The organism is Actinoallomurus spadix, from assembly GCF_024055725.1.
Lineage (GTDB): Bacteria > Actinomycetota > Actinomycetes > Streptosporangiales > Streptosporangiaceae > Actinoallomurus > Actinoallomurus spadix.
Window position 1 is genome coordinate 1 of sequence record NZ_JAMXMX010000022.1, and the last position, 57,671, is coordinate 57,671.

Annotated in this window: 51 protein-coding genes (1 of these 51 running past the window's edge); 25 read left to right on the plus strand and 26 right to left on the minus strand. The window is 71.5% G+C overall.

The window, feature by feature from the left end:
• From NE235_RS27435 to NE235_RS27450, 4 genes are all read right to left on the minus strand, one after another.
• Positions 1–180: arabinofuranosidase catalytic domain-containing protein (locus tag NE235_RS27435; protein WP_252808060.1), on the minus strand; the 180-nt coding region annotated here is incomplete at its 3' end.
• 93 nt (positions 181–273) lie between these two features.
• Positions 274–2,253: an alpha-L-fucosidase gene (locus NE235_RS27440; RefSeq protein WP_252808062.1), complete on the minus strand. Its 1,980-nt coding sequence runs from the start codon at positions 2,251–2,253 to the stop codon at positions 274–276.
• 236 nt (positions 2,254–2,489) lie between these two features.
• On the minus strand, positions 2,490–3,992 hold the full coding sequence (locus tag NE235_RS27445) for an arabinofuranosidase catalytic domain-containing protein (RefSeq protein WP_252808064.1): 1,503 nt from the start codon (positions 3,990–3,992) through the stop codon (positions 2,490–2,492).
• A gap of 176 nt (positions 3,993–4,168) precedes the next feature.
• Positions 4,169–5,698, minus strand: coding sequence for an arabinofuranosidase catalytic domain-containing protein (locus NE235_RS27450; protein WP_252808066.1), 1,530 nt, complete (start codon positions 5,696–5,698; stop codon positions 4,169–4,171).
• Between the two features lie 448 nt (positions 5,699–6,146).
• On the opposite strand from NE235_RS27450, the gene NE235_RS27455 reads away from it, so the two are divergent.
• From NE235_RS27455 to NE235_RS27465, 3 genes are all read left to right on the plus strand, one after another.
• On the plus strand, positions 6,147–7,163 hold the full coding sequence (locus NE235_RS27455) for a LacI family DNA-binding transcriptional regulator (protein ID WP_252808068.1): 1,017 nt from the start codon (positions 6,147–6,149) through the stop codon (positions 7,161–7,163).
• A 253-nt stretch (positions 7,164–7,416) separates the two neighbouring features.
• The gene (locus NE235_RS27460) at positions 7,417–9,825 is read left to right on the plus strand and encodes a ricin-type beta-trefoil lectin domain protein (protein WP_252808069.1); all 2,409 of its coding nucleotides are present in this window, start codon (positions 7,417–7,419) and stop codon (positions 9,823–9,825) included.
• A 43-nt stretch (positions 9,826–9,868) separates the two neighbouring features.
• Positions 9,869–12,289: a ricin-type beta-trefoil lectin domain protein gene (locus tag NE235_RS27465; RefSeq protein ID WP_252808070.1), complete on the plus strand. Its 2,421-nt coding sequence runs from the start codon at positions 9,869–9,871 to the stop codon at positions 12,287–12,289.
• Positions 12,290–12,411: 122 nt separating this feature from the next.
• Here NE235_RS27465 and NE235_RS27470 read toward each other — a convergent pair whose 3' ends face one another.
• A complete protein-coding gene (locus NE235_RS27470) occupies positions 12,412–12,750 on the minus strand; it encodes a hypothetical protein (RefSeq protein WP_252808072.1) in 339 nt (112 codons plus the stop codon).
• Between the two features lie 102 nt (positions 12,751–12,852).
• Here NE235_RS27470 and NE235_RS27475 point away from each other — a divergent pair, with 102 nt between their 5' ends.
• A complete protein-coding gene (locus NE235_RS27475; RefSeq protein ID WP_252808074.1) occupies positions 12,853–13,506 on the plus strand; it encodes a TetR family transcriptional regulator in 654 nt (217 codons plus the stop codon).
• Position 13,507: 1 nt separating this feature from the next.
• On the opposite strand, the gene NE235_RS27480 is transcribed toward NE235_RS27475, so the two are convergent.
• Both NE235_RS27480 and NE235_RS27485 read right to left on the minus strand, forming a co-directional pair.
• Positions 13,508–14,293, minus strand: coding sequence for an enoyl-CoA hydratase/isomerase family protein (locus NE235_RS27480; RefSeq protein WP_252808076.1), 786 nt, complete (start codon positions 14,291–14,293; stop codon positions 13,508–13,510).
• A gap of 67 nt (positions 14,294–14,360) precedes the next feature.
• Positions 14,361–15,089, minus strand: coding sequence for a gamma-glutamyl-gamma-aminobutyrate hydrolase family protein (locus tag NE235_RS27485; protein WP_252808079.1), 729 nt, complete (start codon positions 15,087–15,089; stop codon positions 14,361–14,363).
• A gap of 474 nt (positions 15,090–15,563) precedes the next feature.
• Between NE235_RS27485 and NE235_RS27490 the strand changes: the two genes are divergently transcribed.
• Positions 15,564–16,658: a globin domain-containing protein gene (locus NE235_RS27490; protein WP_252808081.1), complete on the plus strand. Its 1,095-nt coding sequence runs from the start codon at positions 15,564–15,566 to the stop codon at positions 16,656–16,658.
• A 133-nt stretch (positions 16,659–16,791) separates the two neighbouring features.
• Here NE235_RS27490 and NE235_RS27495 read toward each other — a convergent pair whose 3' ends face one another.
• Positions 16,792–17,595 carry a helix-turn-helix transcriptional regulator gene (locus NE235_RS27495; protein WP_252808083.1) on the minus strand — a complete coding sequence of 268 codons (804 nt, stop codon included), beginning with the start codon at positions 17,593–17,595 and terminating at the stop codon, positions 16,792–16,794.
• A 144-nt stretch (positions 17,596–17,739) separates the two neighbouring features.
• Here NE235_RS27495 and NE235_RS27500 point away from each other — a divergent pair, with 144 nt between their 5' ends.
• Both NE235_RS27500 and ggh read left to right on the plus strand, forming a co-directional pair.
• Positions 17,740–18,933 (plus strand): ROK family transcriptional regulator, encoded by a 1,194-nt coding sequence (locus NE235_RS27500; protein WP_252808085.1) that lies wholly within the window; start codon positions 17,740–17,742, stop codon positions 18,931–18,933.
• Between the two features lie 160 nt (positions 18,934–19,093).
• Positions 19,094–20,479, plus strand: a complete 1,386-nt coding sequence (gene ggh / locus NE235_RS27505; RefSeq protein ID WP_252808087.1) for a glucosylglycerate hydrolase — start codon at positions 19,094–19,096, stop codon at positions 20,477–20,479.
• An 81-nt stretch (positions 20,480–20,560) separates the two neighbouring features.
• On the opposite strand, the gene NE235_RS27510 is transcribed toward ggh, so the two are convergent.
• The 3 genes from NE235_RS27510 to NE235_RS27520 form a co-directional block, all read right to left on the minus strand.
• Positions 20,561–21,073, minus strand: a complete 513-nt coding sequence (locus NE235_RS27510; protein WP_252808088.1) for a GNAT family N-acetyltransferase — start codon at positions 21,071–21,073, stop codon at positions 20,561–20,563.
• Between the two features lie 56 nt (positions 21,074–21,129).
• On the minus strand, positions 21,130–22,227 hold the full coding sequence (rsgA, locus tag NE235_RS27515) for a ribosome small subunit-dependent GTPase A (protein ID WP_252808090.1): 1,098 nt from the start codon (positions 22,225–22,227) through the stop codon (positions 21,130–21,132).
• A 274-nt stretch (positions 22,228–22,501) separates the two neighbouring features.
• On the minus strand, positions 22,502–23,365 hold the full coding sequence (locus NE235_RS27520; protein WP_252808093.1) for an alpha/beta hydrolase: 864 nt from the start codon (positions 23,363–23,365) through the stop codon (positions 22,502–22,504).
• A gap of 132 nt (positions 23,366–23,497) precedes the next feature.
• Here NE235_RS27520 and NE235_RS27525 point away from each other — a divergent pair, with 132 nt between their 5' ends.
• The 5 genes from NE235_RS27525 (at position 23,498) to NE235_RS27545 (ending at position 28,922) form a co-directional block, all read left to right on the plus strand.
• Positions 23,498–23,893 (plus strand): PaaI family thioesterase, encoded by a 396-nt coding sequence (locus NE235_RS27525; RefSeq protein ID WP_252808095.1) that lies wholly within the window; start codon positions 23,498–23,500, stop codon positions 23,891–23,893.
• A gap of 46 nt (positions 23,894–23,939) precedes the next feature.
• The gene (locus NE235_RS27530) at positions 23,940–24,707 is read left to right on the plus strand and encodes an SDR family NAD(P)-dependent oxidoreductase (protein WP_252808097.1); all 768 of its coding nucleotides are present in this window, start codon (positions 23,940–23,942) and stop codon (positions 24,705–24,707) included.
• A 254-nt stretch (positions 24,708–24,961) separates the two neighbouring features.
• Positions 24,962–26,140 (plus strand): methyltransferase domain-containing protein, encoded by a 1,179-nt coding sequence (locus NE235_RS27535; protein WP_252808099.1) that lies wholly within the window; start codon positions 24,962–24,964, stop codon positions 26,138–26,140.
• Between the two features lie 257 nt (positions 26,141–26,397).
• Positions 26,398–26,901 (plus strand): hypothetical protein, encoded by a 504-nt coding sequence (locus tag NE235_RS27540; RefSeq protein WP_252808101.1) that lies wholly within the window; start codon positions 26,398–26,400, stop codon positions 26,899–26,901.
• Positions 26,898–28,922, plus strand: a complete 2,025-nt coding sequence (locus NE235_RS27545; protein ID WP_252808103.1) for a molybdopterin-containing oxidoreductase family protein — start codon at positions 26,898–26,900, stop codon at positions 28,920–28,922. The genes NE235_RS27540 and NE235_RS27545 overlap by 4 nt, the downstream gene beginning before the upstream one ends.
• Here the strand turns inward: NE235_RS27545 and NE235_RS27550 are convergent.
• From NE235_RS27550 to NE235_RS27565, 4 genes are all read right to left on the minus strand, one after another.
• A complete protein-coding gene (locus NE235_RS27550) occupies positions 28,919–30,034 on the minus strand; it encodes an amidohydrolase family protein (protein ID WP_252808105.1) in 1,116 nt (371 codons plus the stop codon). The two genes, NE235_RS27545 and NE235_RS27550, sit on opposite strands and share 4 nt — an antisense overlap.
• 29 nt (positions 30,035–30,063) lie before the next feature.
• Positions 30,064–32,217, minus strand: coding sequence for an anthranilate synthase component I (locus NE235_RS27555; protein ID WP_252808107.1), 2,154 nt, complete (start codon positions 32,215–32,217; stop codon positions 30,064–30,066).
• Between the two features lie 186 nt (positions 32,218–32,403).
• The gene (locus NE235_RS27560) at positions 32,404–32,877 is read right to left on the minus strand and encodes a nitroreductase family deazaflavin-dependent oxidoreductase (RefSeq protein ID WP_252808109.1); all 474 of its coding nucleotides are present in this window, start codon (positions 32,875–32,877) and stop codon (positions 32,404–32,406) included.
• A gap of 4 nt (positions 32,878–32,881) precedes the next feature.
• Positions 32,882–33,490 (minus strand): TetR/AcrR family transcriptional regulator, encoded by a 609-nt coding sequence (locus NE235_RS27565; protein ID WP_252808112.1) that lies wholly within the window; start codon positions 33,488–33,490, stop codon positions 32,882–32,884.
• 329 nt (positions 33,491–33,819) lie between these two features.
• Between NE235_RS27565 and NE235_RS27570 the strand changes: the two genes are divergently transcribed.
• Positions 33,820–34,053 (plus strand): DUF3311 domain-containing protein, encoded by a 234-nt coding sequence (locus NE235_RS27570; RefSeq protein WP_252808115.1) that lies wholly within the window; start codon positions 33,820–33,822, stop codon positions 34,051–34,053.
• A 3-nt stretch (positions 34,054–34,056) separates the two neighbouring features.
• Positions 34,057–35,676, plus strand: coding sequence for a monocarboxylate uptake permease MctP (mctP, locus tag NE235_RS27575; RefSeq protein WP_252808117.1), 1,620 nt, complete (start codon positions 34,057–34,059; stop codon positions 35,674–35,676).
• Positions 35,677–35,725: 49 nt separating this feature from the next.
• Here the strand turns inward: mctP and NE235_RS27580 are convergent, their stop codons facing one another.
• Entirely contained in the window at positions 35,726–36,229 is a 504-nt protein-coding gene (locus NE235_RS27580; protein WP_252808119.1) for a MarR family winged helix-turn-helix transcriptional regulator, read from the minus strand.
• Between the two features lie 159 nt (positions 36,230–36,388).
• On the opposite strand from NE235_RS27580, the gene NE235_RS27585 reads away from it, so the two are divergent.
• Positions 36,389–38,692: an ATP-binding cassette domain-containing protein gene (locus NE235_RS27585; protein WP_252808121.1), complete on the plus strand. Its 2,304-nt coding sequence runs from the start codon at positions 36,389–36,391 to the stop codon at positions 38,690–38,692.
• 21 nt (positions 38,693–38,713) lie between these two features.
• Here the strand turns inward: NE235_RS27585 and NE235_RS27590 are convergent, their stop codons facing one another.
• From NE235_RS27590 to NE235_RS27625, 8 genes are all read right to left on the minus strand, one after another.
• Positions 38,714–39,271 carry a hypothetical protein gene (locus NE235_RS27590; RefSeq protein WP_252808122.1) on the minus strand — a complete coding sequence of 186 codons (558 nt, stop codon included), beginning with the start codon at positions 39,269–39,271 and terminating at the stop codon, positions 38,714–38,716.
• 2 nt (positions 39,272–39,273) lie between these two features.
• A complete protein-coding gene (locus NE235_RS38355; RefSeq protein WP_252808124.1) occupies positions 39,274–39,864 on the minus strand; it encodes a DUF6286 domain-containing protein in 591 nt (196 codons plus the stop codon).
• Entirely contained in the window at positions 39,861–40,265 is a 405-nt protein-coding gene (locus NE235_RS27600) for an Asp23/Gls24 family envelope stress response protein (protein WP_252808126.1), read from the minus strand. The genes NE235_RS38355 and NE235_RS27600 overlap by 4 nt, the downstream gene beginning before the upstream one ends.
• On the minus strand, positions 40,262–40,453 hold the full coding sequence (locus tag NE235_RS27605) for a hypothetical protein (protein WP_252808255.1): 192 nt from the start codon (positions 40,451–40,453) through the stop codon (positions 40,262–40,264). The genes NE235_RS27600 and NE235_RS27605 overlap by 4 nt, the downstream gene beginning before the upstream one ends.
• Positions 40,454–40,474: 21 nt before the next feature.
• Complete coding sequence (locus NE235_RS27610; RefSeq protein ID WP_252808128.1) at positions 40,475–40,687, minus strand: hypothetical protein; 213 nt, start codon at positions 40,685–40,687, stop codon at positions 40,475–40,477.
• Positions 40,688–40,697: 10 nt separating this feature from the next.
• Complete coding sequence (locus tag NE235_RS27615; protein WP_252808131.1) at positions 40,698–41,009, minus strand: hypothetical protein; 312 nt, start codon at positions 41,007–41,009, stop codon at positions 40,698–40,700.
• Positions 41,006–41,482, minus strand: coding sequence for an Asp23/Gls24 family envelope stress response protein (locus NE235_RS27620; RefSeq protein ID WP_252808133.1), 477 nt, complete (start codon positions 41,480–41,482; stop codon positions 41,006–41,008). Before NE235_RS27620 ends, NE235_RS27615 begins: the two co-directional genes overlap by 4 nt.
• A 145-nt stretch (positions 41,483–41,627) precedes the next feature.
• A complete protein-coding gene (locus NE235_RS27625; RefSeq protein ID WP_308206166.1) occupies positions 41,628–42,299 on the minus strand; it encodes a TetR/AcrR family transcriptional regulator in 672 nt (223 codons plus the stop codon).
• A gap of 243 nt (positions 42,300–42,542) precedes the next feature.
• Between NE235_RS27625 and NE235_RS27630 the strand changes: the two genes are divergently transcribed.
• From NE235_RS27630 to NE235_RS37730, 3 genes are all read left to right on the plus strand, one after another.
• Positions 42,543–45,371, plus strand: coding sequence for a family 20 glycosylhydrolase (locus NE235_RS27630; protein WP_252808135.1), 2,829 nt, complete (start codon positions 42,543–42,545; stop codon positions 45,369–45,371).
• A gap of 250 nt (positions 45,372–45,621) precedes the next feature.
• Positions 45,622–46,602 (plus strand): alpha/beta hydrolase, encoded by a 981-nt coding sequence (locus NE235_RS27635; RefSeq protein WP_252808137.1) that lies wholly within the window; start codon positions 45,622–45,624, stop codon positions 46,600–46,602.
• Between the two features lie 207 nt (positions 46,603–46,809).
• Positions 46,810–48,468, plus strand: coding sequence for a DUF4253 domain-containing protein (locus NE235_RS37730; protein WP_289849293.1), 1,659 nt, complete (start codon positions 46,810–46,812; stop codon positions 48,466–48,468).
• A gap of 99 nt (positions 48,469–48,567) precedes the next feature.
• On the opposite strand, the gene NE235_RS27650 is transcribed toward NE235_RS37730, so the two are convergent.
• A complete protein-coding gene (locus tag NE235_RS27650) occupies positions 48,568–48,840 on the minus strand; it encodes a winged helix-turn-helix domain-containing protein (protein WP_252808139.1) in 273 nt (90 codons plus the stop codon).
• 224 nt (positions 48,841–49,064) lie between these two features.
• Between NE235_RS27650 and NE235_RS27655 the strand changes: the two genes are divergently transcribed.
• From NE235_RS27655 to NE235_RS27675, 5 genes are all read left to right on the plus strand, one after another.
• Entirely contained in the window at positions 49,065–49,253 is a 189-nt protein-coding gene (locus tag NE235_RS27655) for a hypothetical protein (RefSeq protein WP_252808140.1), read from the plus strand.
• Positions 49,254–49,333: 80 nt separating this feature from the next.
• Entirely contained in the window at positions 49,334–51,217 is a 1,884-nt protein-coding gene (gene nhaA, locus NE235_RS27660; protein ID WP_252808141.1) for a Na+/H+ antiporter NhaA, read from the plus strand.
• A gap of 85 nt (positions 51,218–51,302) precedes the next feature.
• The gene (locus NE235_RS27665) at positions 51,303–51,569 is read left to right on the plus strand and encodes a hypothetical protein (protein ID WP_252808142.1); all 267 of its coding nucleotides are present in this window, start codon (positions 51,303–51,305) and stop codon (positions 51,567–51,569) included.
• A 136-nt stretch (positions 51,570–51,705) separates the two neighbouring features.
• Complete coding sequence (locus NE235_RS27670; RefSeq protein WP_252808143.1) at positions 51,706–52,383, plus strand: TetR family transcriptional regulator; 678 nt, start codon at positions 51,706–51,708, stop codon at positions 52,381–52,383.
• A gap of 135 nt (positions 52,384–52,518) precedes the next feature.
• Positions 52,519–53,982 (plus strand): AMP-binding protein, encoded by a 1,464-nt coding sequence (locus tag NE235_RS27675; RefSeq protein ID WP_252808145.1) that lies wholly within the window; start codon positions 52,519–52,521, stop codon positions 53,980–53,982.
• 43 nt (positions 53,983–54,025) lie between these two features.
• Here NE235_RS27675 and NE235_RS27680 read toward each other — a convergent pair whose 3' ends face one another.
• Positions 54,026–54,634 (minus strand): class I SAM-dependent methyltransferase, encoded by a 609-nt coding sequence (locus NE235_RS27680; RefSeq protein WP_252808147.1) that lies wholly within the window; start codon positions 54,632–54,634, stop codon positions 54,026–54,028.
• Between the two features lie 114 nt (positions 54,635–54,748).
• Here NE235_RS27680 and NE235_RS27685 point away from each other — a divergent pair, with 114 nt between their 5' ends.
• Both NE235_RS27685 and NE235_RS27690 read left to right on the plus strand, forming a co-directional pair.
• Positions 54,749–55,213: an SRPBCC family protein gene (locus tag NE235_RS27685; RefSeq protein ID WP_252808149.1), complete on the plus strand. Its 465-nt coding sequence runs from the start codon at positions 54,749–54,751 to the stop codon at positions 55,211–55,213.
• Positions 55,214–55,416: 203 nt separating this feature from the next.
• Positions 55,417–57,671: the 5' portion of an FG-GAP-like repeat-containing protein gene (locus NE235_RS27690; protein ID WP_252808150.1), read on the plus strand. It continues 1,288 nt past the right edge of the window; the window shows 2,255 of its 3,543 coding nt (coding positions 1–2,255); its start codon is at positions 55,417–55,419; its stop codon lies off the right edge, out of view.

A 57,671-nucleotide genomic window follows, 5' to 3' on the forward strand; every position in this document is an offset into this window, starting at 1 on the left:
CGTGCTGTGCGCCGCGACGCAGGGCGTGCCGCCGCTCGCGTAGATGTCACACGGCAGCGACGCCGCCGACGCGGGACTGGTCACCGCCGACGTGCCGAGGGCGAGCACGGTCGCCGCCACGGCCGTCAGGGACGCGGCGACCGGTCGCGCCCTGCGCAGGCGGATGGGGAATGGGGACATCGAAAGGACCTCCGTCATCGCGGATGCGGGTGGTGCGGTCAGGAACCGGGTGCGCGGGACCCCGTGTCCCGGCGGGCCGTACGGCCGGGGCGTTCAGACTCCGGTGATGGTCCACTGGTTGTTGGTGCTGGAGTTCGGCGTCCACAGCACGGTTGTCGCGCCGGCCGTCGTGCTGCCCGCGCCGTCCAGGGCGGTGCCGGTGCCGCGGTTGATGATCTGGTATCGGCCGTTGCCGACGTCGTTCAGCCGCCACTGCTGGTTGTTGCCGCCGTTCCAGGCCGCCTGCAGGCAGCTCGCGCCGTTGGCGGTGTTGCCCCAGCTGTCGGCCACCATGCCGTTGGTGCGGTTGACGATGCGGTAGTAGCCGGTGCCCAGGTCGACCAGCTGCCACTGCAGGTTGGTGGATCCGTCGTAGTTCCACTGCTTGAGCACCGACCCGGATGACACGTTGCCGCCGCTGTCGAGGACGAGCCCGCTGGTCACGTTCGCGATCCTCACCCAGCCGGTGGCGGTGCCCCCGCCGCCCAGAGCGGGGATCTGGCCGGAGAAGGTCAGCTTGACGACATACGCAAGGGCGCTGAAGGGGGCGCCGGACGAGGGCATGGAGATGTGCAGTCCGGCGCCGTCCTGACTGCGGGTCGGCAGGTCGACGTACGAGCCGGCGGTCTGGTCGAGCAGCCGTACCGACGTGAGGGTGCTCAGGTTGATCCGGCCCGAGCTCAGGGTCGTGATGGTCAGCGTGCTCCCGGGCCAGCCGAGCACGGTGGCGTACAGCACCGTGTTGTCCTTGCTGCGGGTGAACCGGATGTCCTGGGCGGTGCCCTCCCGCGGAGTGGTGAAGGAGCCACCGCCCATCTGCGTCGGGCCCTCGCCGAAGGAGGTCCAGGCGCGGGTGGCGTAGATGGACTCGCCGAACCGCTTGAGGTAGTCCCCCATCCCCTGCAGGATGGCCTGCTGTCCCGACGGGATGGTGCCGTCGGCCATCGGGGCGATGTTGAGGACCATGGTGCCGTTCTTACTGACCCGGTCGATCAGCGCGTGCGTCATGGCCTTGGTCGAGTAGTAGCCGATGCCGGCGGTGTAGCACCAGCTGGAGCTGGAGACGCTGTCGTCGGTCTGCCAGTACGGGGTCTGGATGCCGCCCGGCCCGCCGCGTTCGAAGTCGTAGACCTCGCCCTTGTTGTCGAAGCCGTCCTTGTAGGTGGCCACGACGTCCTTGTTCCAGGCGACCGCCTGGTTGTAGTAGTACGCGAGGAATTGCAGGCGCAGCGTCTCCTGGACCAGGTGCAGGTCGAAGTCCTGGTAGATGATGTCGGGCTGGTAACCGTCGATGACCTCCTTGAGCTTGTCGTACCAGAGCTGGTTCTCGGCGGCCGTGCCGAGCTGGCCGTACAGCTTCTTGAGGGTGGTCGTGGACTGCGCCGGGACGTGGTCGTAGTAGCCGTTGAAGTGGTACGCGTGGTGCAGCGACACGTACAGCTTCAGGCCCTTCGACCGGATCGCGTCGGCGTGCTGCCGCAGCAGGTCGAGCCGGGGACCGGTGGCGACGGAGTTCCATTCGTTCGCGCCGCTGTTCCACATCGAATAGCCGTCGTGGTGCTCGGCGACCGGCCCCGCGAACTTCGCGCCCGCGTCGGCGAACAACTGCGCCCACGCGTTCGGGTCCCAGTTGCCGCCCGCCGACTTCAGCTTCGGCGCGAACTGCACCCAGTTCCCGGCCTTGTCGCGGGCGCCGTTGATGAAATTGTGGTACGGCCACGCGGACGGGTCGCCGTACACGCTCTTGTGGTGGTTGTTCTCGGCCGAGCCGCCGATGTACATGTTCCGCGGGTACCACTCGTTACCGAACGCGGGGACGCTGAACACGCCCCAGTGGTAGTAGATGCCGAACTTGGCGTCCTGGTACCACTCGGGCGCCGGCGGGTGCTGATCGACCGACGACCAGCTCGCCGTGTAACTGCTCGGACCGGCGGTGGCTCCGGCGGTACGGAAGCCCAGCAGACCGGCGGCGATGGTCGCGCCGGCCGTGGTGAGCAGATGTCTGCGGCTCATCTGGAACTGGTACGCGGACATGGCGGGGGACCTTCCGGTGGGAGAAATGTTCGATATCTCGAACGTGGTGCGAAATATTGAATTGTTGGGTTCAGCCGGGAGTATCCGGGCCGGAGCGGCGGAGTCAAGGCATCCGGCAAGGCGCGCGCCGGCGGGCCGCCGCCGCGCTGGCAGCGGCCCGCGAGCTGAGGGCGCGGATGAAAATCAGTGAAAGCCGACGCGGTGCCGCACGGCCCGCCGGGAACGGGGCGAGGTGGTCAGCGGGGGATGAAGTCCTGGTTGGTGCCGGCCGCGTTCTTACACGGCCACTGATCCAACTGCTGACCCTGATTACTCCCGGCGCCATAGACGTCCAGGCACAACCCACTGTTCTGGTTCTGGAACGACCACGAACCATCCGACTGCTGCACCGGCTTCCACATCGTGCTCGCCGCCCCACTACGCGCCTGCTGCACGATGTCCGGACTCCCCTGCGCCGTCGAACCACCCGAAACCCCGACCACCAGACCAGAGTTCTGCGCCTGCAGCTCCCCATAACCGTTCGACCCCGCCACGAACTGGAACTGCTGATTCGACTGACCATTACACGACCACTGATCGATCGCCGCCCCCGCAGCACTCGTGTTCCCGAACACATCAAGACACAACCCGTCGTTGCCGACCACCAACGAGTGATAACCACCCGGGAAAGCGCCGGAATCGCCGGAGGATGTGCCGTAGCCGGCGGCGACGAGGTTCGCCTGGACCGCGTTCTCCGTCGCGTCCGACGGATAACCGGCGACCATGGCGCCCTCGTAGAAGGTCCCGGCGCTGAGATTGGCGCCACCGCCCGGCTTGCAGCAGTCACCGCCGCTGCCGAGAACGATGGCCCCCTGTTTCTTCATGGGGTTGTATCCGCTCGGGAGACCGCCGTCCCAGAGAGTGGTGAGGCCGCCGGACTGCGCGCTGCCGCCTTTGATCGCGAACCGTGTGGTGCCGTTGTTCTTCAGCATCGCCGTGACGTACCGATTGGTGAAGGCCCGCTGGTTCGGGTTCCAGGACTGGCTCCCTCCGGGGTAGAGCCCCCATTCCAGGTCCGCCTGGACCCAGGGGCCGGATCCGGAACAACCGCCGAACCAGCAGGACGTGCTGAAGTTGATCGCGTCCATCGCGCCGGCGGCGTCGGCCTTCCGCGTGGTCTCGCTGTTGCCGTAGTCGAAGCAGCAGCCGCCGTTGACGTGGGTGCCGCTGGTCACCATGTACATGCCCTCGGGCCCGGTGCCGGTCGGGACGCCCGTCAGATGGCCGTCCCGCCAATAACTGTTACCGGGGTTGATGTAGAGCGAGTAGGCCTTGTCACCGCCGACCGCGAGCGATTCCGTCGTCGCCTTCGCGGGGCTGCTCTGGCTCGACCCGGGCACGACGCTCGACCCCTGGTACCACAGGTCGTTGCCGTGCCCGGATTGGTCGTAGACGACGGTGATGACGCAGGTGGTGCCGGCGCAGAAGGAGTCCTGGGCGGCGGCGTCCGCGTGGCCGCCCGCGCTCAGCATTCCGATGTTCCTGGTCGTGTTGTCGGACGAGCGTCGTACCTGGTAGAGGCTCCCTTCGTAGGAGCCGTACAGGGCGCGCACCGTGCTGTGCGCGGCGATACAGGGCGTACCGCCCGAGGCGTAGATGTCGCACGGCCCGGTGCCGGCCGCCGACGCGGGCGCCGACCAGGACGACACGACGGTGATCAGCAGGGCCAGCGCCGCGACCACGCGCGCGGCCGCGGCCATTGGCGACCGCCGTCGGCGCGCCGCACGGCCGATGCGGAGAAGGGACGAGATCTGCACTGTTTCGCTCCTAAGGTGGCCGGCGACGGGCACGCCTCACCTGGCCGTCTCCCGCCGATGACATCCAGATGAGGGCGGCGCCCGCCGCCGGCGGGCAGGACCCGGATCAGGCCGGGTGGTCAGCGGGGGATGAAGTCCTGGTTGGTACCGGCCGCGTTCTTACACGGCCACTGATCCAACTGCTGACCCTGATTACTCCCGGCGCCATAGACGTCCAGACACAACCCACTGTTCTGATTCTGGAACGACCACGAACCATCCGACTGCTGCACCGGCTTCCACATCGTGCTCGCCGCCCCACTACGCGCCTGCTGCACGATGTCCGGACTCCCCTGCGCCGTCGAACCACCCGAAACCCCGACCACCAGACCAGAATTCTGCGCCTGCAGCTCCCCATAACCGTTCGACCCCGCCACGAACTGGAACTGCTGATTCGACTGACCATTACACGACCACTGATCGATCGCCGCCCCCGCAGCACTCGTGTTCCCGAACACATCAAGACACAACCCGTCGTTGCCGACCACCAACGGGTGATAACCACCCGGGAAACCACCACCAGTCCCACCACCCGAGCCGTACCCCGCCGCCGTGATACTCGCCTGCACCGCGTTCTCCGTCGCATCCGACGGATAGCCGCTGGTGATGGCGCCCTCGAAGAACTCGCCCTGGCCGCTGTTACTGTTGTCGCCGCCGGTGCCCAGCAGCAGCGAACTGTCGGTGCGCATCGGTGAGTAGCCGTTCGGCAGGGGGCCCGAGTACGGCATCGTCAGGCCGCCGCTGGTGGCGTTTCCGTATTTCAGGGTGAAGTTACTGGTGCCGTTGTTCTTCTCCCACGCGCTGACGAATGGGAAATGCACCCCGCTGTTGTTCGGATCCTTATTGGACCCGCTGCCGGTGTGGTACATGCCGTTCTCCAGGTCGGCCTCCACCCAGGGGCCACTCCCGGTGCACCCGCCGAACCAGCACGCGGTTCCCCAGTAGATCGCGTTCATGGTGGCGTTACCGGTGTCGGTGTGGGAGTTCTCGCCGCTGCCGTAGTCGAAGCAGCACCACTGGTTCACGTAGTTCGACGACGTCACCATGTAGATGCCCTCCGGCTGCGCCCCGGTGGGCACGCCCTTGGCGTGGTCGACGCGGTAGCCGGTGCCGGGCGTGGACTTGATCCCGTACGCCGGGTGGCCGGCCACGGTGATCGGGAGTGCCATGGCGTCCGCTCCGATGTCCGCCCCGTTGGGGCCAGGGCCCTTCCAGAGACCGCCCCAGGAGATCGGCAGGTCGTTGTGGTTCGCGGTCTGGTCATAGATCTTCGTGATCGTGCAGGACGTGCCCGCGCAGAACGACACCTGCGGCGCCGCGTCCACGTACCCGCCCGCGGAGAGCAGGCCGATGTCGAGATACTTCTGATCGGATTTGCGCTGTATCTGGTACAGCGGCCCGTTGTAGGAGGCGAGCAGCGCGCGGGTCGTACTGTGCGCGGCGACGCAGGGCGTCCCCCCGGCGGCGTAGATGTCGCACGGGAGCGACGCCGCGGAGGCAGGGTTGACGGCGGCCTGGGCGCCGAGGGCGAGTACGGCCGCTGCCAGGGCCAGCAGGCAGGCGGCCAGCAGGCGGCCCGCCCGGGGCAGGCGTCTGAGAACTGGGAACATGACGAACCTCCGTCATCCTGCGACTGCGGGGTCCCGTCAGCCGCCGCGACGCTTCTCAACCGATGGCCCGGAGTCGAATCGATTCGACCGAGTCGCCGGGATGCTAGGACCGGGGTCCGGGGAGGTCAACGTCCGGCCGCGGGCCGTCGGCGACAGCGTCCCGCGGGTGGAGTTCGCCCTGCTCGGGAGGTCAGGCGGGGCGAGCGGCACCTGCCGGTCTTTCATGCGCTTTCACCGGCCCGTGCTCTCACGCCCGTGGAATCGTCCCGGCCGCACGGCCGGCGAAGAGCTTCCGGTCGCGGCCCGGGCGGGCACGATTGCCCGCCCGCGAGCGGGATGACTACACTCCCCGGAATTCAGCGAAACGATTCGACTGATCACTCTCTCACCCATCGAGAAGCCGGCCGGGCGGCCCGCGCCGGCCGGGTCGGCGCCGCGAAGGAGCTCGATGAACATCGGCGAGATCGCCCGCCGGTCCGGGGTTTCGCGCAGCACCGTGTCGTATGCGCTCAGCGGCAAGCGCTCCGTGTCCGAGGCGACGCGGCAGCGCATCCAGGCGGTCATCGACGAGCTGGGCTACCGGCCGAACGCCGCCGCGCGGGCGCTGAAGGAGGGACGCACGCGAACGCTCGGGCTGGTCGTCCCGCCGCCCCGGCGACGGCTGACGCCGGCACAACTGGAGTTCGTCGCCGGCGTCGTGGAGGCCACCGACCGCGCGGACCTCGACCTCCTGCTCTCCCCCTCCGGCGACGACCACGACCGTTCCTTCGAGCGGATCGTCGGCGGGCGCCGGGTGGACGGCGTCATTCTCATGGAGATCCGCCTGGACGACACCCGCGTCAGGCGACTGCAGGGTCTGCGGCTGCCGTTCGTGACCATCGGCCGTACCGCCCGGCCGCAGGGGATGTCCTGGGTCGACGTGGACTACGCGGCGCTCATCGGCCGGTGCGTGGACCACCTGGCCGATCTCGGGCATCGCCACATCGCCCTGGTCAACCGCTCGGCCGAGCTCCTCGCCTCCGGTCACGGCCCCGCGCACCGGGCCAAGGAGGGCTTCGCCGACGCCGTCACCCGCCGCGGCGTCGAAGGGGTGGAGGTCGGCTGCGCCGATGACGTGGCGGCCGGTGAGGCGTGCGTCCAGGGAATCCTGAGCGCCCACCCCGAGGTCACCGCGATCGCGACGATCAACGAGGCGGCGCTGCCCGGCGTCCAGCGGGCGCTCGAGAGTGCCGGGCTGGACGTCCCGGGGCGGTTCTCCATCGCCGGCGTCACCGCGCGGCACCGGGCCGAGCAGTTCCATCCTCAGCTCACCGCGGCCGATGTGCCCGCGGTCGACATGGGCGCGACCGCCGTCGACTTCCTCGTCGAGCGCATCACCGAGCCGGACGCACCGCCCAGGCGGCATCTGTTCGTGCCGCCGATCTCGCTGCGGAACAGCACCGGGCCGGTGCCCGCGCCGCGCTGAGCGCCCGGCGCGCGACGCACGGCGCGACCCACGGGGCACGGCGCCCCGGGCTCGCGTCCCGCGAGGCCCGCGCTCCGCGTGCCGGGACCATGCCGCATCGGTGCGAACCGATTCGAAAGCAGCCATGAAAGGCATTGACCCGCTTGATCACCGGTCATAACATCCGCTCGAACCCGGCTCCAGGCGAATCGATTCGACAGGCCGGCCGCTGAGGCCAGTGCAATGCCGTTCCCGTCCCGAGAGGCATCGCGTCATGTCTTCCGTACGCTCGTTAGGCCGCCGCAGGCCGGCGGTCGCGGTCCGAGCCGCCGCCGTCGTCGTCGGACTCGCCGCGGCATCGGTCCTGATCTCCCCGGCGGGCTCCGCCTCGGCGGCCACCTCGACGATCTACGCCTCGCCCTCGGGTGACGGGAGCGCCTGTACCGCCGCGCAGCCGTGCTCACTGGCGGGCGCGCAGGCGGCGGTGCGGTCGATGAACGGCGGGATGTCCGGTGACGTCGTCGTGCAACTCGCCGACGGCGTCTACCGGCAGACCACGCCGTTGCGGTTCGCGGCCGCCGACTCCGGGACGAACGGCCACACCGTCCGCTGGCAGGCCGCGCCGTCGGCGCACCCGGTGATCAGCGGCGCGAAGGCGGTGACCGGGTGGAGCCTGGCCGACTCCTCGAAGAACATCTGGAAGGCGAACGTCGGGACCGGGATCGACACCCGGCAGCTGTACGTCGACGGCGCTCCGGCCACGCGGGCGCGCACCGGCGTCAACCGGGCGGACTTCGCCTTCACCGCCACCGGCATGCGGTTCTCCAACGGCGCCTTGAGTTACCTCAACAACCTCGCGAACCAGGATCGCGTCGAGGTCGAGAGCGTGGACTCGTTCACCGACCGGTACTCCCCCGTGCAGAGCATCGGCGGGAACGTCCTGGCGATGCGGCAGCCGGCGTGGAACAACAACGCCTTCGGCTACGACACGCTGAACAGCCCGTTCCGGGCGGGTCCGCTGTACCTGGAGAACGCCTACGAGTTCCTCGACTCACCCGGCGAGTGGTACCTCAATACCGCGACCGGCACCCTGTACTACATCCCGCGCTCCGGGCAGAGCATGAGCAGCGCCGACGTGGAGCTTCCGCTGATCCAGTCCCTGCTGGACGTCGGCGGCACCTACGACTCGCCCGCGCACGATCTCGCCTTCTCCGGCATCACCTTCAGCGGGACGAGCTGGCTGGGCCCGAGCAGCGGCCAGGGCTACGCCGACCAGCAGACCGGCGCGTACGTCGCCGGGAACTGGTCCTGGCCCGCGTACGGCTCCTGCACCTCCGGCTGCACGCAGTTCGAGGCGACCCGGCCGCACTGGAACCAGATGCCCGCCGCGGTCCAGATCTCGGCGGCGCGTGGCATCACCTTCAGCGGCGACCGGTTCGTCGACCTGGGCCAGACCGCGGTGGGCATCGGGAACGACGCCGACGCCCACGCCAGTGGTGTCGGTCTCGGCGCGAGCTCGATCACCGTGAGCGGATCGGTCTTCACCGGCGACGCCGCCGGCGCCATCGTCGCGGGTGGCGTGCAGGCCGACGCGCACCACCCCGGCGACCCCCGGATGGTGAACAGGAACATCACGATCAGTGACAACCTCGTGCACGACATCGGCCTGGACTACCGCGGGATCACGTCGTTCCTGCCCACGTACGTCACGAACGCCGTGATCACTCACAACGAGGTCTACGCCATGCCGTACTCCGGCATCTCCGTCGGCTATGGCTGGGGCGCGAACGACGCCGGCGGCAGCAACGACTACGCCAACCGGGGCCTGTACGACTACCAGCCGCGTTACGGCACGGCCACGACCGCGTCCGGCAACCAGGTCACCGGCAACTACGTGCACGACATCATGCAGCAGATGAACGACGGCGGATGCGTGTACACGCTCTCGGCGAACCCCGGCGCGGTCATCAGCGGCAACCACTGCCTGCGTACGGCCGGCGGCCACGGCCTGTACTTCGACGAGGGCTCACGCGGCTTCACCGCCACCGGGAACGTGTTCTCCTCGATCGGCGGCAACTGGTCCATCGCCAACTACAACGGCGGTAACAACACCGGCGCGCTGACCCTCACCGGCAACTGGTACAGCGGCGGCGGCACGGACATCTTCAACGGCGACCACGGCAACACGGTGTCCGGCAACACCCAGGTGAGCAACGGCGCCTGGCCGTCGGGCGCGCAGTCGGTGATCTCGGTGGCGGGGATCCGGCCCGGCAACGGCGGCGACGGCGGTCCGCCCGCCACGGGCGTGCTGCGCGGGGTCGGATCCGGTCGGTGCCTGGACGTGCCGAACGGAAGCCGGAGCGACGGCACCTTCCTGCAGATCTTCGACTGCGACGGCGGCGCGGCCCAGCAGTGGACCCTGAACGCGAGCAGCGAACTGACCGTGTACGGCTCCAAGTGCCTCGACGTACCGGGCAACGCCACCGGCCCGGGCACCCGGGTGGAGATCTGGACCTGCAACGGCGGGACGAACCAGCAGTGGCGGCTGAACTCCGACGGCACCGTCGTGGGAGTCGGCTCGGGACTGTGCCTGGACGTCACCGGCCAGGGCACCGCCAACGGCACCGCCGTGGAGATCTGGACCTGCAACGGCGGCGGTAACCAGAAGTGGGCGCGCAGCTGATCGGCCGAGTCCCCATCCCCGACCTCCGAAAGGGACGAACCCCATGTCAGGAATCAGCCGGTTGCTCCGGCGGCTAAGGATCTCGGTGATCGTGGCCGTCGGCGTCGTCCTGGCCATGAGCGGCGTCGTGGGCACCACGGCGACGCCGGCCCGGGCGGCCACCTCGATCACCATCAACGGCGCGTCGGGCGGCCGGACGTTCGACGGCGTCGGCGCGGTCAGCGGCGGTGGCGGCAACAGCCGGCTGCTGATCGACTATCCCGAGCCGCAGCGCGGCCAGATCCTCGACTACCTGTTCAAGCCGGGCTACGGCGCCTCCCTGCAGATCCTCAAGGCCGAGATCGGCGGTGACACCAACTCCACCAGCGGCGCCGAGCCCAGCCACGCCCACTCCCGCGGCGACCTGAACTGCGACCGCGGCTACGAGTGGTGGATCATGGAGCAGGCCAAGGCGCGCAACCCGAACATCAAGCTGGTCGGGCTGGCCTGGGGCGCCCCGGGGTGGATCGGCAACGGCACGTTCCTGTCCACCGACATGATCAACTATCTGGTGTCGTGGCTGGGCTGCGCCAAGCAGCACAACCTGTCGATCGACTACCTCACGGCCGCGCAGAACGAGAAGCTGTGGGACGTCAACTGGACGATCAACCTCCGCAACGCGCTGAACTCGGCCGGTTACGGCAGCATCAAGATCATCGTCGGTGACCAGTACCCGGGTGCCTGGGTCGGAGCCGACCAGGTCGCGAGCAACGCCACCTTCCGCAACGACGTCGACGTGCTGAGCGGGCACTACCCGTGCGGGTACCTGAGCGCGCAGACCTCCTGCTCGGTGCCGTCCAACTTCATCAACTCCGGCAAGGTGCTGTGGTCGAGCGAGAACGGGTCGCAGGACTACAACGGCGGCGCCGCGCCGCTGGCGCGGGGCGTCAACCGGGCCTACATCGACGGGAAGATGACCGCCTACCTCAACTGGGACCTCATCGCCTCCGTCACGCCGAACATCCCGTGGCCGACCGTGGGCCTGATCCTGGCGAACCAGCCCTGGTCGGGTTACTACGCGGTCGGCAAGGACACCTGGGCGCTGGCGCACACCACCCAGTTCACCGCCCCGGGGTGGAGGTACCTGGACGCCTCCAGCGGCTACCTCGGCGGCAACCGGAACAACGGCAGCTACGTGTCGCTGAAGTCGACGAACAACACCGACTACAGCACCATCATCGAGACGATGGACGCCACCGGCGCCCAGACCCTGAACTTCAGCGTCACCGGCGGCCTGTCCACCGGCACGGTGCACGTCTGGGCCACCAACGTGAACTCCGGCAATCCGGCGGACCAGTTCGTGCACTCCACCGACATCACCCCGTCCGGCGGGAACTTCTCCCTGACCGTCCAGCCCGGTTACCTCTACACCGTCACGACCACGACCGGTCAGGGCAAGGGCACCGCCACCAGCCCGTCCCAGGGCGCGCTGAACCTGCCGTACGGCGACGACTTCGACTCTTACGCCGCCGGGCACGAGGCGAAGTACCTCATGGACATGCAGGGGGCGTTCGAGACGAGCGCCTGCGGCGGCGGCCGTTCGGGCATGTGCGTCCGCCAGGCGAGCACGCAGGCCGCGATCGGGTGGAAGCCGATCTCCGACCCGTACGCGCTGCTGGGCAACACCAACTGGAACAACTACACCGTCTCCTCCGACGTGCTGCTGGAGAAGTCCGGGTACGCCGAGGTCATCGGCCGCGCCGGTGCGCAGAGCACCGGCGACCCGAACGGGCTGAACGCGTACTACTTCCGGGTCAGCGACACCGGCGCCTGGTCGATCCTGCGTTCCAACACGAGCGCCCAGTGGACGACGCTGCGCAGCGGCACGACCTCCGGGCTCGGCACGAACCGGTGGCACACCCTCGCCCTCGACTTCTCCGGCGGCACGATCACCGCCGCCGTCGACGGCACCACCGTCGGCTCGGTGAGCGACTCGGCCTACGGAGCCGGCCAGGCCGGTCTGGGGACAGGCCAGGGTGAGACCGCCCAGTTCGACAACCTGAAGATCACTCCGGGCTCCGGCGGCGGCACCGGCGGAACGACGTCCGCGCTGACCAATGCCGCGTCCGGCCGGTGCCTCGACGTGCCGAACGTCTCCCAGACCAACGGCACGCAGGTGGAGCTGTGGGACTGCAACGGCGGGACGAACCAGCAGTGGACGCTCACCTCGTCGAAGCAACTGCAGGTGTACGGCTCGAAGTGCCTGGACGCCAACGGGCAGGGCACCACCCCCGGCACCAAGGTGATCATCTGGGACTGCAACAGCGGCGCCAACCAGCAGTGGAACGTGAACTCCAGTGGCACGATCACCGGCGTGCAGTCCGGCCTGTGCCTGAGCCCGAACGGCTCCGGAACCGCCAACGGCACTCTGCTGATCCTGGACACCTGCAACGGCGGAAACGGCCAGAGGTGGACCCGGAACTGACGACCGGGGCGACGCGGGGACACGCCGGAGAACGAAAAGGGCGGCGGATTTCGCGCTGAGGGCCGCGTGGCCGGGGATCGGGGGGATGACCCCGGCCACGCGGCGGTCCGTGAGGCGCTTTCTCAGCGCGGGTCGGTGACCTTCATGATCTGCCACAGCTCTTCTTGCAGCCGGTCCCGACAGACACGGTACTGCGCCCAGTCGCCACCGAATGCCTTCATCACGACAATTTCCTCATCCTCGACGGTCCTGCGTACCGGCCGCGATTCGTGCACGGCGTCGTACATCTCCCGCCAGAGACGGTCCCGCCAGGCGCGATAAAGCTCCCGGTCGCCACCGAACCTTGTCTCGACCAGCGGTTTCTCGTCACGGATCGCCCAGCCCGCGAGGTCGGGCCGGTGATGACGCGCCGTGGGCCGTACGGCCGGGCCGGTGGGCTTGCCCGGAGGCCACACCTTCATCACGTCTCTTCTCATCGTCACCACGGAAGAAAGGACGCACCGCCCCGCCGGCCGGATGACACGAATGTTCCCGCACCGCCGTCTCTCTGGGAATCTGGAGGCATGCAGCCACATCGCCGACTCCGCGAAGACCTGCTCGACGCCGCCGCCGGCCTGATCATCGAACGCGGGTTCCGGCGCGTGCGGATGCAGGACGTCGCGGACGCGGTGGGGGTCAGCCGGCAGACGGTCTACAACGAGTTCGGCGACAAGTGGGGGCTGGCGCAGGCGCTGAACCTCCGGGAGAACGAGCGCTACCTCGACGGCGTGGACGCGGCGTTGTCCGACCACGCCGACCTGTACTCCGCGGTGGCGGCCGCCGTGTCGTACACGCTGCGGACCGCCGCGGACGACCCGCTCAAGAAGGCCACGCTGACCGGGGAGGGCAGCGAGGATCTGCTGCCCCTGATGACCACGCACGCCGAGCCGGTGCTGTTCGCGGCGCGTGAGCGCATCGTCGACCATGCCGTACGCCAGTGGCCGGAGCTCGACGCGGCCGAGGTGGCCGAGATCGCCGACGCGGTCATCCGCCTGACGATGAGCCACGTGATGCTGCCCACGGACCCGGCGGAGGTGGTCGCCGGGCGGCTGGCGCGGCTGGTCGCGCGCTATCTGCGCGTGCCCGACGCGGCCTCGGACGCCGCCGGCCCGCCGGCCGCCTCCTCTCCGGCCGCCGCTTCCCCTGCGGACTACTCCCCGCCGCTCTCCTCGTCGTAGGTCAGAAGCTGGGCGGGCGCTTCTCCCGCAGGGCCTGGACGCCCTCGCGCAGGTCCGGGCCCGCGAAGCCGTAGAACTCCAGGGCCAGTGACGCGTCGAAGGCGGGACCGGCCGTCCGCAGCCAGTTGTTGAGGGCGTACTTCGTGAACGCGATGGCCTGGGCGGCGCCGTCGGCCAGCCGCCCGGCGATCTCGAGGGCCTTGTCGTGCACGGCGTCGTCGTCGACGCAGACGCTGACCAGGCCGATGCGCTCGGCCTCCGCGCCGCTGAGCGGCTCGCAGAGCAGGAGGTGATACTTCGCCTTGGCCATGCCGCACAGCAGCGGCCAGACCACGGCGGCGTGGTCGCCGGCGGCGACGCCGAGCCGCGTGTGGCCGTCGATGATCCTGGCGGTCCGGCCCGCGACCGAGATGTCCGCGAGCAGTGCCACCGCCAGGCCCGCGCCGACGGCCGGCCCCTGGATGGCGCTGACAACCGGCTTGCCGCAGTTGATGATGTTGTAGACGATGTCACGCGCCTCGCGCAGGACGCGGGAGCGGACGTCGTAGTCCGCCATCATCTCCTCGATCATCGCGAGGTCGCCGCCGGCGGAGAACGCGGTGCCCTCACCGCGGACGAGGACGGCGCGCACCTCGTCGTCGGCGTCGGCGTCCCGCCAGATCTGCGCGAGCTCCCGGTGGCCGGTCGCGTCCACCGCGTTGAGCCGCTCGGGGGCACTGATCGTCACGCGGAGGACGCCCTCGCGCGCCCAGTCGATCCGCAGCCGCTCGTACGCTCCGTAGTCCATCGCTCCGACCTCCGCTCCGGGTGGCCCGAGCCTATCCAGAAGATCTCCGGCCGCGGCCGGGACCCGCTCAGATACGGGCGCCGGAGGCCGCGCGGACCAGCGCCTCGAACAGGCGCGGGTCCTCGCCCTCTTCGGGATGCCACTGCACGCCGACGCCGAACCGGTGCCCCTGCAACTCCACCGCCTCGACGACCTGGTCCTCGGCCCAGCCGACCGCGACCAGGCCCTTGCCCAGGCGCTTGACGGCCTGGTGGTGGCGGGTCGGCACCTCCACCTGCTCGCCGAGGATCCGGCCGAGGGCGCTGGAGGCGCTGAGCTGCACCCGGTGCCGGCCGGTCCAGCCGGAGGCGGGGGCGTGGGCGTCCCCGCCGACGACGTCGGGGAGGTGCTGGATCAGGCTGCCCTCCCGGAGGAGGTTGAGGGCCTGCATGCCGCGCCCGATGGCCAGGAAGGGCAGGTCCGCGTCGATCGCCGCGCGCAGCAGCGCCAGTTCGAAGCCGTCCCGCTGCGGCTGCGGCGGGCCGGTCCGTTCGTGCGGCGGCTCGCCGTACAGGCTCGGGTCGAGGTCGGCGCCGCCCGCCACGACCAGACCGTCGATGCGCTCGACGTGCACGGCCACGGCGGCGCGCATCGACGGGGGGATGAGCACGGGCACGGCACGGACGCGCTCGATCGCGCGAAGGTAGGAGACGGGGAGCAGGGCCGCCTCTCGCACCCAGTCGCTCCAGCGGGCGGGCTCCAGGTCGGTGGTGATGCCGATGAGGGCGGGCCCCGCGCCGTACGTCGACCCTGCCATCCAGAGCCTCCTCCCGAAGTCCTGCGGCCGTGTCCCATGGTCCGGGCCATCATGGCGCATGCCGGACCCGGCGACGCCGCGCGCGGGGTGTCGCGCGCGCCGGGGCTCTTCGACCCCTGGCGCTCTCGCCCCGTACGCCCCGATGCACCCGGAGTCGCGGGAACATCTTCGCGTACGCGAGGGCGATCCGCAGTAGAGGTTCTTTCAAACCTGTAGATATTTCTTCTACCGTTTCCCGTAAGCGACCAGGCGCACACCAGGACCATTTTGATACCGATCAGTATCCGAGACTCAACGACATTCACTCTCCGATCCCGCGAAATTCGCAGTCGACTACTCTTCGTACATCTCAGAATTCGATCCCTCCAACCGGTTGATGGTGTCCCTGGTGAGATGCGAAACTCGCGGTACGGGGCAGCACGGAACGAGCGACGGGAATGAACAGTGGAAACGGTCGAATCACTGAAACCTGGGGTGATCAAGGAAATCTACGCACTCATCGAGCCACACGCCGAAAAGAGCATCGCCTATTTCTATGGGCGCCTCTTCGCGGAGAACCCTCGGCTGCGCACCTTCTTCCCCTCCAGCATGGCCGCACAGCGCCGCCGGATGTCCGACGCGCTTTCGCAAATCACCGCAAGTTCGGACAACCCAGAGACCTTCACGCGTCTCCTCTCCCGGCTCGGCCGGGAGCACCGCAAGTTCGGGATCGCTCCGGCCCACTACGACGCGATGGGCCGGGCGACCCTGGCCACCCTCCGCGCGTACGCCGGCGAGTCCTGGACGGCGGAGATGGAGGCGGCCTGGACGACGATGTTCGACACCGCCGCCGCGATCATGATCCAGGCCGCCGAAGATGACGCCGCACAGGCGCCGCCCTGGTGGGTCGGCGAGGTCGTCGAGCACGACCGCCGCACTCCGGACATCGCGGTGCTGACCGTACGGCCGAACGAGCCACTGCCCTACCGCGCCGGGCAGTACGTCTCCGTGCAGACCGCCCGCTGGCCCCGGGTGTGGCGCACGTACTCGATCGCCAACGCCCCCGCGGAGGACGGGCTGCTGCGCTTCCACGTACGGGCGCTGCCCGCCGGCTGGGTCAGCGGCGCGCTCGTCCGCCACACCCGCGCCGGCGACGCCCTCCTGCTGGGGCGCGCCTCCGGCGGCATGGTCCTCGACGCCGAGTCCGGCCGTGACGTCCTGTGCGTGGCGGGCGGCACCGGGCTGGGCCCCCTCAAAGCACTGGCGGAGGAGGCCCTGCGGACCCGGGAGGACCGCGACGTCCACCTGCTGTTCGGGGCTCGCACCCCCGCTGACCTGTACGACCTGCGGGCGCTCCGCGCGCTCGCGGAGGCCCGGCCACGGTTCCACGTCGTTCCGGTCGTCTCGGAGGGGCCCGCCTTCGGCGGCGTGCGGGGGCCGGTGTCCGACGTCCTGGACCGGTTCCAAGACTGGACCGGCCATGACGTGTACGTCGCGGGGCCGCCCGGGATGGTCTCCCGGACGGTCATGAACCTGCAGGAGCTCGGCGTCCCCACCGAGCGGATCCACTACGACCCCGCCGACCGCTGACGCCACGGCGGCCGGGCGCGGCGGGCAGGCGGGCGGCGCGGCAGGCGGGTGCGGCGGCGGGCGAGGCCGGTGCGGTGAGTGGGCGCGGCGGAAGGGCGGCCGGGCGCGGCGGAGAGGCCGGTGGGCGCGGCCCCTACTCCCCCGTCTCCGCACGCCGGCGGAGCACGGCGGCCGTCTCGTCGTCGGCGGGGAAGAACGCCTCGACGGCGAGCTCGGCCAGGGTGACGTCCGCGGCCGCGCCGAACGTCGTCACCGTGCTGAAGAAGCTGAGCACCTCGCCGCCGTACCGCAGGATCGTGGGCAGCGCGATGTCGTGGGCCGCCTGGTGGGCCGCCTCCTCGTCGACGTCCGGGCCGTACGCCCTGGTCTCCTCGTGCAGCGCGGCCAGCTCGGGGTCTCCGGTGAGCGCGACCTGACGCGCCATCCGGGCGACCAGGTGCGCCCGCACCTCCGGCAGGTTCACCACGCGGGACGCCAGGCCGTCGGGGTGCAGGGCGAGCCGGTGGACGTTGACCGGCGGGCGGACCAGTTCGTCGGGCACGCCCTCCAGGAACAGCATGGCGGCGTTGTTGGCCATCACCAGGTTCCAGAACCGGTCGACCACGAGGGCGGGGTATGGCTCATGGCCGTCCAGGACCCGGTTCAGGGCCTGCCGGGCCGGGCCCATCTCCGGGGCGTCGATCGACCGCTGCGAGTACACCGGCGCGTATCCGGCCGCGATCAGCAGGTCGTTGCGCTCGCGCAGGGGCACGTCGAGCCGCTCGGCCAGCCGCAGGAGCATCCCGCGGCTCGGCTGGGAACGTCCCGTCTCGACGAAGCTGAGGTGACGGGTGGAGACATCGGCGTCGAGGGCCAGTTCGAGCTGGCTGAGCCGTCGGCGGCGGCGCCAGTCGCGCAGCAGGTCGCCGACGGGACGGGTGGGTGTTGTGGTGACCATGGTCAGCAGACGCTATCGGCCGTGCGCGCACGCGGCCATTACCTGTGAGGTAGCCGGCACGATGACGCGCCCGCCATCGCCGCGCGGCACGGCCGGACGGCGCCTCGTGGAAGAATCGGGCCGGAGGGAAGAGGAGGTCGAGGCATGCCGAATGTCAGCGCGCCCTCGGCCGGCCACCTCCTGCAGTTCATCCGGTCCGGCGCGGCGCGCACCCGCCGCGACCTCATGGAGCTGACCGGATTGTCCCGGTCCACGGTCGCGCAGCGCGTCGACCAGCTGGTCAACGCCGGCTATGTGCGCGAGGGCGGCCCCGACGCCTCGACCGGAGGCCGCCGCCCCAGTCTCCTGGAGATCGACGAGGGGTCGGCCGTGGTGCTCGCGGCCGACCTCGGGGCGACGCATGGCCGGGTCGCGGTCACGGACCTCGCCGGCCGCGCGCTGGGCGAGACGACCGGGCGGACGCTCAGCGCCGAGGGCCCGGAGAAGGCCATCGCCTGGGTGACGTCCCGGTTCAGGGAGCTCCTCGCCGGCTGCGGCCGTTCGGTCGCCGAGGTCTGCGGGGTCGGCGTCGGCCTGCCGACCCCGGTGGACGTTCACACCGGCCGTACGGTCCAGACGCCGATCGCCCCCGGATGGGAGCGGTACGACATCCCGGCCGCGCTGGCCGCGGAGTTCCCCGGCCCGATCATGCTGGACAACGACGCGAACGTCATGGCGCTCGGCGAGTACACCGCCGCGGGCCCGGGCGCGCCCCCGGTCCTGCTCGTCAAGGTCGCGACCGGCATCGGCGCCGGGATCGTCGAGGACGGCCGGGTGCTGCGCGGTGTCGGCGGGGCGGCGGGCGAGATCGGCCACGTCCGGGTTCCCGGCCGGGAGGACGTGGCCTGCTCCTGCGGATCGCGCGGCTGCCTCGCGGCCGTGGCGAGCGGCGCGGCGCTCGCCCGCCGGCTCGCCGCCTGCGACCCGTCGGTCCGCGACGCCTCCGACGTCGCCCGTCTCGCGCTGGCCGGGCACCCGGAGGCGGTTCGCCTCACGAGGGAGGCCGGGCGCACGCTCGGCGAGGTCCTGGCCGTGGTCGTGAGCGTCGTGAATCCCGGCTCGCTCATCGTCGCCGGATCGCTCGCGGGAGCGGGTGAGCACCTGGTGGGCGAAATCCGCGAGGTCGTCTTCCGTGGCGTGCAGTACCGCTCGACGCGGGGACTGCACATCGGCGAGGGCCGCGTCGGCGGACGCGCCGGCGTGGTCGGGGCCGCCTCGATGGTCGTCGACCGGGTCTTCTCCTCCGAGGCGGTCGACGCCCGGATCGCCGCGGCCGAGTCGCTGCGCGCCGGGTGCTGAGCCGCGTTTCGGCGCGGTTACCGAAGTTACACAGCGGTTACACGCGGGCCACTTGTCATGCCCGGATGAGGGGCGCAGGATCAGGCTGTGCGACTATGTCCGCGATCGTGGACTAAGTCGCCTTCATCGCGGACTAAGTTTTGGGTGTGGGGAAGACGAAATGGCCGACAGTGACAGACCGGGCCCCGACCACCGCCGGCTCTGGGTGGTCCGCAGACTGAGCCGCGCGGAGATCGCCGCGCAGGCCGCCGAGGTGCTGCGGGCGAACGACCGCGGCTCGCTCACGGTGGCCGCGCCCCGGCTCTACCCGCACATGTGGAGCTGGGACGCGGCGTTCATCGCGGTCGGGCTGGCGCGGATCTCACCGAGCCGGGCGCTGACGGAGCTCGAGACGCTGCTCGCCGCCCAGTGGGGCAACGGCATGGTCCCGCACATCGTCTTCTCCGCGAACGCCCCGCTGTACGAGCCCGGCCCGGACCGCTGGGCGTCGCAGGAGACCTCCCCGCACGCCCCCGGCCACGCGGCGACCAGCGGCCTGATCCAGCCGCCGGTGCACGCCTCCGCCCTGCTCCGGATCCTCGAGGCGGCGCGCGGCGCCGGCGCCGCCGAACGACGCGACGTCCTCGCAAGGATCCGCGCCCTGTGGCCGCGGATGCTCGCCTGGCACCGCTACCTGGCGGAGCGACGCGACGCCGACGGCCGCGGCCTGCTGATGATCTACCACGGCTGGGAGAGCGGGATGGACAACTCCCCCCGTTGGGACCAGCCGTACGCCGACGTCGTCCCCGACCCGGACTTCCGGCCGTTCCGCCGGTCCGACCTGGCGGCCCTCGGCGAGCAGGCGCAGCGCCCGACCGACGCGGACTACGTCAAGTACCAGTGGCTGATCGAGGAGCTGCGGCAGGCGCGCTACGACGACGAGCTGGCCCGCAAGTCCCTCAGCTTCCGGGTCGCCGACGTCTTCGCCAGCGCGATCTTCGCGGCCGCGAACGAGGACCTCGCCCGCGTCGGCGAAGCGCTCGGCCTCGGCGCCGGCGACGAGCTGCTCGGCTACGCCGCGCGCTTCCGCCGCGGCGTCCTCGGCACGACAGACGAGGACGGGTTCGCCGCCGACGTGGACCTGCGCACGGACACGACACTGCGCACGAAGACCCTCGCCGGGTTCGCGCCGCTCCTGGCCGGCGGTCTGGATGCGGACCGCCGGCGCCGCCTCGTCGCGCTGCTGCACTCCCCGGCCTGGTGCGGCAACCCGGACCTCGCCTATCCCCTGCCGCCCAGCACCAGCCCACAGGCGTCCGAGTTCGACGTCGCGCGGTATTGGCGGGGCCCCCAGTGGCCGCCGATGAACCTGCTGCTCATCTGGGGCCTGGAGCGCTCCGGCGAACACGACGCCGCCGACCGGCTGCGCGAGGCCGCGCTGCACCAGCTCACCGACGGCGTGTTCGCCGAGTACTACCAGCCCTTCACCGCGCACCCGCTCGGCAGCAGACCCCAGTCCTGGACCGCCGCGGTCGCCCTCGACCTGGCCTGCCACGGGCTCGGGTGATCGGCCGATGAGACCGGCACCGCCGCCTGCGGGCGAGCGGTGGATCGCTCGCCCGCAGGCGGTGGGGTGGTGCCGGCCGTGTCAGACGCCGAACGCTGCGGCGTAGCGGATGGTGCCGGTCGGGATGGGACGGCCAGGATCGAAGGTCAGGGCCATCATGTTCTCATCCGGTACCTCGAAGGGCGGGCGGATGCCGTAACGGACGGCCGGGGTGAAACCGAACCTGGGATAGTACGAGGCGTGGCCGAGGACGAGGACGAGATCCTCGCCCGCCGTACGGGCCGCGTCGAGCGCCGCGCGGATCGCCGCCGAGCCCGCGCCCATGCGCTGACGTTCCGGAGGCACGGCGCACGGCCCGAGCGCGAGGGCCGGAACGTCGTCGACGTGGCAGCGGGTCAGGAGTGCGAAGCCGGCCGCCGTGCCGTCGGCGGTCGCGGCGATCCAGGAGCCCCAGGACAGCCACGCATCCGGGTCCTCGCGCAGCGCGTCGACGAGGTCGGCCTCCATCGCGGTGGGAAACGCCGCGAGATTGATCTCTCGGATCGCGGAACGGTCTTGGCGGCCGGTCTCGAGACGGGTGATCCAGGTGGTCATGTCGACGTGAGTTCTCTCATCGGTGTGCGGATGTATGCCGGGAGATGGGTGAGCGGTCATGACTGCCGGTTCCGGAACCGGTAGGTCGCGCGCAGGTGACGACTGATGGCCTTTCGCTGGTTGTCGCGCTCGGTGCGCAGGCGCGCATCCTCGCGAGAGGCGGCCCAGTCGGACTCACGGAGCAGCTTGCGGTAGCTGTCCAGGCGCCGCTGTGGCAAGTCGCCCGCGGTGATCGCTGCGCGCACCGCACAGCCGGGTTCACTCACGTGACCACAGTCGGAGAACCGGCAGTCGGCGGCAAGGTCCTCGATCTCGGCGAAGACCTGCTCGATACCGCTTCGGCTGTCGTGCAGGCCGACGGCGCGCAGGCCCGGGGTGTCGATGAGGACACCACCGCCCGGCAGTCGGATCAGTTCGCGGTGGACCGTGGTGTGGCGGCCCTTGCCATCGCGCGCCCGGACCTCACCGGTCGCCAGCAGATCGGCACCGAGCAGGGCGTTGCCCAGGGTGGACTTGCCTGCGCCGGACGGCCCCAGCAGCACGATCGTGCCCGTGAGGCTCGCCGTGAGAACGTCCATGCCCTCGCCGGTGACGGAGCTGACCGGCAGGGTGTCGACTCCGGGTGCGAGTGCGGCGACCTCGTCCCGCACCACGGTGATGGGCCGCTCCGGCCGGTCGGCGTTGGTCAGGACGATGACCGGGACGGCGCCGCTCTCCCAGGCCAGGGCGAGCATGCGCTCGATCCGGCCCGCAGGCGCGGAGGCGGCGAGCGACACGACGACCACGACCGTATCGACGTTCGCGGCGAGGACCTGGGCATGGGAGGTGCGGGACGCCGAGGACCGCACTATCGCGGTCCGCCGGGGCAGCAACGCCGCCAGTTCCGGTCGTGCGCCGAGCCGCACCGCTGCCCAGTCACCCGTGCAGGGGGACGCGGCCGGCGGCGCCCCGGCGGGCGCGGACCAGACGGCGCGCACCCAGCCGTTCGCCGTGACGACGGTGACGTGGCCACGGTCGACACGGGCGACGCGGCCAGGCGACAGGCCGGCGGAGCGATGAGCGGTGAAGGTGTTCTCATCCGCCTCACCCCACCCGTAGGCGCGCAGGACGTCTTCGGGCGAGGGCGAGACCGGATCAGGGAATGTTGAAGACAACGAAGGAGACCCTTGCGGTAAGGGACCCCGGCGGACACGAGAAGGAACCCGCTGAGGGATGAACGATCCCGCAGGCGGATCGACTCAGCTCAGGCCGGCCGAGATCCGGGAAATGAGGTTGGTTCGAACGCCGCGCACGACGGCGGTCACCTTCGCGGTCATCAACCTCACCTCCCTCTCATCCTCGATCCGCATCACCTATCGACGTCGTCGATATCGGGGCACCCTACCACCTCGGGCCATGCCACGCCTCCATGCCGGTGGATCCGTCCGGCTACCGGTCCTCACCCAGCCAGGCGGACAGGCGCTCCAGGAAGGTGGCGGCCACCGGAGGCCGCGGGTCCGACAGGATCACGACGTGGAACGCGTGCGGCATGCCCTCGTAGACGTCCAGCGTGACCTCGACGCCCGCCTCGGCCGCCGCCTCGGCGTAGCGCCGGGAGTCGTCCAGCAGGGCCTCGTCGCCGCCGACGACCAGGAGCATGCGCGGCAGACCCGCCAGGTCGCCGTGGATGGGCGACTGCGGCACCCGGTCGTTCGGCCACCCGCCGAGGTACTGGCCGACGATGTATTCGAGGGCCCCTCTGCCGATGCCGTCCCGGCCCGCCGGGGCGTCGATCGACGGGCTCGTCAACGTGAGGTCCGTGATCGGGGAGACCGGCACGACCGCGCCGGGGAGCGGCACGCCCTCCGCGCGCAGCGTGAGCAGGACTTCCAGGGCGATCGTCGCGCCCGCCGACTCGCCGAACAGGACCGTCCGCTCGGCCGGCACGCCCTCCGCCAGCAGCGCCCGGTACGCGGCGACCACCTCGTCGTGCGCGGCCGGGAAGGGATGCTCGGGAGCCAGCGAGTAGTCCACGTTGAACGCCGGGCGGCCGGACGCCTCCGACAGGCGGTAGGCCAGCGGGTGCTCGAACTCGGGGTTGCTCTGCGCGAACCCGCCGCCGTGCACGTACAGCACGACGCCCGCCTCCTGCGGCTTCCGGTCCGAGGCGTTCGCCCAGCGGCCCGGCACGGGCAGCTCGAACGGCTCGGCGATGTCGGCGCCCGGGGGCAGCAGCGAGCCCGCGCTGATACGGCTCATCGCGGTGAGAACGGTGTCGGAGGTGTCGGGTCCGGTGACGATCGATGTGATCAAAGGATCTCCTCCCCGGCCCGTATTCAACGCAAGATCCGCACCGAGCGTCAAGAGACGCCCGACGGCCGTTCTGCGGCCGTCCATTACCCTCCGGGTAATGGAGATCCCTGCGGCCGTCGGCAGACTGTCGGCATGATGTCTCCTGACGAGCTCCTGGCCGCCATGCCGTTCGCCAGGACCGCCGGCCTGGTGATCGAGTCGGCGTCCGCCGAGGAGGTGACCGGCCGGCTCTCCTGGGCGCCGGAGCGCTGCACGGCCGGCGGCGTCATGCACGGCGGCGCGCTCGTCACGCTCGCTGACAGCGTCGGCGCCGCCTGCGCGTTCCTGAACCTGCCGCCGGGAGCGACCACCACCACGGTCGAGACGAGCACGCGCTTCTTCCGCGGCGTGTGGGACGGCGAGGTACGCGCGGTGGCCCGCCCTCTGCACACGGGCCGGACCAGCGTCGTCGTCCAGACCGATTTGTACGACGCCGAGGGCCGCCGCGTCGCCCAGACCACCCAGACCCAGGCCGTGCTCCGCCTCTGAAAGCCCTAAGCTCGCCAGGCGCGACGCAGACGACGGGGAGGCGCTAGTGGATCTTGGTCTGTCGGGGAAGGCGGCATTCGTCACCGGTGGCTCGGCGGGGATCGGATACGGGATCGCGCGTTCGCTCATGGCCGAGGGCGCGTCGGTGGCCGTCTGCGCCCGGAATCCCGAACGCCTGGCGAAGGCGGCGGCGGACCTCGGCGCGTACGGCGCGGTCGCCGACGTCACCGACCCCGAGCAGCTGCGCCGGGCGATCGACGACGCCGCCGAGCGGCTGGGCGGCCTCGACCTGCTGGTGGCCAACGCCGGCGGCGCGCAGGGCGGGGACCTGCTCGACTCGACGCCCGAGGACTGGGCGGCGACCTACGCGCTGAACGTCCTGCACGCCGCGCACGCCGTCCGCTGTGCCGTGCCGCACTTCGAACGGCGCGGCGGCGGCTCCGTGGTGATCGTCTCCTCGATCACCGGATGGAAACCGGGCCCGAAGTCCTCTTACGCGTCCGCCAAGGCCGCCGAGATCCACCTCGCCGCGACGCTGGCCCAGGAACTGGCGGGCCGCAACGTCCGGGTCAACGCCCTCAGCCCGGGGTCGACCTACTTCGACGGCGGCGGCTGGGCGGAGTTCGGCGCGGCACACCCGGACCGGCTGGCGGCCTTCGCCCGGGAGGACTTCCCCGCCGGCCGGCTGGTCACGCTGGAGGAGGTGGCCGACGCCGCCTGCTTCCTGCTGTCCCCGCGGGCGAGCGGCATCAACGGCGCCAACGTCCCCGTCGACGGCGCCCAGGACCACCCCAGCGCCCGCCGCTTCTTCTGAGCTCCGCGGCTGCCCGCTCCTTTCTTTTCGGCCGCCCGGAACTGAGCGTGTTCCCGCAGGTCGACCCATCGATCCCCGTCGGGGCGTACCGTCCGAGACAGCGAATGTCTCGTCACGGAGGCAACGATGGGTCGGCACAGCGGCAAGGACAGCGACGACAAGGCCGGCGGCGACGGTAACAAGCCGCAGGGCGGTCGGCGTGGAACCGGCGGTGGTAACAGCGGGAACACGGGAGACGGGAACAACCCGGCGAAATGAGCGCGCCCGACGATCTCCCGCAGCGGATCGGCGAGTTGTGTGAAGACCTCGCAGCGGCCGGGTACCTGACTCGCACCGAGTGGCGGGAGGCGCTGCATGCGGTGCCGCGGCATCTGTTCGTCCCAGGGCGTGCGTGGGCGGAGCCGAACGGACCGGAGCCCGGATTCCTGATCGACCGGAACATCGACGAGGCCGCCTGGTGGGACGCGGTGTACGCCGACAACGCGATCATCACGCAGCGGGACGACGGCGCGACGGACGTCGCCGAGGACGGGGTGCCGACGAGTTCGTGTTCGGCACCGGCCACGGTCGTCGAGTTCCTCGAGGCGTTGCAGCCGGAGGACCGCAACCGGGTGCTGGAGATCGGTACCGGCACCGGCTGGACGGCTGCCCTGCTCGCGCACCGCGTGGGCGCCGGCAACGTCGTCTCGGTCGAAGTCGACCCGGACGTCTCGGGGCAGGCGGCGAAGAACCTCACTGGGACGGCCCTGACACCGCGGCTGATCGTCGGTGACGGCACGTTCGGGTTCGAGGAGGGGGCGCCATTCGACCGTGTCCACGTCGCCGTCGGGGTCGCGGAAGTCCCGTTCGCGTGGGTGGAGCAGACCCGTCCCGGTGGTGTGATCGTCGCCCCGTACATGCCGGGCTACGGCTTCGGATGGCTCGCCCGCCTGCACGTCCTCGGAGACGGTACGGCGGTCGGCCGGTTCCCTGGCATGGCGGGATACATGATGCTTCGCGGGCAGCGCCCGGTTCGCGGCCCGGCGGGCGAATTCGTGCACGGCGACTTCACCGAGTCCACGACCCGGCTGGATCCGCGGCGTGTCGCCGAGGACCACTCAGCCGATCTGGCGATCTCCGCCATGGTCCCGGGCATTCAGCGACGCATCTACTACGGCGAAGGCGAGGAAGCGGACGAGTGCACGGTCTGGATCCTCGAACGGGACATCCGCGAGGGTTCGTGGGCGTCAGTGGATTACGTCCCCGGTGACGCGGAGTTCGTGGTGCAGCAGCACGGAGAGCGGCGCCTGTGGGACGAGGTCGAAACCGCGTATCTGCGGTGGCTGTCGTGGGGCCGGCCAGGCCTGGACCGGTTCGGGCTCACGGTGTCGCCTGGCGGCCGGCGAGTGTGGCTTGACGCCCCGGAGCGAATCGTCGCCCTGTCGGCGAGATGACGAATCCGAGCGATCAGGTCATTCGGGGCTCCCGTGAGGCGCGTGCGGAGGCGATCGCGGTCACCTCGAGTCCGCGACGCCGGACGGGTCTTCGACGACCTGTCCTCGCCTGGCCGCATGACCGTCAGCCTGAGCCCGGTCACGCGGATCGATGAAGCGAGGTGATCTATCGCCGGTGGACCGCGCGACGTAATGGGCGTCGGCGGGTGACGCTGATGACAGGTATAACTGAATGAGCACCTGTCCCAGGAGGAGCCGTGACGCAGACGACGATCACCCGGACCGGCGCCCATCGGCCCCGGCCGATCAGCTTCCTCACGCTGCACGAGTCGGCGGGCTGGCGGCTGAAGTTCTACGGCATCGCCGCGGACGGCGGGCGCCCGCGGCCGGAGCTCGTCAGGACCGCCGAGCTGCTGGTCCCCACCGCGTTGCCGTACCCCGCGGCGCACAGCGGCGGCGAGGAGCCGCACGACGTGGACCGGTACGGCGTCGGTTTCGTCATCGTCCACGACGCCCCGGACTACGCCTACGCCCTCTACGACTGGTGGGCCGGGGAGAACGAGATCCACCAGCGGATATTCTCGGCCCTGCCGAACCGGCTCGGCGCGATGCGGCCGCATCCGACGCCGGCCATCGGCTGCGTGTGGGAGCTGGCCGTCACCGACTTCGAGCGGCGCGCCTGGCTGCGGCACGTCCTTGCCAACGACGAGGGCGCCGACATCGACGCCTACCTGGCCGAGCGGTTCGAGGGAGAGGTTTGACCAAGGTCTGGGGCGCGTGCCCGCTGGACTGCCCGGACGGATGCTCCTGGGTGGTGGACGTCGAGGACGGCGCGGCCGTGCGCATGCGCGGCAACCCCGCCCACCCGGTGACGCGCGGCGCGCTGTGCGTCAAGGTGAACCGCTACCTGGAGCAGACCCGGGCCGCCGACCGGATCCTGCATCCGATGCGCCGCGTGGGCCGCAAGGGCGAGGGCCGGTTCGAGCGGATCAGCTGGGACGAGGCCCTCGACGAGATCGCCTCGCGGCTCGGCGAGATCCGGGAGACGTACGGCGGGCAGGCGATCTGGCCGTTCCACGGCACCGGGTCCCTCGGCTACATCCAGGGCCTGGAGGGCTTCGCGGGCCGCCGGTTCTTCAACGTGCTCGGCGCGTCGGTGCACGAGCCGACGATCTGCTCGATCGCCGGCAGCACCGGCCTGAAGTACACGCTGGGCACGGCCGGGGGCATGGACCCGGAGGACTTCGCCCGCTCGAAGCTGATCCTGCTGTGGGGCACCAACCCGCTGACGAGCGGCCACCACGTGTGGAAGTTCATCCAGGACGCCCGGCGCGACGGCGCGTACGTCGTCGCGATCGACCCGGTGCTCACGCGCTCGGCCGCGCAGGCCGACGAGCACCTGGCCCCGCTGCCCGGCACGGACGCGGCGCTGGCCCTCGGGCTGATGCACGTGATCGTACGACTCGGCGCGCACGACCAGGATTTCATCGACCGGCACACGCTGGGGTGGGAGGAGTTCCGGGCGCGGATCGAGGAGTTCCCGCCCGGCCGCGTCGCGGAGATCACCGGCCTGCCGGAGGAGCGGATCGTCGCGCTCGGCGAGCGCATCGCCCGGACCCGGCCGACCGCGATCCGCGCCACGCAGGGCATGCAGCGGCACGCGGGCGGCGGCATGGCGCTGCGCACGCTCGCCTGCCTGCCGGGCGTGACGGGCGACTGGGCGCTGCCCGGCGGCGGCCTGTGCTACTCGACCAGCGGGCATTTCAAGCTGAACCTGCCGAAGCTGGTGCGCATCGACCTGCTGCCGCACCCGGTGCGCAGCCTGTCGATGACGCGGCTCGGCGAGGGGCTGCTCGACGTGGACGACCCGCCGGTCAAGGCGCTGTTCGTCATCGCCGCGAACCCGGTCGGCAGTAACCCGCACCAGACCAAGGTGCGCCGGGGCCTGGCGCGCGAGGACCTGTTCACCGTGGTGCTGGAGCACTTCCCGACGGACACGACGGACTACGCCGATCTCGTGCTGCCCGCGACGATGCAGACCGAGCACCTGGACGTCATCGCCGGGTACGGCCACCTGTACCTCGTGTGGAACGAACCGGCGGTCGAACCGCCCGGGGAGTGCCTGTCGACCTCGGAGACGTTCCGCCGCCTGGCGCGGCGGATGGGCATGACCGAGCCGAGCCTGTACGACTCCGACGAGGAGCTGGCGCGGCAGCTCCTCGACTCCCCGCACCCGTCGCTCGCCGGGATCACGGTCGAGACGCTGCGCAAGGAGGGGTTCGCCCGGCTGAACGTCGCGCGCCCGTACCTCCCCTTCGCCGACGGCTTCCCCACCACGTCGGGGAGGCTGGAGTTCTACTCCGTACGGGCGACGCGGGTCGGGCACGACCCGCTGCCCGGCTATACCCCGCCCGCCGATCCCGGCGACGGGCTGGTCCTCATCTCGGCGGCGCAGCACAACTTCCTCAACACGACGTTCGGCAACAATCCGGAGCTGCGCCGGCGCGCGGGCGCGCCGACGGTCACCGTGCATCCGGACGACGCCGCCGCGCGCGGCATCACCGACGGGGCGCCGATCCGGGTGTCGAACACGCGCGGCGCGTTCGAGGCGGTCGCGCGGGTGTCCGATCGCGTACGGCCCGGGGTGGCGGCGACGTCGAAGGGACACTGGGCGAAGTTCAACGGCGGCGCGACGGTCAACGCCACCGTGGACGAGCGGGACTCCGACATGGGCGGCGGCGCCGTCTTCCACGACAACCGCGTCGAGATCGAGCCGCGTTAGAGGGAGTACAGGCGGCGGGCGTTGCCGGCGCCGATCATGTGCGCGACGCGGGCGACGTCGGCCGCCGACCACTCCCCCGCGCGCTCGGTGAGGACGGCGCCCAGGCCGCGCCGGAAGAAGTGGGCGCCGAGGTGGCACAGCTCCGCGAGGCCGTAGCAGTCGGTGCTGAAGAGGATCTTGTTGAACGGCGCGATCTCCAGGAACTCGGCGATGACCCGTGCCGACGACGCCGCGGTGTAGGTGACCGTGAGCCCGAGGTCGGCGTGCACGTGCGGGAACACCGCGGCCAGGTAGGCGGCCTCCCGGATGTACGGGTAGCAGTGCAGGAGGACGACGGGCGCGGGCACGATCCGGATGAAGTCGGTGAGCAGCGCGGGGTTGACCCGGTGCAGGATCAGGTCGGTGTCACCGATGCCGGTGTGGACCTGCAGCGGCAGTTCGCGGTCACCGGCGATGTCGGCGCCGGTCCACAGCGCGTGGCGCAGCAGCACCGGGTCGGTGAGCCGTCTCGGCCCGGCGAGCCAGCGCGCGGCGGCCTCCGTGACCTCCCGTGGGGTGGGCGGGCGCGGGTCGAAGTCGAAGCCGTACCGGTAGGCGATGGCCGTCTTCAGTCCGACGGCCCGGTCCGCGCGGCGCGCGAGTTCCTCGGCGAGTTCGGCGGCGTACGCCGTCGCCGGAGGGCAGCGGCCGGCCACGTCCTCGGCGACCTTCTCGATCCGTACGATCTCGTGGCCCCGCGCGTCGCCGAGGCTCCCCATCTCCGCGGGCGTCAGCATGGTCGCGTCGGCCGGGCCGGTGTCGACGCAGAAGTCGGCGATGCCGGCGGCGCGGAGCAGCCGGCGGTTCACCTCCTCGGCCCCGAGCTCCCGCCGCCGGGCGAGGTAGGTCTCGGGCTCGGCGTGCGGTTCGAGGTCGAGGACGGGCGCGCACCAGCGGCGGACCGCCAGGCCGACGGGGCTGTCGAAGTGCGTGGTGCCGGCCGGTGACGGGCCGCCCTCGGTGATGAGGCTCTCGAAGGCGGCCCGGTCGAGGTCGTCGCGGCGCACGCCGTGGCAGTGCTGGTCGACGAGCGGCGCCGCCAGTGCCTCGTCCAGCGCGTCGCCTGCCGTCACGCCTGATCAATGCCCGTACGGGCGGCCCCTCATGCCACGGGCGCGCGCCGAGCCTCGCGGCACAGGCGCAGCAGGTTGGCGATGATCCGGTGCCCGGTCTCCCCGGTGGCGGTGAGGATGGACTCCGGGTGGAACTGGACCGCCCAGCGCCGGCGCGCCGGGTCCTCGATGGCCATGACGACGTCGCCGAGCATCGCGGTGGCCGCGAAGCCGCCGCGGACCTGGCCCGCCTTGGCGTGCAGCGAATGGTAGCGGGCGGCGGTGAACTCGCCCGGCAGCCCGGCGAACAGGTCGCCGCCGCCGACGGCCACCCGGCCCGGCTTGCCGTGGGCCGGCTCGGGCAGCAGGGCGAGTTCCCCGCCCTCGTGCTCGACCATGGCCTGCAGGCCGAGGCAGACGCCGAACACCGGGATCTCCCGGGCGTAGACGGCGTCGAGCAGGCCCGCGGTGTCGAAGTCCGCCGGCCGCCCGGGACCGGGCGACAGCACGACGAGGTCGGGCCGGATCTCGTCCAGCATCTTGTCGGGGAACCCGAACCGCAGCGTGGTGACGTCCGCGCCCTGCTGCCGGAAGTAGTCGGCGAGCGTGTTGACGAAGGAGTCCTGGTGGTCGACGAGCAAGACGGTCAGTCCCTCGCCCGCCCCTTCGCGCGCCGGAGCGCCGCCGGTGGTCTCCTCCTGCCCGGACGGGGACAGCGCCTCGAGGAGCGCCCGTGCCTTCAGGTACGTCTCGCGCTCCTCGGCGTCGGGGTCGGAGTCGTACAGCAGGGTCGCCCCGGCGCGTACGGCGGCGATGCCGTCGCGGATCTGCGCGGTGCGCAGCGTCAGGCCGGTGTTCATGGAGCCGTCGAAGCCGATGCAGCCGACGGCGCCGCCGTACCAGCGGCGCGGCGTCTCCTCGTGGTCCTCGATGAACTGCATCGCCCAGGTCTTGGGCGCGCCGGTCACGGTCACCGCCCACATGTGAGTGAGGAACGCGTCGAGCGCGTCGTATCCGGGGCGCAGCCGGCCCTCGATGTGGTCGACGGTGTGGATGAGCCGGGAGTACATCTCGATCTGCCGCCGGCCGATCACCTTGACGCTGCCGGGGACGCAGACCCGGGACTTGTCGTTGCGGTCGACGTCGGTGCACATGGTGAGCTCGGACTCGTCCTTGGCCGAGTTGAGCAGCTCGCGGATGTTGTCGGCGTCCTCGAGCGGGTCGCCGCCGCGCCGGATCGTCCCGGAGATCGGGCAGGTCTCGACGCGGTCGCCGGTGACGCGCACGAACATCTCCGGGGACGCTCCGACGAGGTGCTCGCCCTCGCCGAGGTTGAAGAAGAACTCGTACGGGGCCGGGTTCGTGACGCGGAGGCGCTCGAAGAACGCCGCCGGGGAGTCGCACGGCCCGTACATCACGTGGCCGGGTACGACCTCGAACAGGTCGCCGCGGACGAACTTCTCCTTGGCCTCGCGGACCACCTCGGCGTAGGCGCCCGGCGTCGGCTGCGGCGGAAGTTCGGAGGCGCGGGGCACGGGCGTGGGCTCGGTCCTCCGGGGCAGGCCGCGGGTGCCGGTGCCGCCGATCTCGAAGTCGTACGACATGCGGGCCGACGTCTCGCGCTTGCGGTCGACCACGATCATCTCGTCGGCGAGGTGGAGGACGAGGTCGCGCTGGTCGGCGGGCCGGTCGATGTTCAGCCGGATGGGCTCGAACTGGAAGGCCAGGTCGTAGCCGAACGCGCCGTACAGGCCGAGGTGCGGGTCCGGCCCGCGGAACAGGTCGGTGACGGCGCGCAGCGCGGTGAAGACGGTGGGGCGGCGGCTGCGCTCCTCCTCGGCGAACACCTCGTCGGTGGACGGGACGAAGACCTCGACGCCGTCGGGGATCTCGACGGGCTCGCCGGTGGCGGCGACCGCCGCGGAGACGGCGGGCAGGAGCACGCGACCGCGGTCGTTCAGCGCGCGGACCGCGAGGCGGCGGCCGCGCGCGACGATCTCCAGGCAGGGGTCGACGTAGGCCATGTGCCACCGGCTGTACCGGCCGGGGTACTCCATGCCGGAGCTGAGCACGCCACCGCGGCGCTGTCCCACGGCCTCGACGAGCGCGTCGAGCGCGTCGCTGTTGCGTCCCGGATCCACCGGCGTGTCGGTGCGGGTGACGTGGACGCCCCCCGCCGTCACATACTCCGTCGTCGTCTCCACGATCGGCCCCTCGATGTCGGGCCTTCTCCGGCGGAGAGGTGACACGACCGCCGGACGAAGGCGGTCGCTGCGGTGTCAGAGAATGCGTAACCCGCGCCGCCTAGCGGCGCCACCACCACTGGGTCGACTGGGTTCGCATAGGCCGAAGGCTACCCGGTCCGCTCCGGCGGCGCCACCGGGACGCGCTCACCGCCGGGGCACGAATCGCACGAACGGGATACGCCGCCCGACCTCGCGGTAGTCCTCCACGCCGCCGTCGACGGCGAAGCCCATGATCTTGCACAGACGCCGGGCCGCGGCCGGGTGGCGCGGCGCGTACTCGGCCATGATCCGCGCCCCCTCATCGGCGTCGAGCGGGGTGGCGGTCGCCGGAATGGTCCGCCCGCCGACCTGGATCGTGACCTCGGGAGTGGCCAGGACGTTGCGGTACCAGTCCGCACGCGTTCCGAACCCGGAGGCAGCCACGTAGCCCTGTTCGCCGTGCTCGACGACCTCGATGACGGCCTGGCGGCGGCGACCGGAGACGCGGCCGGTGTGGGTGAGCAGCATGACGCGGCGTCCCATCAGCGGTCCGAGCCCCACGCGGTACAGGCCGATGGGGAGGCGCCACAGCCTGCGGCGGAGTCCGGTCGGCGGAGCGACGTTCCTGACGATCTCCATGCTCTCAGTCCTCTCCGAGGTCGTCTTCGGGTCCCAGTAGCTCCTCCACCGCGGACAGCGCCTCGCGGGCGGGAAGCTCCCGGTCGATCATCTGGTGCAGCATCAGCCCGTCGATCGAGGCCGTGATCAAGGTGGCCACCCCGGTCAGCCTGGCCGGGGGCCAGGCGGGATGCAGCTCCCGGAGACGGTCCGCGATCAGCGCACGGGCCCGGCGGAGCTCATCGCGGAGGACCACACCGAGCGCGGGGTCACGCATCGCGCCCATCATCAGCTCCGCGGCGAGCCGGGGCGTCCGCTCGTCCGCCGGGGCCTGGAGCATCGCCTGCCGCATCATCCCCAGCGCCACCCGTTCGCCCGGGGCCGCCAGGAGCCCGGTGATCAGCGGCTCGATGATGAGGTCCGTCGCCCGACGGAAGATCGCCTCGTGCAGGCCGGGCAGGCCGCCGAAGTGGTAGTGGATCAGGCCGGGACGGGTGCCGGCGTGTTCGGCCACGGCCCGCGTCGTGACACCGGGCCATCCGTCGCGCTGCAGCAGCGTGACACCGGCGGCCACCAGCTGCTCACGCCGGCGGTCGCCGCGCGGCGAAGTTGGCCGACCGGCCAAGTTGGTCATGCGCCCAAGTTAACACGAACCTCACCGCCGCCGCAGCGCCGATCACGGGCACTTCCCGCTCGAGTCAGGGCACCACATCCCCTTCGACGGCGGAGGCCGGCGGCACGCGGAGGCCGGCGGCACGCGGAGGCCGGCGGCACGCGAGGGCCGGCGGCACGCGAGGGCCGAACGCGGTTCCCGCCCACGTCAGGGGCCTAAGCCGTACTCCCGTCGAGACCTAACTGAGACTTGGCAATGGTGAAATTTGTGTTAAGAAATCCGATTACGGCTGCCCGGAATGCCCCATGGACAGCCTTATGGCGTATTTGACGCACCAAGGAGGACCCCCCTTGGCCGAGAGCACACCCAGGCCCCGCCGCGGCGATCGCAGCCCCTGGAACTGGCTGCTCGTCCTTCCGGTCGTCGTGCCGCTCCTGACCTTCGTCTTCAACGAGGACAAGCCACGGCTCGCCGGATTCCCCTTCTTCTACTGGGCCCAGCTGGCGTTCATCATCCTCGGCGTCGCGTCGACGACCGTCGTGTACCTGATGACGCGGCGCGACACCGGTTCGAAGGGGGACTGAGACATGTCGAGCCGGCACCTCACCGAACTCATCGTCTTCATCATCCTGTTCGTGCTCGTCAGCGCGCTGGGCTTCGTCGCGGCCCGCTGGCGCCGCCCGGACACCATGCACACCCTCGACGAGTGGGGCCTGGGCGGCCGCAGCTTCGGCTCGTGGATCACCTGGTTCCTCATCGGCGGTGACCTCTACACCGCCTACACCTTCGTCGCGGTACCCGCGCTGATCTTCGGCGCCGGCGCGGCCGGGTTCTACGCCGTGCCGTACACGGTCGTCGTCTACCCGCTGGTCTTCCTCGTGCTGATCCGCCTGTGGTCGGTGTCGCACGTGCACGGATTCGTGACCCCCGCCGACTTCGTCCGCGCCCGTTTCGGCTCGCCGCTGCTCGCGCTGCTGATCGCCATCACCGGGATCGTCGCGACGATGCCGTACATCGCGCTGCAGCTCGTCGGCATCCAGGCGACCCTGAAGGCGATGGGCGTGACCGGCCACTGGCCGATCGTCATCGCGTTCGCGATCCTCGCGGCCTACACCTACCAGTCGGGGCTGCGGGCCCCCGCGCTGATCGCGTTCATCAAGGACGCGCTGATCTACCTCATGATCATCGTGGCCGTGCTGTACATCCCGCACAAGCTCGGCGGCTGGCACCACATCTTCGGCGCCGCGCAGACGAAGTTCGACAAGACGCCGGCCCCGGCGGACGGCACCCTGCTGAACGCGAACAACCAGCTCAACTACGCGATGCTCGCGCTCGGCTCGGCGCTGGCGCTGTTCCTCTACCCGCACAGCGTCACCGGCGTGCTGGCCAGCAAGAACCGCAACGTCATCAAGCGGAACATGGCCGCGCTGCCCGCGTACAGCTTCGTGCTCGGCCTGATCGCGCTGCTCGGCTACATGGCCATCGCGGCCGGCATCAAGCCGCTCACCGCCAATGGCAAGGCCGACGGCAACACGGTCGTCCCGCTGCTGTTCGACCACATGTTCCCGAGCTGGTTCGCCGGCGTGGCGTACGCGGCGGTCGGCATCGGCGCGCTCGTCCCCGCCGCGATCATGTCGATCGCCGCCGCGAACCTGTTCACCCGCAACATCTACCGGGAGTACTTCCGCAAGGACGCGACCGAGCGCGAGGAGGCGACGGTCAGCAAGCTGGTGTCGCTGGTCGTCAAGGTCGGCGCGGTCGCGTGCATCCTGCTGCTCGACCCGCAGTTCTCCATCGACCTGCAGCTCATCGGCGGCGTCATCATCCTGCAGACGCTCCCGTCGGTCGGCCTGGGCCTGCTCACCCGGTGGTTCCACCGGGACGGTCTCATGGCCGGCTGGGTCGCGGGCCTCGCGGCGGGCCTGTGGATGCTGTACCGCATCCCCAACGCCGCCACCCATAAGGCGCACTTCGGCGGCTCGGCGTACCCGCTCAGCGACCTCGGGTTCGACAGCAAGCTGACGGTCTACGTCGGCATGCTGGCGCTGCTGGTGAACCTGGTCGTCGCCGTCGTCGCGACGATCGTGCTCAAGGCGGTCAAGGCCGCGGACGGCGTGGACGCCACCCGCACCGACGACTACTACGCCGACGAGGGCGACCCCAAGGTCGCCGCGGGCAGCCGTGAGATCGAGGCGGAGCTCGCCTGACCGTCGAGCCTCCGCGCGGCGGCCGTCCCCGTCCGGGGGCGGCCGCCGTTCAGCGTGAAGGGGGCGAGGCCGCCGCTCGCAGGGACGTGTCGTCGCCGCTGAGGGCCTCGATCGCCGCCGTCGCCCTGCCGCACAGCTCCGTGAACAGCGCGCGTTCGGCCGGTGTGAACGCCGCGGTCACGGTCCGGGCGTTCTCCCGGCGCTGGTGCGCGACGCGGGCGAGGAAGGAGCGTCCCTCCTCGGTGAGGAACGTGGTCAGCTCGCGCCGGTCCGCGCCGGCCGTCGCCTGGCCGACCAGCCCGAGGTCCTTGAGGACCCGGAGGGCCTTGGAGATCGTCTGCCGGGACACACCGAGGGCCGTGCTGAGCGCCGAGGGCATCAGTGGCCCGCGGATGCGCAGCATCTCGAGCACGTCGTACTGCTGCCAGGTGACGCCTTCGGGGTTGGCCAGCGCCCGCCGGGCCACCAGGACGCACTGGAGATGGGACAGGGCGTTCTCCAGCTCGTCGGGCTCGCCGGGAGGCATCTCCGCGGACGCGCCGGGTGTCGTCAATGCAGGACCTTCGGATGGGAAGACGAGGCTCGTTCCGATTCTAGTGCGGCGGATCACACGACGTTCGACTCCCGGATATGATTTCCAATTGGAAACCATTGTGGTGGCCGACCGACCGCCCGGTCCTCCTCGGGGACCGCCGACCTTCGGGAGGAATCCATGACGGCCGACGTGGGCGCGCGGACCAGTGACCTGATCGTCCTCGGTGGCGCGCGCCAGAACAACCTCAAGGGCGTGGACCTGCGCATCCCGAAGCACAGGCTGACCGTCTTCACCGGCGTGTCCGGCTCGGGCAAGTCCTCGGTGGTGTTCGGCACGATCGCCGTCGAGTCGCAACGGCAGCTGAACGAGACCTTCCCCTGGTTCATCCGGAACCGGCTGCCGAGGTACGAGCGTCCGGACGCCAGGATCATCGAGAACCTGTCCACGGCGGTCGTCATCGACCAGCGGCCCGTCGGCGGCAACGCGCGGTCGACCGTCGGCACGATGACCGAGATCAACCCGATCCTCCGGGTGCTGTTCTCCCGTCACGGCCGGCCCGGCGCCGGGCACTCCCACGCCTACTCCTTCAACGACCCACGCGGGATGTGCGAGGAGTGCCAGGGACTGGGCACGACGGTGCGCCTCGACCTCGGCCGGCTCCTGGACGAGGACAAGAGCCTGAACGAGGGCGCGATCGGCTTCCCGGCGTTCGCGCCCGGGACGTTCCTGTGGCAGCTGTACGCCGAGTCGGGCCTGTTCGACCCGGACCTGCCGATCCGTGAGTTCAGCGAGGCCGACCGGGAACTGCTGCTGTACGGCAGTGGGTTCACCGTGGACCGGGCGGGTCGCAACGGCGTCTACAAGAACGCGTACGAGGGGATCGCCCTCCGGTTCGACCGCCGCTACCTGAAGGACGGCCTGGACGCGCTGAAGGGGAAGGAACGGGCGGCCGTCGAGCGGGTCGTCGTCAAGGGACCGTGCCCGGTCTGCGGCGGGGCCCGGCTGAACCAGGCGGCGCTGGCCTCCCGCATCGACGGGGACAACATCGCCGACTACGCCGCCCTGGAGATCAGCGAGCTGATCCCCCGGCTCACGCGGATCGACGCGCCCACCGTCAAGCCCGTCGCCGAGGCCGCGGTGGCGGCCCTGCGCGACGTCGAGGCCGTCGGCCTGGGCTACCTCAGCCTGGCCCGGGAGACCTCGACCCTCTCCGGCGGCGAGGCGCAGCGACTGAAGGTGGTACGGCACCTGCGCAGCAGCCTGACCGACCTCACCTACATCTTCGACGAGCCGAGCGTCGGCCTGCACCCGCGCGACGTGCGCCGCATGAGCGACCTGCTGCGCGCCCTCCGCGACAAGGGCAACACCGTCCTGGTCGTCGAACACGACCGGACCGTCATCGAGGGCGCCGACCACGTCATCGACATGGGGCCGGGCGCGGGCACCGACGGCGGTGAGGTGATCTACGAAGGCTCCGTCGAGGGCCTGCGCCGATCCGGGACGCCGACCGGCCGGAGCCTGCTGACGGTGCCCGGGCTGAAGGGGACCTACCGGACCCCGACCGGCACCCTGCCGATCCGGGACGCCGACCTGCACAACCTGCGGAACATCTCGGTCGGCGTACCCACGGGGGTGCTGACCTGCGTGACCGGGGTCGCGGGCTCGGGGAAGAGCACCCTGATCTCCCGGGTCTTCACCGCGCAGCACCCGCAGGCCGTCGTCGTGGACCAGTCCGCGATCGGCGTCTCGACGCGCTCCACCCCGGCGACGTACCTCGACATCATGGACGCCGTCCGCCGGCTGTTCGCCCGGGCATCCGGCACCGACCCCGGGCTGTTCAGCTTCAACTCGGCCGGCGCGTGCCCCGAGTGCCAGGGGCGCGGGTGCATCGAGACGGACCTGGCCTTCCTGGACCCGGTGACGACCGTGTGCGAGCGCTGCGCGGGCCTCCGGTACAACGACGAGGCGCTGCGCCACGCGTTCCACGGCAGGACGATCGCCGGCGTCCTCGCGATGACGGCCGACGAGGCGCACGGCTTCTTCGACGACGCCCGCATCCGCGCACGGCTGTCCCTGCTCCGCGAGGTCGGGCTCGGCTACCTCACCCTGGGGCAGCCGCTGTCCACCCTGTCCGGCGGTGAACGGCAGCGGCTCAAACTCGCTCACCGGCTGCGCGAGACCGGCGTCGTCTACGTCTTCGACGAGCCCACCACCGGGCTGCACATGGCGGACACCCGCCGCCTGCTCGGGCTGTTCGACCGCCTCGTGGACGGCGGGAACACCGTCATCGTGATCGAGCACGACCTCGACGTCGTCAAGTACGCCGACTGGGTCATCGACCTGGGCCCGGAAGCGGGCCGGCACGGCGGCCGGGTCCTGTACGAGGGCACGCCGGACGGCCTCCTCACCGTCGAGGAATCTCACACCGGCCGCTGCCTCGCCGACGACCTCCGCCGGGCCGGGCACGCGACGTCCCGGTGATCGGCGCCGTCGGCGGCGGGGTCAGCGGCCGGTGCGGATGCGGACGACGGCCGGCAGCTCCGGGGTCTGCAGGCTCTGGCGAAGCCGCCGGAGCGCCGGGTGGAGGAGGTCGTCGATGCCGGCCGGCGCGGCGCCCGGTTCCAGGGTCATCGTGAGGAGGAGACACGGGCGGGCCGGGGTGCCGGCGAGCCGCACGGCCACGCTCCGCACGCCGGGACTGTCGAGGAGGTCGTTCCGGAGGGCGTCGCCGACCACGTGGGCGGGCAGCGCCGTGATCCCCTCCCGGGGGTCGTCCTCGAGCCGGATCGCCCGCCGAGTGCCGGTGGCGGCCTGGGTGATGAGCCAGTACAGCGCGAGCGTCCCGACCACGACGGCGGCCGCGGCCAGCGGGGCCCAGAACCAGACGTGACCGTCGACGAAGGTGCGGGTGGCCCGGTCGGTGATCGGCACGCCGGCGGTTCCGAGCACGCCGGGCCAGAGGCCGAGGCCGCGGACGAACGCCGTGGCCCCGCCCAGGAACAGGATGAGCCCGACGATCGCCAGGCCGGTCCGGTTCCGGTGCGCGGTACGGCGGAGCATGGTCAGTCCTCCCGGTTCCGGACGGTGACGCGCACGTGCGGCGGGCGCAGCGGGGCGAGTTCCCGGAGCCGTCCGGTGACGGCCCGCTCCACCTGCTCGGGCAGCCCGCGGGGATCGCGGAGAGGGCTCGCCGCCTGGACCCGTACCCCGCCGCGCCGGAGCCGGACACGCGCCCGGGTCACGCCGTCGACGTTCCGGGCGGCCTGGGCGAGCTGCCGCCGGAGCCCCGCCGCCGTGATGCCCACGACCACGTCGGGGTCGTCGAAGGCCAGCGCGATGACCCGCGGGCGGCCGGGCCACAGCGCGAGCAGGATCAGCAGCAGCCCGAGCACCGCGAGCAGGCACGCCACGGCCAGTGCCAGCGGATCGGCCCAGCGCGTGGCGCGTCCGAGGCCCGCCAGGTACGGCACCGGCAGCACGCTCCCCGACCGGGGGGACAGCAGGGAGGTGATCACCTCGACCGCGATGAGAAAGGCGGCGGCGGCCAGCGCGGCCGCCGCCAGGACGGCCGGGACGGCGCGGCGGGGCCGGAACACGCGCCGTCCGCCGCGGCGGGACACCGCGGGCGGCCGCTCCCGCTCCGAGGCGGTCACAGCGGACGCTCGCCGGCCGGCCCGGGCGGCGTCAGCCGGGCGATGTCGATGTCGACCTGGCGCACCCGCAGGCCGGTCAGCTCCCCTACGCGGGCCATGACATGGGCCCGCAGGGTCTGGGTCACCTGCCGCACCGGCGCCGGGTAGACGACGGAGACGCGCATCCGCAGCGCCGCCAGCCCGCCGTCGACGCGGGCCTTCACGCGGGGCCCGGTGGCCGCCGGACCCCGCGTGAAGGGCAGGCCCGCGTGCCGCTCGCCGGCCCCGGCGATCCCGCCGACCTCGGTCAGCGCGCGGAACGCTATCTTCTCCACCACCCGGGCGCCGATCACGGTGCGGCCGCGGGTCTCCTCCGCGGCGACGCGCTCCGCAGCCGCGGGCGCCGGAGGCGCGGAGCTCACGGGTGCCTCCGGCCGCCGAGCAGTTCACGCAGGTTCAGATCGCCGATGAGCGCCCGTCCGGCCAGCAGCCCGACCACTCCGAGCACCAGCACGATCAAGAACGCGGCGACGCCGCCGAACGCACCGGCGAAGCCCAGCGCCGTTCCGAACGCCAGGCCGACCACCGGCCACCAGCGCAGTTCGTCCATGTCCTCCACACCCCGCATTCCTCACGCCGGGCGCCGTCTCCCCCGGCGCCCGCGCCGCGCCCAGCGGACGATCGGCCACAGCCCTCGCCGGGAGCGGAACACCGTCACGTTCCCCGCCTCTCCGGCGCCGGCGCGCCAGCGGTCCAGGCCGGCGGCGAACCGCTCCGGATCACCGCCCACGTCCGGGTGATGGGCCCGCACCCAGACGCTGAACTCGTGCCGGTCCGGTCTCATCCGTGCCGCCTCATCCGTGCCGTCCGGGAATCTCGATGTCGTCGATGGCCACGTCGACCCGCCACTCCGGCACCACGCTCCGCGCGGCTGCGCGCACCTGGTCGGCGACCTCGGCCAGCGGCCGGCCGTAGCGGGCCACGACCGCGACACGAACCTCGCCGTCTCCGACCGCCACGCCCCGGACGGAACGGCCGGGCAGATAGGTCCCGATCGGCCCCTCGGCGAGTCGTGCCACCAACGGGCAGGCGGCCACGGCCGCGCTGATCCGGTCGGCCAGGCTCCCGGCCTCGCCGGTGCCGACGGTGCCGCCGGAGAGCGTCACTGGACCCGCGGCTCGGCCGGCTCGGCTTCTTCTTCGTCCGGGAGGTGAACGTCGCCGACGGTGATGTTGACCTCGGTGACCTCCAGGCCGCACATCTTCTCCACGGCGGTGATGACGTTGCGCCGCACGCCGTTGGCGAGATCGGGGATGGACACCCCGTACTCGACGATCATGTCCAGGTCGATCGCGGTCTGCCGCTCGCCCACCTCGACCATGACGCCCCGGGTGACGCTCTGGCCGCCGGCCCGGGGAAGGCGTTCGCGGACGGCCCCGACCGCGCGGGACAGGCCCGAGCCCATCGCGTACACCCCCGGGACCTCGCGGGTCGCCATGCCGGCGACCTTGGCGACGACCGCGTCCGCGATCGACGTCCTGCCGTGCTCGCCGACCAGCTCACTGCCCGTCCGGGCGCTCACCGCACCCTTCGGCTCGGAGACCGCCGAGGTCGTCTTCCCACTCTCCGCCGCGCTCATGTGGCCTCCCTTCCCGGCGAGACGTGCGCACAGGTCGCACCGGTCCCGCGACGGCCACTGCCGGGTTCGCCCCCTGTCAGGGCTCGCCCTACCCACAGCAATAACGGACAAACCGCCCAGACGACCGCGACTCGCCCAGGGGTGATCAGTGGCGCGTGACCTCCGGGAGGCCGTCGAGGAGGAGGTCGACGATGCCGTTGGTGACCGTCTCGCGCGGGACGTCGGGGTGGTCCAGCCACCACTCCCCCGCCGCCTGGACCATGCCCACCGTGGCATGACTCCAGATGTGGACCCGGACCGGGTCGGGCAGCAGCCCCTCCCGTAGCAGGATGTCGGCGATCTCGCCGCCGAGGCCGCGGATGACCGTGCCCATCGCGCTGTGCGTGGCCGCGTCCTCGGCGCCGGCCCGGTGCACGAGGAACCGATAGAGATGCCGGTTGGCGGCGATGGCGGCGAGGTAGGTGTCGATCGCCGCCCGCGACCGCGTGCGGATGTCGCCGGGGCGGGAGAAGGCTGCCCGCACGTTGTCCATGAGCGCCCGGGTGTGCCGTTCGGCGAGGGCCTGGTAGAGACCGGACTTGTCACCGAAGTGCCGGTAGAGGATGGGCTTGCTGATGCCCGCCTCGGACGCGATCGCGGCCATCGACGCCTCCGGGCCCTCCCGGAGAATGATCCGGTCGGCGGCCTCGAGCAGGGCCCGGCGGCGGCGCGGGTCACGGCCCGCACGGCCGCCCGACGCTCTCGCCGTCGCACGTTCACCGGGCGGGTCGTCGTCGCCGCGTGGAACGGTCCCCTCGTCTCGTACGCCGTCGATCACGATCCGAGCCTAGTACCGCGATCGTCGACCGATCCTGGTCAGAGGCTCTGAACCGGATCTTCGTGGCCGGAGGAGGTCGGTTCGTTGCCCCGCCGAAATTAAACAGGTTAGTTTCCTGTCCGTGTTAGAGCCCTGGCCGCGCGACGGTCCCTGACCATCCCCCTGCCCCGCTGCGCCTTCCACGCCCAGCCATCGGGCGACGATGGCCCCTACCGGACTCCCATGAGAGCGGCACCTTCCACGATGAGCATCCCGATCAGATCGGCGGCGCTACGCCTGTTGGCGGCGAGCGCGCTGACCTCGTCCTTCGTCCTCACGACGGCCCCCGCCCACGCGATGACCGGCGCGTGTCACCCGCGCGGGCGGGACCTGTCCGTCACCTTCCAGCCGATCGACCACACCGTCACCGACGCGCAGTACCACCTCGCCCGGCTCACACTGGCCAACGGGGGCGGCCGGTGCTCCCTCGGCGGCGACTGGGCCCTGTACTTCAACTCTGTACGCCGGCCGGCCGCCGTGCTGTCCGGCGCGGCCGGGGACACCGCGCGTGCGCAGCTCGCCGCTCAGGGGCTGACGGTCGCCCGGGCCGACGCGGCGCAGAGCGGCGACCTCTACGTCCTCACGCCCACGGGCGGGTTCGCCCCGCTCAAGCCGGGCGAGCGCCGCGCGATCGACATGAACTTCGAGCTGTGGGCGGTTCAGAAGACCGACGCGCCCGCGGGCTGGAGCATCTCCTTCGGCGGCGGCCCCGCCCAGTGGGTTCCCGCCAAGGCGCTGCTGGATCCGGCCGACCCGAAGCAGACCAAGGCGTTCTCCGGCGACAACCGGCCCGTCCAGACGGCGGCGACGCGGTTCGCCGACGACACCGCGCGGAAGGTGGACCTCACCCTGCGGCAGCGGCTCGTCCCGCAGCCCCTGTCGGCCACCGCCGCCGAGGGCACGGTGACGCTCGACGGGCGGACCACGATCCGTCACTCGGCCGGGCTGGCCGGTGAGGCCGGTTACCTGCGGTCGGCGCTCGGCGACGTCGTCAGAGGCGGCGGAGAGGGCCGCGGCGGCGAGGGCGGGACCGTCGTCCGGCTGTCGGTGGACCCGAGGCTGGACGTCGACCACGACGGCAGGACGGACGCCGAGGGCTACACGCTGCGCGCGACCGCCCACGGCGTTGACATCGTCGGAAGCGACGCGGCCGGCGTGCTGTACGGCGTGCAGACGCTGCGCCAGCTCATCCCCGTGCCGGCGTACGAGGCGGCGGCCCGCGGCGCCCGGCAGGCTAAGATCGGCGTGCCGCGCGCGACGATCGCCGACGCCCCGCTGTTCGGATACCGCGGCATGGGCATCGACGTCGCGCGGCACTTTGAGACCCGGCAGACGATCGAGAAGTTCCTCGATCTGATGTCGTACCTGAAGTTGAACCGGCTGCACCTCCACCTCACCGACGACGAGGGCTGGCGGCTGCAGATCCCGGGGCTCCCCGAGCTGACCGGCTTCGGCGCGCACCGCGGCCTGGACCTCGGTGAGAAGACCCGGCTGCATCAGGTCATGGGCTCGGGCGACGACCTGGGCGGCGGCGACGGGGTCACGGGCAAGGCCCGCACCGCGACGGAGGCCAACCTGGGACGCACGCCCGCGTACCAGGGGTTCGAGCAGGACACGGTGAACTTCGTCGGCAAGGGCAGCGGCTACTACACGACGGCCGATTTCGTCGAGATCCTCAAGTACGCGAACCGGCGGCACGTCCAGGTCGTCCCCGAGTTCGACTTCCCGGCGCACGCGCGGGCCGCGGTGCAGTCGATGGAACGCCGCTACCAGCGGACCGGCGACGCGACGTACCGGCTGCTGGACCCGAAGGACACCTCGAACCACGTCAGCGTCCAGGGCTACACCGACAACCTGGCCAACCCGTGTCTGCCGGGCACCTACGCGTTCCTCGGCAAGGTCGCGACCGAGGTGAAGAGGCTGTACGCCCGGGCCGGCGCGCCGCTGGAGATCTTCAACCTGGGCGGTGACGAGCCGCCGGGGCCGGACCGCTGGCAGGGGTCGCCCGCGTGCAAGAGCAATCCGGACACCGCCGGCAAGGACGACGCCGCCCTGATGAACTACTTCTTCACGAAGTGGAACCGGATCGCGCTGACGGCCGCGCCGGCGACCGCCGGGTGGGAGGACGTCGTCCGGGACGACCCGCGGACCCTGAACCTCGACCACTTCGTCGCGCTGCCCTGGCAGAACGTCTGGGGCTGGGGCCGGGAGGACTGGGCGTACCACTTCGCGAACACGGGCCGCAAGGTGGTCCTGGCGCACGCCACGAACCTGTACATGGACCTGGCCTACAACAAGGACCCGGACGAGCCCGGGTACTACTGGGCGAACTACGTGGACGAGAAGAGCACGTTCACGTACCAGCCGTACGACGTGTACGCGAGCGCGACCGAGGACCGGTGGGGCGACCCGATCCAGCCGAACCCGGGCTGGGAGCGGCTGACGCCGGCGGGCCGCGCGAACATCCTCGGCATGGAGGCCAACCTGTGGGCCGAGAACGGCAAGGCGGAGGGGATCCGGGAGTACCAGGCGTTCCCCAAGCTCCTCGGCGTCGCCGAGCGGGCCTGGAACCGCGACACACCGGACACCGCGCGGATGCCGGCGGCCTGGAACGTCTTCTCGAACACGCTCGGGCAGGTGACCTTCCCGCTGCTGTCCTACTACCGGCCGGTGGGGCTGCCGGGCGTCGGCGTGAACTACCGTATTCCGCTGCCGGGCGGGCGGGTGAGCGACGGGACGCTCACCGCGAACGTCCGTGACCCGGGAATGGCGATCGAGTACTCCACCGACGGCGTCTCCTGGCGACCGTACGCCGGGCCGGTGAAGGCCGGGCCGACCGTGCTGCTGCGCACCCGCGCCGTCGACGGGCGAGTGAGCCGGATCTCCCCGGTCGGCCTGCCGGTGTGGCGGACGGGCACCGCGTATCCGGCGGGCGCGCTGGTGGACCACCAGGGTGAGATCTTCCGGGCGACGCGCGCCGGCACGTCGGCCGCGCCGGACACGTCCCCGTCGTCCTGGGCACCGGTCGGGTAGGACCGGCCCGGGAGCGGCGATGACGCCTGTCCCGTGAGATCGGCGGGCGGCCGGGCGAACCAACGTCCCCGGCCGCCTATCTCACTCTCCGGCGGCCCGATCACGGCCCGGTCACGATGGGCGTGATCGGGCCCGTGCACCGGCGCCGCGTGGGGGCTCTCCTCCAGAGCCGGCCGGCGGAGTGCGCGGCCGGCCTCGTCCGGGCCCGGCTCCCGCTGTCGTCGTTCCTCACCCCTGGAGGGTCCCCCGTATGATCACGCCTCGACTGCCTCGTACCCGTGGGCTCGGCAGGTGCCTGGCGGCCGTCGCGGTCGTGATCGCGATCTGGGTGACGACCCTCGGCGCGGGGCGCGTCAACCTGTACGCCAAGCCGGAGGCGCTGCCGGCCCTGTCGGTGTCGACCCTCGCCGCCCGCTACAAGGCGAACCGCCGCGCGATGGGGGCGGCGCTGAAGACGGCGCGGCGGATCCAGGACTTCGCGATGGTCCGGTCGCTGACCCGCCTGATGACGCCCGGCCGGCGGTTCCTGTTCTTCGACGCGCGGGGCACCGGCCGTGCCGTCGAGGTCCTCGGGGACCTCGCGCACGCGCGGGAGGTGGCGATCCTGGTGCCGGGCGCGGACACGACCCTGACGACGTTCGACGTCCGGGGGCGCCGGCCGTTCACCACTCCGGGCGGTGGCGCGCGGGCGCTGCTGGACCAGGCCCGCCGGGTCGAGCCGGGTACGGACCTGGCCGTGGTCGCCTGGCTGGGCTACAGCCCGCCCAAGGTGACGAGCCCCGGGGTCATCACGGACTTCCGCGCCGACACCGGCGCGGCCCGGCTCCGCCGGTTCGTGACCGGCGTCCATCGCCTCAACCCCTCCGCCCGAACCACTCTGCTCTGCCACAGCTACGGCTCGGTCGTGTGCGGGGAGGCGGTCAGGGGCCTGCCCGTCGGCGCCGTGGCGGCGTTCGGGAGCCCGGGGATGTCGGTGTCCAGCGCGGCCGGCCTGGGCACGCGGGCCCGGGTCTGGGCGGGGCGCGGTGCGAGCGACTGGATCGGGCTGGTCCCGCATGTGCGGATGTTCGGCCTGGGTTTTGGCACCGACCCCGTGGCGCCCGCGTTCGGCGCGCGAGTCTTCGCGGCCGGGTCCGGCGGTCACGGTGACTACCTGCGGCCGGGATCGGTCTCCCTGCGGAATCTCGCGCTGATCGCGCTGGGCCGTGACTCCCAGGTCGCCCGCGCCTGAGCGGACCTCGGGCCGCTGACCGCCCGCGCCCATCTTCTGCGCATCCAGGTCCGCCGTTTCCGGCAATAGTCAACGAATCTGACATTTGTTCCGTCGGATGTCAACGACTGAATCGGTCACGAGATCTGGCCGATTTCGGCTTCTCCTCAACTCGGGATTTCGGTGCTTGAGTAAGTCGAGCCTCCGTCCCCCCATTCAGGAGAGTCGATGAAACTCCCCCGCCTCGTCGTCTCCGCGGCATGCGCGCTCACCGTCTCGGCCGCCACCGTGGTCGCCGCCGCCGCCTCCGCCTCGGCGGCGACGACCAATTATGTGGCGCTCGGCGACTCGTACTCGTCGGGCACCGGCACCGGCTCGTACGACCTGGACAGCGCCTGCCAGCGCAGCAGCAAGGCCTACCCCGCCAAGTGGGCCGCCTCCCATTCCCCCGCCTCCTTCACGTTCGCGGCCTGTGCCGGCGCCAAGACCGGCGACGTGCTCAACAACCAGCTCGGCTCGCTCAGTTCGAGCACCTCGCTGGTGAGCATCACGATCGGCGGCAATGACGCGGGATTCAGCAGCGTCATGCAGACCTGCGTCCTGAGCTCCGACTCCTCCTGCGTCAGCGCGGTCAACACCGCGAAGAACTTCGCCGACACGCAGCTGCCGGGCCTGCTGAACAACGTCTACGCGTCGATCAGGTCGAAGGCCCCGAACGCGCACGTCGTCGTGCTCGACTACCCGCACCTCTACATCACCAACGACTCCGGGTGCATCGGGATGAGCCACACCAAGCACGTCGCCCTGAACAGCGCGGCCGACGAACTCGACACCGTGATCGGCAAGGCCGCGGCCAACGCCGGGTTCACCTTCGCCGACGTACGCGGCCAGTTCTCCGGGCACGAGCTGTGCTCCGGCGACAACTGGCTCAACTCGGTCACCTTGCCGATCGGGAACTCCTACCACCCGACGGCGACCGGTCACGCCAGCGGCTACCTGCCCGTCTTCAGCGGTAAGACGGCGCTAGCGGCGGCCGCACTACGATCTCCGCAGCGCCGGGATCCGCCCGGCGCCGGAGCGACTGCGATGGACTATCACGAACGGCTGCCGCCAGAAGTGGCTGAACTCTTCCCTGACGGCGGCGCCGGACGGACACTGTCCGTGACGCTCCCATCCGGATACGTGGTCTGGCCTGATCCGGGCTACCCGCAGCATCAGCCGCCCAAGCGGCCCGCCTTCTGGATCAGCGACGACCCGGTGCCGTGCGCGCTGTGGCCCCGGCTGCGGGCCGAGACCCACGCGTCGGGCCTGTGGCCGGTGATGCTCGAGGACACCACGCAGCCGTGGTCCACCGGCCAGATCGCGCCGGAGCCGATCGACGAGATCGGCAACTACGACGCGGCCGCGTTCATGGCCGAGGTCTGGTCGGAGTGGGACGAGCCGGCCGCGGACATCACCCCGTTCGGCCGCTACTCCCCCGGCCTCGCCCCGCCGGGCGAGCGGCGGGAGGATCCCGACACCCTCGCCGGGCGGTGCGTGGAGGTCCTCACCGGGCGGCCCCTGGGGCTCGTGCCCGTGACCCGCGGCGCCGACGCGCTGACCGCGATGGGCTGGCAGGGCGCCCGTCACCACAACCCCTGGACCGCCCCCCTGTCGGCGGTGGTGCGCAGCTGGGAGGACCGGTTCGGGGCGCGCCTCATCGGGATCGGGTTCAACACGCTGGAGCTCAGCGTCGCCGCGCCGCCGATGACCTTCCGGCACGCACTGCACGTCGCGGCCGAGCACTGGACGTTCTGCCCAGAGATCATCCTGCAGGGCCCCGGCACCCTGGAAGGGCACGCCGAGCAGATCTGCGGCAGTTCCCTGTGGACGTTCTGGTGGGAATGACCACGCGGCCCGACCTGCGGAGTTGTTACCTGGTCGCGGTGACAACAGCGTGGTCGTGGTGGGAGTGAGCCGCGGTCCGGCCCTTGGGGCGGACCGCGGTCATCCGTCGGCGCCGTCGTCCTTCTTCAGCGCGCGGATGTAGGTGCCCTTCGCCGGCAGGGTGATGACCAGCCGGCGTTCCCGCAGGTCGCGGACGGCACGCCGGGCGGTGCCGAGCGCCACGCCGTACTCCACCGCGAGGTCGCGCTCTCCCGGGAGCCGGGTGGCGGGCCGCAGTTCACCCTTCTCGATGCGCTTCGCGATGTGGTCGGCGACCTGCTTGTAACGGTATTCCGGGTCAGATCCATCGAAAACCGGCTTCTCGTCGCTCACGGAGATCACGCTAGAGCACCCCCGAGCTGCAGGTATGCACAGGTAGCGGCCTACCGCTATACACCGCGCTACGTAGCTGCTAGGTTACTCAGCGAGAGGCCGGGTGCTCTCCGGCGGCCGCTTTCTTCGGTGGGTTGGCGGCCTCATCGAGCACCCGGGGGGCGGTGGCGCGCGGGGACTGGACGGTGGCGCCACCGCCCCAGGGGGACGGAGGGCGGGATCCCATGAGCGACGACGACACCGACCGGGCCCGTCGCATCCAGGCGGCGCTGGACGACTTCCGCACGACGCTGGCGAGCGTTCCGGTCGTCGGCGTCGCGCACTGGTCCGAGCACGAGCAACTCGCCGAGCTGATCCGGCGCCATCCGCGGGTCGCCCGCCGGATCCTCGCGGACCTCCCCGAAGAGCGGTAGCCCTGACCGGCCGCGTCGGCCGGCCCTCGGCAGGGCGCGGCGTGCGCAAGCCACCTCCCCACCTGCATGACAATTCCTGTATGACCGAATCTGGGGAGGCCCCGTACTCCGGCCGGACCGCTTGGGCGTGGAACCTCAAGACTCCGCTGCGAGAGTTCCTGCGGACCGAGACCGGCAGCGCGATGGTGCTGCTGGCCGCGACGATCGTCGCGCTGGTGTGGGCGAACGTCGACCCGTCGTCGTACGACCGTCTCTGGCACGAGGCGCTGTCCATCCGCCTCGGCGGCTCGGGGGTGTCGCTGGACCTGCGGACGTGGGTGAACAGCGGCCTGATGACCTTCTTCTTCTTCGTCGTCGGGCTGGAGGCACGCCGGGAGTTCGACATGGGCGAGCTGCGCGACCGCCGGCGTCTGGTGCTGCCGCTGGTCGCGGGCGTCGGTGGCATGATCGTGCCGATCGCCGTCTACCTGGCGGTCAACGGCGGCGGCCCGGCGGCGCACGGCTGGGGCGTCGCGATGTCGACCGACACGGCGTTCGCGCTCGGGATGCTGAGCCTGGCCGCGGCCAGGCTGCCCGCGCGCATGCACGCCTTCCTGCTCACGGTGACGGTCGTCGACGACTTCGTCGCCCTGGCCGTCATCGGCGTCTTCTACAGCGAGGCCGTGCGACTGTCCGCGCTCCTGGCGGCGCTCGTCATCTTCGCCGCCATCCTCTTCGTCCGCGCGACGGGCGTGCGGTACGGATTCGTCTACCTGATGCTGGGGGCGGCGGGCTGGGTGGCGATGCTGAAGTCCGGCGTCGAGCCCGTCGTCGTCGGCCTGGCGATGGGATTGATCATGTACGCGTCGCCGGCCGCCCGCACGGACCTGGAGCGCGCCAGCGACCTGTTCCGGGAGTTCCGCGAGCAGCCGACGGCCGAGCTGGCGCGGACGGCGAGCACCGGGCTGGCCTCGGCGATCTCGCCGAACGAGCGCCTGCAACTGCTGTACCACCCCTGGACGAGTTACCTGATCGTTCCGTTGTTCGCCCTGGCCAACGCGGGCATCACGATCAGCGGTGGCCTGTTGTCCCGCGCGTTCACCTCCCCGATCACGCTCGGCATCCTGGTCGCCTATGTGATCGGCAAGCCGCTGGGCATCACCGCGTCGACGGCGCTGCTCACCCGGCTGACCCGGGGGCGGGTCCGGCCCCCCGTGGGCTGGGCCGCGGTGCTCGGCGGCGGGACGATCGCGGGGATCGGCTTCACCGTGTCGCTGCTGATCGCGACGCTCGCCTTCAAGGGCACCCGGCTGGAGGAGGCGAAGCTCGGCATCCTCGCGTCCGCGCTGGCCGCGTCGATCCTGACGTGGGCGCTGTTCCGCGTGACCGCCATGCTCCCGGTGCAGCTCCGGCTGCGGGCGCTGATGGGCACGGCCGAGAGCATCGTCGACCTGGCGGTCCCGGTCGATCCCGACCGGGACCACATCCGCGGCCCGGAGGACGCGCTGGTGACGGTGGTCGAGTACGGCGACTTCGAGTGCCCGTTCTGCGGCCAGGCCGAGCCGGTCGTCCGCGAGCTGCTGGCCGGGTACGGCGACGTGCGGTACGTCTGGCGGCATCTCCCGCTGCAGGACGTGCATCCCAACGCGCAGTTCGCCGCGGAGGCGAGTGAGGCCGCGGCCGCGCAGGGGGCGTTCTGGGAGATGCACGACATCCTGATGGACCACCAGGGCGACCTGCGGGTCGCCGACCTGATCCGGTACGCCGAGGAGCTCAAGCTGGACGTGCCACGGTTCCGCCGGGACCTGCGCGAGCAGGCCGGCGCCTCCCGGGTCGCCGAGGACGTGCAGTCGGCCGACCTCAGCGGGGTCTCCGGCACTCCCACGTTCTTCATCAACGGCCGCCGGCATCACGGCGCGTACGACATCGAGACGCTCACCGCGGCGGTACGGGCGGCGAAGGCCAAGGCGATGATCAACGTCTGACCCCAGGCCAGGCCCGGGATCCCGGGAGGTACGCGGATGCCTCCAGCACTCGAAAATCGAACACCAGTTCGAATAGGCTGGGGGCATGAGACGGCGTGTGTACGACGAACCGGTCCAGGTAGAGGTCCTCGCCGATCGCCCCGCCCGCTTCACGTGGGACGGTTGCGGCTATGAAGTGATCACCTTCGTCAAGATGCTCGGGCTCCAGCGGCCCCGCGATGACGTCGACACCCAGCTGTGGCAGGTCCGGGCCCGCGCGGCCGGAAGCCAGACCCCGGCGACGTACGAGCTGCGCCGCGACCACGGCAGCTGGCAACTGGCCGCGGTCTGGGAGCCCGCCGGCCGGCTCTGACCCGGGACGGACCGGGCGGCCGGAGCACGGCCCCGGCCGCCCGGTCACGCCGGAGCATGGGGGCCGCTCGCCCGGCGCCGCGGGCCCGCCGTCCGCGTACGCTTGGGCCCCTACCGGAAGCGGAGGGAGAGGGCACGTGGGGGAACCGGCGGCCACCGGCGACGGCCCGCCCACCGCCAAGCGCCTGCCGCGGGCCCAGCGGCGCGACCAGTTGCTCGCCGCGGCGGAGCGGGCCATCGCGCGGGACGGCCCTCAGGTCTCCATGGACACCGTCGCCGCCGAGGCCGGTGTCTCCAAACCCATCGTCTACCGTCACTTCGGCGACAAGAACGGGCTCGCCCACGCGGTCGGTGAACGCTTCGCCGTCGCGTTGCTGAGCGAGTGGCGCACGACGCTGGCCGCCCACGCCGATCCACGCGAACGCACCCACGCCGCCATCGAGGTGATCCTGCGGCGGATCGACGAGGCCCCGCAGACGTACCGCTTCCTGACGCGGGGCAGCGCGGAGGGCGTTCCCGCTCTCGGGGACGCGCTCGATTCCTTTCTCCGCCTGATCGGTGACGACCTCGCCGCTTTCATGTCGTCGGTGAACGAGGACAAGAGTCCCGAGCGGCAGGCGGCGCTGCTGACCTGGGGGCATGCCATGGTCGGGCTGGTGCGCAGCAGTACGGACCTGTGGCTCGACCGGCGCCACGTCAGCCGGGAGGAGCTCGTCGCCCAGCTGACGGACCTGCTCTGGAACGGCTTCGGGGACGCCGGCTGGATGACGGGCCGGCCGCCCGGCACGCGCGGTGACGATCCGGGAACCGCTTGACACGGCACTACGAGAGGACCCTATGTTACGTCAAGTAACTTATTGATCTCGCCGATGTACGGACCCGCGACCGGTCCCCGGCGTGCCGTCCGCCGCGAGGACGCCGCCACGAGCCGCGAAGGAAGAGAACGTTCCATGTCCGCAGTCACCGGAACCCCGCTCGGCGTCGCAGTGACACGCCTCGCGACGGCGGAGCCCGAGACGCCGGCCCTGACCTGCGGCGGAGTCACCCTGTCCCGGCGCGAGCTGGACGAACGCGCGAACCGTCTCGCGTGGGAACTGCGCGACCACGGCGTGCGCGTCGGCGACCGCGTCGCCATCGTCCTGCCCAACGGCGTCGACTTCGTCGTCGCGCTGCTGGCCGTCTGGAAGGCCGGCGGCACCCCGGTGCCCATCTCCGACCGGCTGCCGGCCGCCGAACGCAAGCCGGTCCTCGATCTGGCCCGGCCCAGGATCGTGATCGCCGCGAGCGGGCCGGGCACCCTCCCGCCGTCGGCCGGAGCGGGCCAGCCGGAGTCCGCTCCCCCGGGCGTCGTCCCGCAGCCCTGGAAGATCCTCGCCTCCGGCGGCAGCACCGGACGCCCCAAGCTGATCGCCACCGTGGAGCCCGGCATCGCCGAGCGCGCGGGCCTGTTCGGTCTCGCGGCGCAGCTGCCGGAGGGCGGAGCGGCGCTGGTCACGGCGCCGCTGACGCACAACGGCCCGTTCATGTCCCTCACGGCGGCCCTGCTGTTCGGCAAGCACGTGGTCCTGATGGAGCGCTTCGACGCGGCGGAGGCGCTCCGGCTCGCCGAGCGGCACCGCGTCGACTGGATGTACGCCGTGCCGACGATGATGCACCGGATCTGGCGGCTTCCGGAGGCCGACCGCGCGGCCGCGGACCTGTCGGCGCTGCGCGTCCTGTTCCACCTCGGCGCGCCGATCGCGCCGTGGCTCAAGCAGGCGTGGATCGACTGGCTCGGCCCGGAGCGGGTCTGGGAGCTGTACGCCGGGACCGAGGCCCAGGCCGTCACCCGCATCAGCGGCACCGAGTGGCTCGCCCACCGCGGCTCGGTCGGCCGCCCGCTGACGGGCGACATCGAGGTCCGGGACGAGTCCGGCCGGCCCCTCGGCCCGGGACGGGTCGGCCAGGTGTGGATGCGCCCGGACGCCGGGCCGACGTACACCTACATCGGCGCCACGGCCCGCTCCGACGGCCGCTGGGAGTGCCTGGGCGACCTCGGCTACATCGACGCCGACGGCTATCTCTACCTCACCGACCGCGACACCGACATGATCCTCGTCGGCGGGTCCAACGTGTATCCGGCCGAGGTCGAGGGGGTTCTCGAGGAGCACCCGGGAGTGCGCTCGGCCGCCGTGATCGGGCTGCCCGACGAGGATCTCGGATCGGTGCCGCACGCCATCGTCCAGGCCGACGCGGGCGTCGACGAGACGGCGCTGCTCACCCACCTGCGGGAGCGGCTCGCGGCGTACAAGCTGCCCAGGACGTTCGAGTTCGTCACCGAGCCGCTGCGGGACGACGCGGGGAAGATCCGGCGCACCGCCCTCCGCGCCGCCCGTGTCCCCGCCGAGCCCTGCGCCGCCGCGGGGACCACCTGATCGCGGCCCATCACCTGGACGCCGGAGATACGAGCCGGTACCGTCAGGGCTTTCGCCAGCGGACCGAGTAGCGCCAGTACAGGTGCCGCCGGAAGCGCGCGCCGGGCAGCAGCCGCAGGGCCTCCCGGCGCACCCGGCCCCAGCTCATCTCCGGTTCCGTCATCGGCATGCCCGCCGGATCCGCCTTACCGCGTACCCGGTCGGCGATCATGATGGCGGGGAGGACGGCGCCGCTGAACGCCCGGTCCAGGGGCGTGCGGTCGCGGGCCAGGCCGACGACCACGAGTGTCCCGCCCGGGCGGAGCAGGTCCGCCATCCGGGTCAGCGCGGCCGTGAAGTCCATGTGGTGGATGACCGCCACCGAGCAGACCAGGTCGTACGCGCCCTCGGGGAACGGGTGCCGGAGGAAGTCGGCCGCCAAGAACTCCAGGCCGCCGGACCCGCCGGCGCGTCCGCGTGCCTGCCGGATCATCTCGGCCGAGCGGTCGACCCCGGTGACCCGGCGCGCCCTGGTCGCGAGCCGGCGGGCGAGCAGGCCCTCACCGCACCCGACGTCCAGCGCCGCCTCGCACGGGTCGGGCATCGCGTCGAGCACCAACCGGTGGTAGTGGGTGTTGTGGTTCCAGTAGTCGTGATCGCCGGTGCGGGTCATCGGCCAATGATCTCCGATCGGAGGCCGCGTCCGGTTCGGACCCTCGTTTACGTGCCGTTTCACCGGGTAGCGGAGGCACCTGACCGGAAATCGCGACTGCGAAGGAGATGGACGATGAGCAGCGTCATGGAGAGCATCGACGTCCACGTCCCGGTGCACACGGCGTACAACCAGTGGACCCAGTTCGAGGACTTCCCGGAGTTCATGGAGGGCGTGGAGGAGATCAGGCAGGTCAACGACACGCTCACGCACTGGAAGGTGAAGGTCGCGGGCGCCACCCGCGAGTACGACGCGAAGATCACCGAGCAGCGTCCCGACGAGCGCATCGCCTGGACCTCGGTGGAGGAGCCCAAGAACGCCGGTGTGGTGACCTTCCACCGGCTCGACGACGACCACACCCGGGTCGCCCTACAGCTCGAGGTGGAGCCGGAGGGCTTCCTCGAGAACGTCGCCGACAAGACCGGAATGGTCAAGCACCGGGCGAAGAACGACCTCAAGCGATTCAAGGAGTTCATCGAGGAGCGCGGCGGCGAGACCGGCTCCTGGCGTGGCGAGGTAGGCCGCCCGGACGAGCGATGACACGGGTCTCCGGACGGTCGGCGACCGGCCCGGAGCCGTGACCTCCCGGAACGAGGCCGGGTCCGCTCTCACGGCGGGCCCGGCCTTCTCACGTTCCGGCTAACGCGAGAAAAGCTCATGTCCTCTTCCGGTCAGAGGGCTACTCATCACCCGGCGGTTGGCGGACAGTGATCACCGCGGTCAACTGATCGAGGTGGTCCCCCATGAGGCGTCTCCCGGCCGTCGTCGGCGCCGTCGTCCCCGCCTTGCTGATCATGCTCGCCCGGCCGGCGGCTGCGGATACCTTCCCCGCCGGGCCGCCCAACGACCCGGACTACGCGCCGGTGGAGAACGGCGCGCCGCTGAGCTGCCTCACCACGGCCGCGCCGGGCGGGGAGCAGCACAACCTCTACTCCTTCATCCCGAAATGCACCCCCCTCGCCAAGGACCCGGAGAAGGCCGCCGGGATGTCGGTCGACGCGGCCTGGCGGGACTACACGACCGGATCACCGGACACGGTGATCGCCTACGTCGAGGCCGGCATCAACTGGCACAACGGGGACGTCGCCGACCTCGCGAACAAGGTCTTCCTCAACACCGGCGAGCTGCCGAAACCCAACGGTTCGGACACCTACGACCGCGACGGGGACGGAGCGGTCACCGCCGCCGACTACGCCGCCGACCCGCGCGTGCGCGACGCGAACGGCAACGGCGTCATCGACCCGGAGGACCTCATCGTCGCGTTCTCCGACGGCGAGGACGACGACGGCAACGGCTTCACCGACGACATCTCCGGCTGGGACTTCTACGACGACCAGAACGACCCGGCGACGCCCGACTCCACGTACGGCCACGCCAACGACCAGCAGCGGGTCGCGGCCGCACAGGCCGACAACGGGAGATTCGGCGCCGGGATCTGCCCCAAGTGCCGGCTGCTGCCGATCCGCGCCGGCGACGAGGCGCTGGACCGTACGGACGACCTCGCGGCCGCGTGGCTGTACGCGGGCCGGGCCGGGGCCAAGGTCATCGTCAGCACGACGGCGGACCTGGGGTACTCCTCCGCCATGCGCCGCGCCGTGGACAGGCTGTGGCACGACGGCGTGGTCATGGTCGAGTCCAGCAACGACTTCGATTCCACGGACCACCAGGGAGGTATGTTCTGGCCGCATGTAGTCCCCGGCAACGGCCTCGTGGCCAACGCGGCGGGCGCGCCGGGCGTGCTCGCCAACACGCTCACGAACACCTACCGCGAGCGCTCGAACCTCACGTCGTTCGGCGCCAAGGCGATGTTCTCGGTCGCCACGCGGGGCGGCTCGACCTCCGAGTCGACCCCGACCACCGGCGGGCTGTTCGGCCTGCTGCTCTCCTACGGCGCGCAGGCCGCGAAGGAGAAGAAGATCGACCGGCCGCTGACCAACGCCGAGGCCGTGCAGGTGCTTCGCGCGACCGCGAGCGACGTCGACGACGCGAGCCTGGGCTGGCCCGGACGGCCGGGATGGGACCGGCAGTACGGCTACGGCCGCCCGAACGCCGCGAAGGCCCTCGCCGCCGTCGCCACGGGCGACATCCCGCCCGCGACCTGGATCGAGAGCCCGGACTGGTATTCGCTGCATGACCCGGAGACGACCTCCTCCGTACCGGTCACCGGGCACGTGGACGCGTCCCGCGCCACGGGCTTCCACTACCGCCTCGAATTCGCGCCGGGCATCGAACCGGCCGACTCGGCGTTCATCGAGGCCGGGACCGGCCAGGGCACCGGTACGTACGACGGCAGAGTGGGCACGCTCGACCTGACCAAGTTGCCGCCGTCGTTCTGGGACAAGGCGTACGCGATGCCCGGCGACAAGGAGCTGTCGGCGACCGAGCAGTACACCGTCACCCTGCGCCTGCGCGTGTGGGACGACGCGGGCCGGATGGGCGAGGAGCGCCGCGCGATCGCCGTCCACCACGACGGCACGCTCCGGGCCGGGTTCCCGCGGCGCTTCGGGATCGGCGGGGAGAGCGAGCCCGCGCTCGCCGACCTGCGGGGCATGGGCCACCAGGCCATCGTGTTCGGCGACGCCGACGGCCGGGTGCACGCTCTCGACGGGGTGAGCGGCGAGGAGCTGCCCGGCTGGCCCGTGAGGACCGACGCGGAACCGGCCCGGATCCCCGGCTTCGACCCGGGCCACGAGCCGATCATCGCCCCGGTGGCCGTCGGCGACCTGTTCCACGACGGGCGCCAGGAGGTCGTGGTGACCAGCACGACCGGCCGGACGTACGCATTCGACGCCCAGGGCCGGCGCCTGCCCGGCTGGCCCAAGACCCTGAACGCCGGCGTGAGCAGGCCCGCGATCCCCCGGCCCGCGCTGCCCTACACCCGGCTCCCCCACCAGGGCGCGACGGCCTGTCCCGTCCTCGTCGACCTGGACGGCCAGCCCGGCCTGGAGGTCGTGCAGGCCGGCTGGGACGGGCGGCTGCACGCCTGGCACGCGGACGG

Bases quoted from the DNA above. Each gene is read 5' to 3' on its own strand.
- NE235_RS27440 (WP_252808062.1), bottom strand. From the start codon at position 2,253: ATGTCCGCGTACCAGTTCCAGATGAGCCGCAGACATCTGCTCACCACG.
- NE235_RS27445 (WP_252808064.1), bottom strand. From the start codon at position 3,992: ATGGCCGCGGCCGCGCGCGTGGTCGCGGCGCTGGCCCTGCTGATCACC.
- NE235_RS27450 (WP_252808066.1), bottom strand. From the start codon at position 5,698: ATGTTCCCAGTTCTCAGACGCCTGCCCCGGGCGGGCCGCCTGCTGGCC.
- NE235_RS27455 (WP_252808068.1), top strand. From the start codon at position 6,147: ATGAACATCGGCGAGATCGCCCGCCGGTCCGGGGTTTCGCGCAGCACC.
- NE235_RS27460 (WP_252808069.1), top strand. From the start codon at position 7,417: ATGTCTTCCGTACGCTCGTTAGGCCGCCGCAGGCCGGCGGTCGCGGTC.
- NE235_RS27465 (WP_252808070.1), top strand. From the start codon at position 9,869: ATGTCAGGAATCAGCCGGTTGCTCCGGCGGCTAAGGATCTCGGTGATC.
- NE235_RS27470 (WP_252808072.1), bottom strand. From the start codon at position 12,750: ATGAAGGTGTGGCCTCCGGGCAAGCCCACCGGCCCGGCCGTACGGCCC.
- NE235_RS27475 (WP_252808074.1), top strand. From the start codon at position 12,853: ATGCAGCCACATCGCCGACTCCGCGAAGACCTGCTCGACGCCGCCGCC.
- NE235_RS27480 (WP_252808076.1), bottom strand. From the start codon at position 14,293: ATGGACTACGGAGCGTACGAGCGGCTGCGGATCGACTGGGCGCGCGAG.
- NE235_RS27485 (WP_252808079.1), bottom strand. From the start codon at position 15,089: ATGGCAGGGTCGACGTACGGCGCGGGGCCCGCCCTCATCGGCATCACC.
- NE235_RS27495 (WP_252808083.1), bottom strand. From the start codon at position 17,595: ATGGTCACCACAACACCCACCCGTCCCGTCGGCGACCTGCTGCGCGAC.
- NE235_RS27500 (WP_252808085.1), top strand. From the start codon at position 17,740: ATGCCGAATGTCAGCGCGCCCTCGGCCGGCCACCTCCTGCAGTTCATC.
- ggh (WP_252808087.1), top strand. From the start codon at position 19,094: ATGGCCGACAGTGACAGACCGGGCCCCGACCACCGCCGGCTCTGGGTG.
- NE235_RS27510 (WP_252808088.1), bottom strand. From the start codon at position 21,073: ATGACCACCTGGATCACCCGTCTCGAGACCGGCCGCCAAGACCGTTCC.
- NE235_RS27525 (WP_252808095.1), top strand. From the start codon at position 23,498: ATGATGTCTCCTGACGAGCTCCTGGCCGCCATGCCGTTCGCCAGGACC.
- NE235_RS27535 (WP_252808099.1), top strand. From the start codon at position 24,962: ATGAGCGCGCCCGACGATCTCCCGCAGCGGATCGGCGAGTTGTGTGAA.
- NE235_RS27560 (WP_252808109.1), bottom strand. From the start codon at position 32,877: ATGGAGATCGTCAGGAACGTCGCTCCGCCGACCGGACTCCGCCGCAGG.
- NE235_RS27565 (WP_252808112.1), bottom strand. From the start codon at position 33,490: ATGACCAACTTGGCCGGTCGGCCAACTTCGCCGCGCGGCGACCGCCGG.
- mctP (WP_252808117.1), top strand. From the start codon at position 34,057: ATGTCGAGCCGGCACCTCACCGAACTCATCGTCTTCATCATCCTGTTC.
- NE235_RS27585 (WP_252808121.1), top strand. From the start codon at position 36,389: ATGACGGCCGACGTGGGCGCGCGGACCAGTGACCTGATCGTCCTCGGT.
- NE235_RS27590 (WP_252808122.1), bottom strand. From the start codon at position 39,271: ATGCTCCGCCGTACCGCGCACCGGAACCGGACCGGCCTGGCGATCGTC.
- NE235_RS27605 (WP_252808255.1), bottom strand. From the start codon at position 40,453: ATGGACGAACTGCGCTGGTGGCCGGTGGTCGGCCTGGCGTTCGGAACG.
- NE235_RS27610 (WP_252808128.1), bottom strand. From the start codon at position 40,687: ATGAGACCGGACCGGCACGAGTTCAGCGTCTGGGTGCGGGCCCATCAC.
- NE235_RS27620 (WP_252808133.1), bottom strand. From the start codon at position 41,482: ATGAGCGCGGCGGAGAGTGGGAAGACGACCTCGGCGGTCTCCGAGCCG.
- NE235_RS27630 (WP_252808135.1), top strand. From the start codon at position 42,543: ATGAGCATCCCGATCAGATCGGCGGCGCTACGCCTGTTGGCGGCGAGC.
- NE235_RS27635 (WP_252808137.1), top strand. From the start codon at position 45,622: ATGATCACGCCTCGACTGCCTCGTACCCGTGGGCTCGGCAGGTGCCTG.
- NE235_RS37730 (WP_289849293.1), top strand. From the start codon at position 46,810: ATGAAACTCCCCCGCCTCGTCGTCTCCGCGGCATGCGCGCTCACCGTC.
- NE235_RS27655 (WP_252808140.1), top strand. From the start codon at position 49,065: ATGAGCGACGACGACACCGACCGGGCCCGTCGCATCCAGGCGGCGCTG.
- nhaA (WP_252808141.1), top strand. From the start codon at position 49,334: ATGACCGAATCTGGGGAGGCCCCGTACTCCGGCCGGACCGCTTGGGCG.
- NE235_RS27665 (WP_252808142.1), top strand. From the start codon at position 51,303: ATGAGACGGCGTGTGTACGACGAACCGGTCCAGGTAGAGGTCCTCGCC.
- NE235_RS27675 (WP_252808145.1), top strand. From the start codon at position 52,519: ATGTCCGCAGTCACCGGAACCCCGCTCGGCGTCGCAGTGACACGCCTC.
- NE235_RS27680 (WP_252808147.1), bottom strand. From the start codon at position 54,634: ATGACCCGCACCGGCGATCACGACTACTGGAACCACAACACCCACTAC.
- NE235_RS27685 (WP_252808149.1), top strand. From the start codon at position 54,749: ATGAGCAGCGTCATGGAGAGCATCGACGTCCACGTCCCGGTGCACACG.